Raw genomic sequence first — 57,671 nt, 5'->3', positions numbered from 1 at the left:
AAACCGGTAACGCTTAAGCTTGCATTCGATACTGAAAAGGTCAGTTCTAAGAGTACCCCAGCTATTTACTACTATGATGAAGACCAGAAAAGATGGGTCGACATCGGCGGCAAGGTGTCGAAAAATACCATCACTGTGCAAGTGAGCCACTTTACGAAATTTACCGTAATGGCAGCAGATACGGTTCAGGTTGCATTAACCGATATTGGCGGTCACTGGGCGGAAGGCAATATAAAACAATTAGTTGCGCTCGGGGCTATAGGCGGTTATCCTGATGGAACCTTTAAGCCGGACAATAGCATTACCAGGGCGGAATTCGCTTCAATACTAGTGAAAGCATTCAGACTGGAATCCCATAGTGGGGAAGGCTTTGCTGACACTGCCGGCCACTGGGCTGAGGAGGCCATATCTACTGCTGCATATCACGGTGTAGTAGAGGGCTATGGCGATAACAGATTCGGCCCCGATGAATATATTACTCGCGAGCAAATGGCTCACATGATAGTGAAGGCGGCTAAGTTTTCTCCGGTAATGGAACAATTGTCATTTAAAGACCAAAGCAGTATCTCACCTTGGGCTAGAGGATCTTTAGCAACAGCAGTGAAGAACGGAATTATCAAGGGATATCCTGATAACACGGTGCGGCCCCAGGGAAATGCCACCCGGGCTGAGGCAGTCACGGTTTTCATCAACGCTTTATAGGCTTAACCGAGAAACAGACACCTAAACAGGTAATTTGAAAATTGTAAGGTTGAACATAGTAACCGCGGCACTACAATCCAGCAATACTAATGGAACTGTTTCAGCCTTATAACCACGGGGTGCCTACGGGCATAGGCCAATCGGGGTCGGCAGCCCGAAGGCGGGAGAGAGAGAATGATTGTGAATGATACCGGTTTAACCAAGACCAGAATCAAGCTCTTGGTAATTGCCCCGCTGCTATTAATATTATTTTTGATTGCCTTAGTTTTGATGAATTGTCCTACAGCCGAAGCTGCAGGCACCATTGAGATCAGTGGAGAGGGTGTGGCTAACCCGCTCACTCTGTCAATGAGTCAAATCGAAGCGATGCAGCAGTATGAGCACATCTATAGTGTGATCAATACCTGGCCTACCAAGCGCTGGTATATGGCCCGAGGGGTTAAGTTAAGGGAATTGCTCGATCAGGCTGGGATAAAGGAGGACGCCACACTGGTCAAGTTCATATCCAGTGATGGTTATGAGGTGACTCTCACCGTCAAAGAACTATTACAAGACAAACGTTACTATTTTCCAGGTTTAAAGGATAATCATCCTACTGACGGGAGTATTCCCGGATCTCCACGGGACGCTGAAGAGGTAGAACCCATTCTGGCTCTGGTCAGTGCCGAGGGCAGTGATGACCCGTCTGCCATGAACGATCGAGACGCATTACTGCTTGTATTAGGGCAGCGGGCAGTCACTGAACAGACTAACCATCTTTTTTTAAAGTACATAAGCAGGATCGAGGTGTTTACTACTACTCCCGAAAAATGGGAAAGCCCCAAAGCCAATATACCAAGTGGAACAGTTTTGCCGGTAGGAACCCAGATCGAACTGAGCAATAAGAATAACAACGAGGATAAGATTTACTACACTACTGATGGCAGCACTCCGACCATCAATAGTCCTATGTTCAACTGGAGTTCCAGTCGCTGGTGGGATCAGCACGGTGATGTCAAAGGTGTCAATAAACCCATTGAAGTAAAAGAAGACACTATCATTAAAATGATAACCATTGGACCCGGCAAGCTGGACAGCGAAGTGGTTACATTTAAATTCACCGCTGATATGAGCGGCAAGGCGGTAGATCCGACCAAAGTTCCGGGTGGTCCGCCTACCGGAATTTCCCTTGATAGGAATAGAATCGATTTACCGGTTGGAAGCACATTTCGGTTGGAGGCGACAGTGACTCCCTTCAATGCCACCAATCAGGATTTGATCTGGAGTTCCAGTGATACCAGAGTCGCCACCGTAGACAATCGCGGTCTGGTTACAGTGGTTGGCCCGGGAACGGCTGTCATTACTGTTACTACAGTGGATGGCAATTACACTGCTTACTGTGTTGTGAACGGACCGGACGAGGAGCAAGCTGAGGAAGATACTCCAGCAGCAAATAGTACCGAGCCCAAACCCCCGGAGCCTTCTAATGATAAGCTCCCACAACCGGAGCCCAATGCAGAGATCGGCTCTGCTCCTAATCCTGATGCCTCCACGGAGGCAACCCTTCCTCCCCAGTCATCGATACCGGAAGAGCGAGCCCAAATCCTAGCTAATATTAAGGACCTGGCTATAGATTCTAATCTGGATACTGCCTCCCAGCCGATCATGGATAATCAGCAGCTGTTTGAAATGTCAGCCGATACCATACCTCTGCCGCTAACAGAAGCCCAGGATCGGATGAAGATTTACTCCGCCATAATGCTCACGATGTGCTTGCTTTCAGGAGCTGGCAATAAATATGTGCAATATACGAAGGAGCGATTATAGAACATGACTATCTTACTGCCGTTAAAGGATATGATGCATGCCATTTCATCCGGTTTATTAATACCTACCATTGCCGTACTGTTATTCATGTTAGCTTTATCATTGATGGAATTGGGCGGTCTCTTAGTAGAAGCCTTGACCGAACGGCGCCAGATGAAGGTCAATTTGCCCGAGTTGATCAATACATTTCAGGAAAAAGATGTTGCAGAAATCATTAAACAGGTTGAAGGCATTCGGTTATTCCGACGCCAAAAGGCTGCCATCAGCGAATTGATCCAAAATAAAGATTTGCCGTCTGCTTCAATGCAGGCTTTGGCGCGTCGGCTGTTGACTAGCGAAGAATTGAATTATGTACGAATCACTAATCGAACTGATCTGGTAACCCGACTCGGTCCTATGTTGGGGTTAATGGCAACTTTGATTCCACTAGGACCAGGTTTGATAGCTCTGGGTGAGGGCGATCCCAGAATACTGGCCGATTCACTGCTTACTGCCTTTGATGCTACAGTAACCGGTTTGGCTGCCGGAGGTATTGCTTTTGCTGTCTCCCGGTATCGCAAAAGATGGTATGAAGATTATTTGAGTACCTTGGAAGCCATAATGGAAAGTCTAACGGAGGTGTTGGAACGTGCGCGGAGGATTGAGGAGAAATAGCCGCTGGAGGCAAGAAGAAGTAAATCCTCTGGAGGGCGCCATCAATATTGTTGATGCCATGCTGGTTTTTGCCTGTGGTTTGATGCTGGCCCTGGCTATTAACTGGAACGTTGATTTTGGTGTGGGGCAGAGAGTTAACCTGGAACAAGGCCGGGAGATGACCGATGCCCCAGAGATACGTGAAGATCTGATCAAAACTCAGGGCCAGGGCGAGGTCTACGAGAGAATGGGCACGGTTTACAGAGACCCCGCAACCGGAAAGTTATTCATGCTGACCGAATAACAGGCATATTGGAAAAATGCATCATACAGTTGACTTTATCAAGACTCAGGTAAGAAAGGAGGTGTTTGTAATATGCCAACCAGAGCAAAAAGGAGTTTCTTTGGTTTTACTATTGCCCTACTGAGTATTCTGTTGCTGGCTGCTAGTATTTGTCTTGCATCACCAAACGAAGTATTAGCTGCATCAGATGCTCTGGAAATCACCGGAGATGGGGTGGAAAAGCCATTAGTATTAAGCCTGGATCAACTTAGGCAAATGGAGCAGCATCAGTATGTATATAGCTGCATAAACACCTGGCCTACTAAAAAGTGGTATGTAGGAGAGGGTGTCAAACTGCATGAACTGCTAAACCAGGCAGGTATACGTGATGAGGCTACTTTGCTTAGATTCACCTCTGCCGATGGTTATACCGTCACCATCACGGTCAAAGAACTATTCGAGGATAAGCGTTATCGTTTCCCGAATTTCAAAACTGGTGGTGATGCTGATGGGCATTCGCCCGGCAACCCCTCGGGGAAGGTGGAGGTAGAACCAATTGTCGGCTTGATCAGTGTAGAAGGAAGCGATAATCCCAAATATATGAACGATTTGAACTCCCTCTTACTGATGCTGGGTCAGCGCACGGTTACTGAGCAGACCGGAAATTTGTTTGTAAAGTATCTCAGTAAAATTGAGGTCTTAACCACCCCGCCCGAAAAGTGGGATGCTCCTCAGGCCAACCCGGTTGGCGGCACAGTTCCTCCAGGAACTATGGTGGCTTTGAGCAATATTCATAGTGATGATGATAAGATCCATTACACCATTGATGGCAGCATCCCAACAATGAACAGCCCTATATATAACTGGATCGCCAGCCGGTGGTGGACAGCCCGGGCTGATGTTTTGGGTAATATCAACCGCCCTATAGGGCCTATCACTGAAAACGTAACCATCAAGGCTGTTACCATTGGTCCCGGGAAGTTGGATAGCGATGTGGTCACCTTTGAATATCGGATTGCTGACGGGTCATCAGGTAGTCTACCACTGATGATTAAGCTTGCCATTGGTGCAAAAGCAGCTAGTGTTAACGACACCCCCTATATCCTGGAAGCTGAGCCGTTCATCAACGCTGAAGCCGGTCGTACACTGGTACCGGTGCGTTTCGTAGGTGAAGCCTTAGGTGCTAAAGTTGGTTGGAACCCTGAAAGCAGACAGGTAACCATTACTTATGGTGATAAGGTAATTATCCTTACTATTGATTCCAACCAGGTTCAGGTCAACGGTGAAAAACAGACTATTGACTGTGCTCCTGAGATTCTGCCACCTGGTCGTACTTTTGTTCCCCTGCGGTTTATAAGTGAGACTCTGGAAGCGGAGGTGGTATATGACCCCAATGGTGGTCAGATAACTATTACCCGATAAAAAAATATTGCTCCGAGCTTGTGATGCCTAAGGTTGATACTATGGTTCTCAGGCCGTTAGGGTTCACCTGGAAACGAGTGTGCCTCCCCTGTTGGAAAGGAGTCATAACGGATAGTAGCGTCCGGCTGATTTCTTTGCAGTCGGATTTTTTATTCACAACTAAAAGGCAGCAACAGGTTTTGAGCAATAGCTAAAGGAGGTTTTAGTCAGAAGAAAGTGTAGAAAACAAATTTCAAAAAGAATTGGGAAAGGAGTGTACGTATGTTTTTTAAGAAAAAAGGTTGGGGAAAAAGCCTAACTATTGCGTTAGTTTTCGCGTTCCTATTCCAGTGTGCAGGTATGGTGGTACCTGAGCCAGCCAGTGCGGCAACTACTGAACTCACCATTACCAAGTATGCTGAGGATGGTAAAACTATAATTGACCAGCTTAAAGTTGATTATCACTGGCTGATGGACCCAGACAATATACCAGTACTGGGTGATGGGGAAACCCGTTACTATCATCAGGGCCCGGTCTTTATTGATGAACCTGCTGATGATCCGGAGGAGCTAGAGCGGCTTCGCTGGAACGAGGAAGAAGATAGGAACTGGGATACCAAAGATATGGGGGCGGTGAAGGGTAATAACTTGAAGCACCTCTGCAATTTGGTAGGAGGTATGGCAGATGGTGAAGAGGTAGAAATAAAAGCCTCTGATGGCTTTAAGAAAAGATTCGCCTATAAAAACGTTTACAATTATGATCCGGATCGCGAAGGGCCAATGGTGGTCTGCTGGTATCAGGACGGAAAACATCCAGATAGCGGATACACCGACGGCATGCGCCTGGTCTGGTTTGCCGCAGCTTCATCTAAAGAAGGACCGACTGATGTTGCGGGTTTACCTTCAGGGGATTACCACGTATTTGGCAACTGGGAATGGCATGAGGCTGCAGATTCTCAATACTGGTACTACTACTCCGGTGAATATCCTACCACCACCGGTTTATCAGTACAGAACGTAGCTTTTATAAACATATACAGTAATGAGACAGTACTAACACCTCCAGATCTGACTGCCGATACAGAAAATAACCAAATTGGCCAGGCAGCAGACATCACCTTCACTGATGATGAGGGCTGGAGAACAGGTATTAGCCGTATTACGGTTAATGGAAAACAGTTGACTGAAGGACAGTATTCCATCAGCGAAGCAACTATCAGTATAAATGCAGACGTATTTAATACTCCCGGTGATTATAAGGTAGCAGTCAGTGCCCAGGGGTACAGCATGGCTACCGTAACTCAGTCAATGGATGCAGCACCGATTTTGCTTACGGCTGCTTTTAGTGCCGATAAAACCAGTGGCCCAGCACCCCTTACGGTACAATTCACCGATGAGTCAGCTGGAAACCCCACTTCATGGGCCTGGGATTTTGACAATGATGGCGTAGTAGATAGTACTGAACAGAATCCTTTCTATGAATATACCGCAGTGGGAACATACACGGTCAAACTTACCGTAACCAGTGATCTGGACAGTGATGAGGAAATCAAAGAGGGCTACATCACGGTTACAGATCCAGCGCCCCAGACCTGGTATGTAGATGATTCCGGCGGAGCTGACTTCAGCACAATACAGGATGCTGTCACAGCAGCCAATGCTGGTGATACCATCATCGTAAAAGACGGGACATACACTGAGAACATAACCGTGGATAAGAGCCTGGTCATTGAGTCTGAGAACGGGGCAGCGCAGACTATAGTACAGGCAGCCAATACAAATGCCGATGTATTTAAGGTGACTGCCGCAAACGTCACTATTGAAGGGTTTACGGCTTCCGGAGCAACAGGAACAGACAAATCGGGCATAAAACTTACTTACATTTCAGGTCAGCCCAGCGGATCTTGTACGATAACGAATAATGTTTTTAGTAATAATAATCGAGGAATAACCGTTAACAGTAATAACAATACGGTTAGCAACAACACCTGTAATGTCTGTGGCAGCGACGGTATCTATCTTAGCTATGCAGCCGGTAACACTATAAGCGATAACACTTGTGCAAACAACCAATCAGGGAAAGGTTTGAACCTTTTTGACAGTACTGACAGCAATATTTTTAGTTCCAATACATTAGATTCAAACCAAATGGGTATCAGAATTAAAGCTGCTGATACCAATACTTTCAATAATAATATTATCTCCAACAATACCACCGGTTTGGAACTTGCCACTAAACCAGTTGGCAACATATTCTATCAGAATAACTTTAGGGATAATACAACTCAGTTGTCCGAAGGATTTAATGGCAATACCGAAAACTCCTGGAATTCTTCAACTGAGATAAGCTACACCTACAAGGGTACTCAGTACAGCAGCCAACTCGGCAATTACTGGAGCGATTATACCGGAGCTGATAACGATGGTAACGGTATAGCAGATACTCCATACACCACCATTGCCAGCTATAGTGACAACTATCCCTTGATAGGAGCTTGGCAGGATGGGGTTATCACTCCACCGCCAGTAGCTGTTAGCGGCGTGAGCATAAGCGAAGGTAATCAGGAATTAGAGATTGGTCAGACATTCCAGCTAACTGCAGTTGTGGAGCCTGAGGATGCTACGAATAAGAACGCAACCTGGAGCAGCAGTGATGAAACTGTGGCAACGGTAAGTGAAACCGGCCTGGTGACTGCAGTAGGAGAAGGTACTGCCAGCATTACGGTTACAACCGAAGATGGCAACTTCACCGACAGCATCACTGTCAACTCGATTCCGGCTGGTCCACAGATACAGTTGCAATGCAATTCCGGAATCCCGGGGGCGACCACGTTCATTTCCATCAGCGGCTTTAATGCTGGAGCTGCTGGAGTTATTTGGTTTGACATAAACGATAATGAAGTCTTTGACGATGAAGAACCGTCAGTTGCTGTAAATACTGACGAAGATGGAGCTATTCCCCTGCTCACAAGCCTGACTGTTCCGTCAGTAAGCACGGGAGATTATACGGTGCGGGCAGATATAGGCGGTATTAAAGCTAGCGCCGTATTTACTGTCACCGGAAGTGGCATAATCGTTAGCCCAAAATATGGAAACAGCTTGGAGCAGGGAACAACTCCTAGATATATCACAGTTACCGGAAACGGTTTTCCGGCCAGTACTCCCTACCGGCTTTTTGTAGACCGTAATGGCAACGGGATATACGATGATGGCGGTTACAAGTCTAGTAATACATCAGCTGAGGGTACAATATCAGTAAATAATATGTCTTGGCCATCATCGCCGACAGGTATCTACAACATCCTTCTTGACATTGGTCGCGATGATACTATAGAGGCTTGTGCCAGCATCGGTATTGTTCCAGGTATTAAAATTTCCACTCCCAGAGGTAACCCCGAAACCAATATCGGTATGAATCTGGCAGGTTTTTCAGCCAATGTTGACGGATATGTCTGGTTTGACACTAATGGTAACGAAGTTTGGGATGAAGACGAGAATAAGGCAGCAGTAACAACCACAACTGCTGGGGGAGCCAGTAGCCCCGGCCTGTATGTACCATCGGCACCACCGGGCCTATATCAGGTATTGGCAGATATACCGGCCTGTGGTCTCAAAGCTAATTCAGTAACATATTTGATTGCTGGCCTGGTACTGAATCCTGGCTCGGGGATAGTTGGCAGCAGCATAGATGTTACAGGTTACGGTTTAGTGACTAATCAAACCGGCAAGTATATTTGGTTTGACTCTAACGATGACGGCACTTGGAACGAGGATGAGCCCAGGGCAGATGTAAGCACTGATGCCAGTGGCACTATATCTCCGGTCTCCATTACTGTTCCAGAAGTGCCCGCCGGTACTTATAATGTACGTACGACAGTTGCTCCCAATACCATGTTTGCTGTATTCACTGTAAACACTCCACCATCGATACCCGTTACCGGCGTGAGCATTACGGAAGGCAACCAAGAACTGGAAACTGGCCAGACAGTCCAGCTAACTGCTGTGGTGGAACCTGAGGATGCCACTAACAAGAATGTAAGCTGGAGCAGCATTGATGAAGCTGTGGCTACGGTAAGTGCAACCGGTCTGGTAACCGCAGTAGCAGAAGGTACTACTAGTATTACGGTTACAACCGAAGACGGGAATAAAACCGATTCGATAACTGTAACTGTTGTAGAAGGCTCTGGTGGACCGACAATTGACATCCTCTATGAGGGTACAGTTACATTGAATCCTGAGGAGACCTTCACAGTAACGGTTGGATCTAATCAATATACAATTGATGAGAATACCCCGCTGGGAGCCCTGCAGGCAGCCGCCGAGGCCGGTAGTTTTACCTATGTTTTGTCTGACAAGCGCTGGTCCTATGACAGGGTACTCCTGCTGGACGATGTAGGAGAGTACGAACGCAAATCTCCGGGATACTGGTATGCATATGTAAATGATGTCTACAAAGATGGGTATCAGAATACGCCCGCTGGACTGAATGTCATTGAGCTGGTCGATGGAGACAAGGTTGAGTTTTATTATGCAGCCGATATTTCCGACCCCACCGACCTTAATGCAGTCAAGGCAGCAGCAACTGCAGCTGTTAAGACGGTGGTGTCATTATCCACTATTGATGTTCTTTATGACGGAACCGTAAACCTGGATCCGGAAGAGGCATTCACAGTAACCGCCTACAACTCAGAGACGGAATACACGGTGAATGAGAACACGCCACTGGGTGCGCTGCACAAAGCCGCAATCGCTGGCGGATTCACCTACGCTGTTACCGATAAGAATTATGGCAATTCCGGTGCCCTGCTGCTGGATAATGTAGCCGAATACAATTATGTGAAAAACGGCAGCGCATGGTATGCCTATGTAAACGGCGCTTTAAAAGATGGCTATAACAATCCTGATGATGCTTTAAACCTGATGCAGTTGGCAGATGGTAACAAGGTCGAATTCTATTATGCGGATGTTGAAGATGAGAGCGACTTTAATGCGGTTAAGGCAGCAGCCACAGCAGCGGTGAAAACCACCGTTACTAACGGTGTGGTGCCTACCGACTGGACCCTGCAGCTTTCCGGGGCCAAGGATGAGACCGTTACCAAGGCTTACTTCGAGCAAGGGTTGACCTGTTCTTCATCACACTATGCGACCTGGACTGATGATGAAGGTAACGTCTGGGGAGGCATGCCCCTGTGGCTGTTAGTTGGTATCGTAGATGATGATCCTGATGACGGACATTTTAACTTCAATGATGAACTGGCCGCCGCAGGCTATGAAGTAAAGGTTATAGCAGGCGATGGCTGGTCAACAGTACTTGACAGTGCTGATATCGCTCGCAGCGACGCATATATCGTTGCTAATACGTTAAACGGGGAACCACTGCCCCTTACAATCGGTGACAAGAATAAAGACTGCTGGCCGCTGCATCTGAAAGGTTCAGCTATCTCGGGTGGGCAACAGGTAGGCAATATAGTCCGCATTGAGCTGTCTGGTCTGCCTGAGCCGCCCGCTGGATGGACCCTGGAAATGATTGGGGAAATCGGGGATACCATCACCCAGAAAGAGTTTGAAGAAGGACTGGCATGTACTGGCTCTGGTCACTACCAAGAATGGACCGACATTAATGACAATACATGGTCCGGTGTTCCACTGTGGGTGCTCTTAGGTGCAGTGGATGACATCGAAAGCGGCAATCACTGGACATTTAATGAAACTCGGGCTAAAAACTACACCGTGAAGGTAGTTGATGGAAGTGGAACTTACTTCAAGACTTTTGCTGGTTCGGATGTAGCCAACAGCAATGATTATATCGTGGCTAACAAATGCGATGGTGAGCCACTGACAGGCACTTCAGCACCTCTACGCCTGGTAGGTGACGGTGTTACTAAAGATGATGGTTCCCTTGGTGGCTTGGCAGTCGGCAATATCGCCCGCATTGAGATTCTTGAACTGCAGACCCCGCCGGCAGAGCCCGGTAGTTGGAACCTCACTCTGAAGGGTAAGATCAGTGATGTGATTTCCCAGGCGGAATTCGAAGAAGGGCTTGCCTGCCCGAATTCGGGTCACCTGGTAGAATGGATTGACGGGGATGGAAATGTCTGGTCAGGTATACCCCTGTGGTTACTGGCCGGCTGGGTAGATGACCGTCAGCCTCACAGTTATGACTTTAGCCAGGCTGTAGCCGGTTACAAAGTTCTGGTAAAGGCTTCAGACGGCTATAGTGTTGATTTCGACAGTCTGGATATCAATAGGAGCAGCGACTATATCATTGCGAACAAATGCAATGGTGCCGAGCTTACTGATACCTGGCCGCTGCGCCTGGTAGGTTCTGGTGTTGCCAATGCAGGAGCCCTGACCGGTAAAAGCGTAGGAAAGATAGCCGAAATCGAGCTGACCTCCTTTGAGAGCAGCGGTGCCATCCCTGATCTCCGGATTGTAAAGTATGGAGAGGACGGGACCACCATCATAGCTGAAGAGACCCTCAATTATCTTGACATGATAGAGCAATTCGATGTGATTGGAGACGGAGAAACAGTATACAAATTCCAGGGAGTCACCTTTGACCCGGATGATATGTGGGATGAGAATGAGACCGGTCTGGGTGGTTACAAGATAGCCAATGCGATTAAAGGCACCCGCCTGAGTGATCTCTGCAGCCTTGTCGGTGACATGGGAACCGGCACAGAAATCGTCTTGGTAGCTTCTGATGGCTATGAGACCAGGCTTCCTTATTCATCCATATATCCTGATCCATCAGTATATGCCCGCCAGGGGGATGCTATTTTAGCCTGGTATGCTGACGGTGATTATGTTCCGAACTATAAAGATGGTATGCGCTTGTACTTTACACCAGAAGACAAAGTATATCATCAAATGGATATGCACGAGACTCTTCCGGAAGCATACTGGCATTACTACGAAGATAATAAAATCATGTATCCTTCCTGTGCCGGGTTGTCCGCGAAGTATATTACTACCATCAGAGTATACACCGTACCCCAGGGTGATTGGAAACTGGAGCTGGATGGAACCAAAATTGGTGGTATAAGTAGTGATATCAGCAAAACCTATTTTGAAACAGCTCTTGCCTGCCAGTTCGGTGCCAATCACAAGGCAAGCTACACCGATACTAAAGGACGTAAGTGGGAAGGCATGCCCCTCTGGTTCCTGGTGGGATTTGTTGATGATGCCGACCAGCATTCTAATGAGGCCTTCAATGATGAACTGGCTCAATCAGGGTACCAGGTTGTAATTACGGCTGGTGATGGTGCTACAGTAACTATAGATAGTGCCGACATTATCCGTAATAGTGACTACATTATTGCCAACCTGCTTGATGAATTCCCCATTCCCGAAACTGATGACAAATGGCCGTTGCGCCTGGTGGGTCCTGCGGTGAGCGGGTCAAGTTCAATCGGCAATATTGTAAGTATTGAGTTAGTAAGCGCAGCAACCGGCAACCCGGTCTATACAGTAACCCCTGTCCCTGATTCGACTTATGACATAGGGGAAACCCAGGACGGTATAAAGACTATGACTGTTAATGCTGGAGTTTCCGGGTTCAATTACTTCACGGTCAATATTGAACCGGTATTTGCTCATAGCGGCGATGAGACCGTAGTCTTTACCCATCTAAGGAATGGCAGTCAGTTGCAGATCAACTCTACTGTAGCCGACTTTGACGAGGTTGATACTGCCCAGGCTGGTTTTAATGTGCAAGCCGGGGATGTGATCAAGGTCTATATCGTGGATGAATTGACCAATGCTAAAGACCATAACCCTGTGATTCTGCAATAAGGCTTCAAACGTAGTATTGTTAAGGAGTGAAAAGACGGGGCAAAACCTGGAGGCTATTAGGCTGAAAGGTTTTGCCCGACACTCCCTGTTGGAGATATATGAATAAAGGAGCAGCTGATATGATATCTGAATTAGGCTTCAAAAGTTCAAAAGTGCGTGAAGCTAGCAGGATGAGCTGCCTGATTGTATTTATCTTGACCTTAGTTTGCTTCGGTCTTGCCCCTGCGGTTGCTTGGGCTGAGGAAATAGGTGGACCCGAGCAGATTATTCTGACCTGGTCTGAGGATCCGGCTACGACCCAGACCATAACCTGGCTGACACCGCATAACGATGCCAATAAAGTACAGTATATCGAGGCTGCAGAATATAATGGCGATTTTGCACCTGCCAGCCAAAGCGATGCTGTCCTGGCAACGTTTGCCGGAAGTGATAATTACCGCTGCACAGCTACGCTTACTGGACTTACACCTAATACACTATATACCTATCGGGTAGGACGGGACGAAGCGTGGAGCGAGGTATTATCTTTCAAAACCTCTGCCGCTACGGATGAGTTCTACTTCTTATATCTGGGCGATGTTCAAGAAGGATATGCCGGGTGGAAGAGTATGCTAAGTGAGGTATATAATGAAAACCCCCAGATCAAGTTTGCCTTATTGGGGGGGGATTTGACCAATGATGACAACAATTATACTGAATGGGAAGAATTCCTTAGTGCAGCAACCGGGGTATTTTCCCGAATACCAATGATGCCTGCCAGGGGTAACCACGACGGCGAGCTGTTTTTCGAGTTTTTGGCCCTGCCTGATAATGGGCCTCACGGCTTATTTGGCAATTGTTTTTATTCTTTTGATTATGGTGATGCGCATTTTGCTGTTTTGGATACTAGTAACGTCATCACCGATACTGTCAAACAATGGCTGCAAGAGGATTTGCAAACCACCACTAAGGAGTGGAAGTTTGCAGTCTTTCATCACCCTCCTTACCAAAACTTTGATGATAGCAAAACCATAGATGATGGGCTTCGCGAACACTGGGTGCCTATACTTGAGCAAAATCACGTAGATATGGTTTTTGTAGGCCATCAACATGTCTATATGCGCACTCATCCCATTTACGAGGAAGAAGTAGTCACCGATTCCTATGGGATAGTCTATGTGATGGGGAATTCAGGTTCCAAAACTTATGCTCTCGGTCAAGGCTTCCCCTACATAGCTAAAGAGGAGACCGGCAGCAATTATCAGGTAATTCAACTCAAAGATGATGTTTTGACTTTGACCTCCAGGAAAGCCGATGGTGAACTGATTGAATCCTACGCGCTCAATAAAGGTTCGCTTCCAGGGCTAGATCCCCATTACCAGGTCATTTCAGATGAGACTGATACGGGTTTTATCCCTGGGGTTACTCCAGAAGGGATTTGCACCTTGACTGTAAAAAACGGTGTTTCAGGATTTAAGAAGCTTAAGGTCATGATTACTTCGCTAGTTGCTCACGATGGCGAAGAAACCGTGGTCTTTTCTCATTGGAGAAATGGCAGCCAGCTTCAGATCAACTCGACTAGAGCTGACTTTGATCAACTCGATTATGCTCAGGCTGGTTTCAATGTGGAAACTGGCGATGTGATCAAGATCTATGTTGTGGATGAGTTGACTAATGCGATTGACCATAATCCGGTGATACTGCAGGATTGACGCTTTCTACAATTATTTGGCAAGCCAATAAGACGAGCAACCAGACTAAAAGAAAAAGGAGTGAATGGTCTAAGATGAAACGCAGGATAATAGTATTTTTACAGATTGCCATGCTCTTATTGATGTGTTTCCCTGCCATTGCCTCGGCAGATAGCACCCCTACCATAACGATGTCATTGAGTAAAACTACGGCTTCGGTTGGCGACAGCATCACCGCTTCGGGTACAACTGCCTCAGGTGCCTGGGTTCCACTAAAGGTAGTTGACGAGGCGGGGAATATAGTGGTGTTTGATGCCACCAAGGCCAATATGAACGGTAGTTACAGCATAGCCTTTAAAGTGCCAACCGGCGCTTCCGGTTCGTTAACTGTCGTAGCCGGTGAGGGTGGCGATGTTGTTAATAAAGACCTGGAGGTAAAGACAGGCCCCGGCACCGGCAGCCCGGCGGCGGGGTGGCGGCGGTGGCGGCGGTGGTTCCGCGGGACCGAAACCGGTTACCTCTACAACCGGGTCTGCTATGGTCAATCCAAAAGCCGGCGGGACAATCAGCCTCGGAGATGAGGCCTCGGTGAACATTCCAGCTGGTGCCCTTGCTGGAACCGATGAGATTGAAGTAAGCATTACCAAAGTGACTCCAGCTCCTGCCGCACCTCAGGGCTTCAGGTTACTTGGCAGTGTATATGAGTTCCGGGTGGGCGGCATGGATAGCTACAGCTTCGGGAAGAAAATAACCATTACTTTAAGCTTCGACCCCAGTCAGCTTCAGCCCGGCGAGACTCCGGCCATCTATTATTATGACCAGAACAAACAGGAATGGGTTTACCTTGGCGGCACTGTGAAGGGCAATACCATAACCGTAGAGGTGGATCACTTTACCAAGTTTGCGGTATTTGTACAGACAAAGGCTCAGCCGGGAACCCTGACCGACATTTCCGGCCACTGGGCGGAAAACAATATCCGGGAACTGGTGGCACTGGGGGCTATCGGCGGTTATCCGGATGGGACCTTCAAGCCTGATAACAATATCACCCGGGCTGAATTTGTTACCATCCTGGTAAAGGCAATTGCACTGGAGCCTAAATCCGGCTATACCTTCGCAGATACGAGCCTGCATTGGGCCAAGGATTCGATCTCTACCGCAGCCTCCTATGGGATTGTAAATGGCTATGATGAGAATACCTTCGGGCCAGATGATACTATTACCCGTGAGCAAATGGCGGTCATGATAATGAAAGCTGCCCAATTGACTCCGACATCAGCCGAGCTTACCTTCGTTGACAGCCAGAGCATTTCCAGCTGGGCACAGCAAGCCATGGCTACTGTGGTACAAAACGGGATTATTACTGGATATCCGGATAACAGCGTCCGCCCCCAGGGCAAAGCTACCCGTGCTGAGGCGGTAACGGTTATTGTTAGGGCTCTGTAGGGGATTAATACAGCCCGGTTAGAGAAATGACCGGGCAGAGGCAGGTTTATTGTCAATGCTTTGCAGGAGATTAACAGCTATTATATAAGAAAAAGCGGCCAGGCGGAGTTGGTTTTTATACTGCTCCGCCTGTATACCTGTTTTAATCAGGCTTTCATCAAAACGCATATAGTGGTAAGAAATATTGTTTTATGGGCAGATCAGTTTGTTTTTGCCTGCCTTGGTTCTTTTTATCTTCAAACAGGAGGCAGTCGGCATGGGTAATATTGAATGGCATAAAAGAAGAACCATAACCATTTTGATAATGCTTCTTTTATTTATTTGTACCTCAGGGTTGGGATGTGCTTCTAAAGAGAAAACCCCTTCTGGTCTGCTTGTTATTGAAGGGGATGCGGTTGAAGATAAGGTATCCTTCACATTGGATGAATTGAAATCCATGCCAGATGGCATAGTTGAAGCCGATTATTTCGGGATCAATTCCTACGGGACGAAGGGATATTCCCATTTTAAAGGTATCTGGATAGGATATATCTTAAATGAAAAAGTAGCATTGAAGGCTAATGCCTCCAGGGTCACCATTATCGCCGAGGACGATTATAGGGTTGAATACTCGCTGGAAGAGATTATGAGAGAGGATTATATTGATGAACAAAACCCGGAATCCAGGTTAAAAATTATCCTGGCCTGGGAGGAAAACGGCAGGGAACTGAACTCAGAGATGGGCAGCCCTTTACAGTTGGTGGTTGGGCAGCGTCAGCCAGGTGATGTGAACAAACCGTACTGGGTTCGTTATGTAAAGACTATCCGTATTGATTAGAAGAGTAAAGGCTGCTTTGAGCGGAGGCTTGGTTATGGAAGAGAAAATAAGACGCAGAAAATACTACCTCGGCAACCGGGAGCTGCTGATTATCGCTATACTAAGCGGGATTGGCGGGGTAATGAGCACCTATATCGGTTATCTGGGTAATCTTTTAAACCGCCTTTTCGGGGTTCCTTTTGGTGCGGGTCAGTTTGTATCGGGTTTGCATGTGTTTTGGTTCATTTTAGCGGCAGGACTGATAAGAAAGCCCGGCGCTGCTACTGTCGCCGGTCTGCTCAAGGGAATAATTGAGCTTTTAACCGGCAGCACCCATGGGGTAGCTATCATTCTGGTTTCATTTACGCAGGGCTTGTTGGTGGATGCTGTGCTCCTGGTTTTCAGGCGGCACAATTTGGTGAGTTACGCACTTGCCGGGGGAGTTGCGGCTGCGTCCAATGTATTTGTTTTTCAACTGCTCTACTTTTCCCATGCGCCTATTGCTTATATATTGTTTATAGGCTTGTTGGCCTTTGTTTCTGGCGTCCTTCTGGCGGGAAGTCTGGGGCACAGCGTATTGGAGATAATACTGCAGGCCAGGCCATTTCGCAGCTCTATAGCGGAGGAAGAGATGGCTGCAGCAACCGCAGCCACTGGTACCAGGGCCAAAACCCGGCCATCTGTCAAGATTGCCATAACCGGGGTTTTGATGGCTCTGCTGGCTATGGGAGCGGTTTACTATTATGCGGTCATATATGAGCCTCCCTGGACAGGGCCGCGCTGCCAGGTGGAAGGAGCCGTGGCTAATCCGCTTTCATTTCAACTTTCTTATTTTGAGCAGCACGAAACCACCATTACTGCCGAATTGATCGGGCAGGTAAGCCACATTCCGCCCCAGGAGTATACCGGCATCCCCTTAAAGATCATCATTGCCGAAGCCAGGCCTCTGGATGGGGCTCAAAAGCTCAGAGTGATGGCCAGTGATGGCTATGAAGTGGAATTTGATCTGCCGAAGGTGTTGAATGATGATCAAATGGTGCTGATTAAGGAAAATGATATGCTGCGCCTGATTGCCGGTAATTATGAAGGGGGACATTGGGTAAAGCTGGTTAACCGGATGGTTGTAGAGTAGGTGGTTTGTGGTCTGAAAGGGGTTATTTCGATTTTGGCAGAGCCGGTGGTTGACATTCAGAAACTATCTTTTACTTATAGCGGATCTGCTGCTTTGGCACTGCAAGACATTGATCTGCAGATATACCCGGGCGAGTTTGTAACCATCACCGGCCCCAGCGGTTGTGGCAAATCAACCCTGGCCTTATGCCTGGCCGGTTTTATCCCATACGCCTATCCTGGCAGAATGGAAGGATCGGTTAGTATACAAGGCAGAAATACCAGAGATTATCCGGCCGGTGGTCTTTCTGGAATTGTGGGTCTGGTGCAGCAGGACCCGGAAGCCCAGCTTTGTACCCTTACCGTAAGGGATGAGATAGCCTTCGGACCAGAAAACCTGTGTGTACCAGCTGAGGAGATTCAGGAACGCATCAATTATGCCCTGCAAGCTGTGGGAGCTCTGGAACTTATGGATAGGCCGGTTCATACTCTTTCCGGGGGCGAGAAACAAAGAGTGGCCATTGCTTCTGTGTTGGCCATGAATCCTCTATTGCTTATCCTGGATGAACCGACCGCCAACCTGGACCCTTTCTGTACTGCAGAAGTATTGGAAACTTTAAAACAATTGCGAAAACAGAATATTTCTATTATTGTTATTGAACATCGCCTGGAGAGACTGGTATCCATTACAGACCGGTTATTAATAATGCAGAATGGCAAAATTGTCGGGGAAAGCACTTCGGTTGAGTCACATAGGAAATACCTCCCGATTAAAAATAAGACCGGTTTGCAAGCGGGAAAAACGCCAAAGCTTGTAAAGAAGGACCAGGGTAAACCCCTTTTATCGGTTAAAAACCTCAGAGCCGGTTATGAAGGGCGAGATATTCTGGCGGGAATAAGCTCTGCCGCTTATGCCGGCGAGACTATCGCCATTATGGGCAATAACGGCAGCGGCAAGACTACTCTTTTACTGGTCCTCCTGGGAATTCTTAAAGCACATCAAGGCTCTATCGAGTTTCAGGGCCAGGATATATCTAGGCTAAAGGTTGCCCGGCGTGCCCGGGATATGGGGCTGGCCTTTCAAAACCCCAACCACCAGATTTTTGAAAATACGGTTGCTAAAGAAGCCCAACTGGCTTCACTCAATTTGAGCCAGAATTCTGAGCAGGAGATAGCATCGAGAGTAGATCACTATCTGAAATTTTTTGATTTGTGGCCTTATAAGCAAAATAATCCATTTACCTTGAGCCTGGGGGAAAAGAAGCGGCTTACTCTGGTATCTATCCTGGCTTACAGACCGGGCATATTGCTCCTGGATGAGCCCCTGGTGGGGCAGGACAGCGACCGGCTTGACCTCTTGATGGCTGCCATACAGGAACACCGCGACCGGGGTGGGATAACCCTTATGGTTTGCCATGAACCTGATGTGGTGGCTGCCAATTGCGATAGGGTGCTTTTCCTGGACAAGGGGAAACTGGTCATTGATAGACCGGTAAACGAAGCCTTGGCCTTGCTCGCACAGATGGGGATGGAAGAATATTTGCCATCCAGCCATACATTCCATTCCGTAAGCAAAGAAGGTAACCTGATATGAGTTCTTACCATAATGCCTTCCAAAAACGGACCACATCAATTATCAAAGGATTTTTACCCGGGCTAACCTACGTAGAAAACAGCTCTTGGGTGCATAGACTGCATCCCCTGGTAAAACTGGTCATGCTCTTAAGCTTTAGCTTGACTGTTTTTGGGGTGCCCACCTGGGTGGGAGGATTAATTTTATTCGCCATTATGCTGGTTTTTTACGGTCTGGCTGGCTTAGGCCTGGCTTTTTTCTATCGTAAGCTGCGTTTTATCATGGTCTTCGGATTGTTTATACTTATTATCCAGGTTTTGGTTATCCAAGAAGGCAGATTGCTATGGCAGGCAGATATGGGGCCGCTCAATTTGTCCATCTGGTCAGAAGGCCTCTTTGGGGGCTTGAGTATGATGCTGCGCTTTGTTAATATTATCGGTTCCAGCTATCTGTTTGTGGCTACCACTGACCCCAACCGGCTTACTTATTCGTTGATGCAGGCCGGATTGCCTTACCGTTTCGGGTTCATGCTCATAACCGCATTGCGCTTTATCCCGGTTTTTCATTATGAATTAGAGCAGGTGAAAAATGCCCAGATGGCGAAGGGGATTGAAATGGAGGGATTATCTCCAGGCAAACTAATAAAAGCGGTCAAATATCTTTTGGTACCATTGGTTATAACCGCATTGAGTAAGGTGGACAGTTTAGCTATTTCAATGGAAAGCCGTGGCTTTGGACTTTATCCGCAGAGAAGCTATATGTATTCCCAGAGTCTATCTATTACAGATAAAATAGCCCTGGTCATAGTGCCCTTTGGTTTTATATTGTTTTATCTTGCTATGAGCAATAAGGTGGCCTAATAAATGCTTATCTGAAAACCGTTTACTCTTGGCCGAGATTCTCGGGCATCTTAGTAGAATATAAATTGATTCCACTGCAAAAACAGGTTGTTTAACCCCTATGGGGGTTTTCAATAGTAAAAATTGTCTTGAGCAGATAGCTCAAAAAGTTCTTTTTCAACTGAAGATCGCTAATTTAGACCTCCATTACTATGGTTTTGTGTTCGTTAACCTAAATTTGGGCATAATATCCCTGCTTTTGGCCTTTTCGGCTTCCTTAGCTTGCCCAGAGCCATCCGGGAAAACTGCTTAATATTTCGGGCTATAATTTTGTAAGCAGTGACCAAGTAAGTTTTTAGCACGCCACGTGTGTAAAGGTTATTCAGATCTTCCCCTCTTTTTAGAGCGGAGTTGGTTGCTTCGATTCCAGCACGATAACTGGTGTTTTCACGTCTGACCGCAATATTGTGTATTTGATCTCTAACCCGGTCAGCCTGGATGGTTTTTAAACTAACCCGTAATATCCGGTCTTTCTTCTGGGTCTTTACTGGACATATATCAAAATTCGGGCATCCTTGGCAATCCTCGTGTTTGAAGTGGCAACTGCTAGTCTTGGAACCGGGATTGAAATCGCTTCTAAATGGGATCTTGCCCTGGGGACAACTGATTATTTTCATATCATCATCAAACTTAAAACTGGTTGTGGAAAGTTTATCTGATGGAGCCTTACGTCCGGTCATATCTGTATAGTGTAGGTTAACCTCTAGCTCATCTGCCATTTCTATGACCTCTTGGCCGTAGTAACCTCCATCTAAGTAGATGTCCTTTACATCCGTCCTTTGTTTGATGATGGGTATGCGCTCCTTAGCCATCTCTACATCGCTGATGTTATTGGGTTGTACTGAAAAGTCGGTAATCACCTGAATCGGGTTTTCTTTGCTACTGGTTTCGCTCACGTTTAAAACGTAGCCGCTATGGTTCTTACCCGCTTTGTTACGGAAGGTAGCGTCACTATCATAAGCTGATTGCAGGGAACCGCTTTCAATTTCACTACTGGGCTTGGCGAGCCATATTCCCTTAGATTCATCGAAGGCAGCCTGTTCGCCTAGAAAACGCTTAAGCAGAACCATTTCTCGTTTTGAAGCAAGGTTACGATCCTTATTTGCCAAGTTATCTACCTCTTGCATGAGGTTAAGGACTTTCTGGAACCTGCTTTCCAGTTCCTGATTTCTAGTTCTGTATAGTAAATCAGTTCTGAAGCTATCTCTTAACACTTGTTTGAGATTATCGGAAAGCATGTTAGAAGCAATGCCTCTTACCGCTTGAACCAATACATCCAGGGCTAACGAGAGTCTACCGGCTTTCTTGATATTGGGAGAAATCAAGGTAGAATCCATACGCTGGTCATCGGTTTTTATCCCGGCTTGTTCGATAAAATTCTTGGTTAGGATTTCAAACTGTTGGAAAATCACTTCATCTTGCTCGGGATACTCTAATATGTGCCTATAAACTCTTTCTCTGAATTCGTAAAGGGTACGTTCAGCCAGGTAAACCTCACCCAGGTTTCTTATACCTAGGGCATAATTGACCTGGAAGTTAAAGTAGAACTGCTCGATTAATTCTTGATCAGTATAACCAAACATGTTTTTGATAATCTCTAATGACATCAGTATATTAACTGGAACATTGGGTCTGCCGGTATCAAGACAATACATGGGGGCAAACAGATCTTCGTTGATTTTACAAAAAACATGTTCATAGAAAACTGGTGCCCAGGTTTTGTTTAGTAGTTTGGCTACACTTGGTCTCATGGACTGGTAATGGCTAAAAAGTTCATCTTGATAGTGACTATCGTTTTTACGGAACATACTGCAAAACCACCCTAAAGTTAGTTTATCTTTTATTTGCTTTAAATATCTAACTATTACTTCGATATTCACAGTGGTTTATCCTGCTGTTTTACAATATTTTTGGGGTTTTTGCAGTGGAATCAAATTTGGCTAAACCAACGAAAGTTATTGCGATCAATACAGTAATGGAAGATAGGGATCGTCATCATGGTATTATTTTGCAGCAGGAGTTTATTAAGTAGCTAGTCGCTAGTTTTTATTTTTTATTTAGAGACCCTACTTTTTAGGAAAAGGTGAAATTATGGATATAAAACATGAACAGCATAAAGAAGATAAATGCCACCTAGAAGACTATAGGAAAAACCCCCTGATTAATTTTAGCGACTCAATAAACCGTTCGCAAATTGGGGACTTAAGGCAGCTAACCAGAGGTGGTTGGCGCCACCAAATTATTACCACCACAGTTATAGTAATTGCAATTATTCTTCTGGCTTTAAGTACAGCCGGATGTGGAGCTTCCAAACAGGAATTGTCCGGCGATGCCCGCAATCATGCAGTGAGCGACAGGGCGGCCAGTCAGGAGGCGGCACCTGCCCCTACTGCACCTTCAACGCCTGAAGGAACGGCTCGTAAAATCATTCAAAACGCCAGGCTGGATATGCGGGTGGGGGATGTGCCCCAGGCGGTGGAACAGATAAGCGCATTGTGTACAGACAATGGCGGCTATACGGTCAACAGCCACATTAGCCGGAATGAGGAAAGCTATAGTGCACAATTGTCCGTCAAGGTGCCCCGGGATAAACTGGAGAGCATAATGGATTCCATAGCCAGGCTGGGAGAAGTCCGTGACAGGGTGGTGTCTGCCCAGGATGTAACTGAAGAATACTACGATGCCGAAGCCCGCCTCAAGGTTCTGCGGGCCAAGGAAGACCGCCTGGTTGGCTTGTTAGCCAAAGCCAATACCATTAATGACATTATCAGTATTGAGAACGAACTGGGCAAGACCCGTGGAGAGATCGAGGTATTAGCTGGCCGTCTGCAATATTTGAGCAATGCCACTGAGCTCAGCCTTATCGATATCAGCCTCAGGCAGGCCGTGCCTGGTGCCATAAAAGCCCCGCAGGGAACTCTGGGCAAAGCCGTGCAAGGCCTTATCTCAAGCCTCAACAGTTTGATCGATTTTGCCAGCAATACGGTGATAGCCATATTCGTGATCCTGCCCTGGATCCTGGTTCTAGTGCTGCTTTTATGGTTATCCCGGTATGTTTACAAAAGGCTGCGTCACTCTCGGGAACCGAAGTAGATGTATTGTGTCCACCCATCGGGAAGAAAACCTATGGCATCAACAGTAACGGCTTAATATTGGTAGCTGCAAGATTAGAAATAGGTAGTAATTAGGCGATTGGGGAGAATAACATTTAATACCTTATAATACGGAAATAATTTGGTATCAATTGTAGAAATATGCTTATTGACACCAGGGTGGCACTGTATTATCCTTAATATATAGGAATCATCCATCGCTTATAATTAATTCTAAAATAAATCTAATAACGACATGGTAAAAACGGTGGCTGACAGAGAAACCGGATGGTTGCTTGAAGGAGACCAGTATTTGAGTGCCGATAGATATAAGAAGGCATTTTAAATATTGGTTTTGTTTTTTTGAGCGAATTGAAGGGGCAAGCATTCATATTTAAAATTTATTTAAACATGAATTGAACGGGGGAATTAAATATGTCCGCGAACATCAAACTGGTGCCAGACAAAGGCCAGTCATCCGTCAAGCCTGCCCGGTGTTTGAATGATCAGGAACGCCGCCAACTCCAACACGAATTCAAAATCTATATGGAAAAATACTTCAAAGTAAAGCTCGGCAAAGGTGTCGATAAGACCAAAATAGTTGTCTGGGATGATATGCTCATTATACGCGGCGAAGGTTTTTTAACTGAGCCGGAAAAATACATAGCTGAGACTCCTTCAGGAAAAGAGGTGGTAAGGGCGGCGCGGATGCAGGTTGTAAAGCAGCATGCCATCGACAATGTAGGCTATTTCGAGCAAGTATTGGGGGCTAAGGCCATTCACCATGCCTACGAGGTTGAGCCAGAGAACGACTTCTGGCTGCATGTAATGGTCTTTGAGCGTATTCTGACTGAAAAATCCAGCGTCGATTAAAGATCGCACCCATTAATGAATTGCATCAATTGGTGGTCTACGAGAACCCGAAATTGGGGGCTCAAAGAAAACCGATGTGTTATAGCGCAAATAATGGCGCAGTCTAACCCATCGGGTTTTTGTTTCTATGTGTACGACGATTATCGACATGAAATGACTTCTAAAGGCCGGCCTAAGTCGTCAGTCTGGCAATCGATAATTTAATAGGTCACTGGTGGTCCACGAGAACCCATTTACGGGGGCTCAAAGAATACCGATGTGTTATGGCGCTTACAGCGCACATTTTGACGCATCGGCTTTTTATTTTGTGCGGCGATTGGCAATACAGCCTGCTTAAAGTGCGCATTTTGCCAATTATCACATAGCCTGGACCTTATTGAAACTGATAATTTGGTGGTCTGCGAGAACCCTGAAGTGGGGGGCTCCAAGAAAACCGATGTGTTCCGTTACGAGCGTCAATCAAGCGCATTTTAACCCATCGGTTTCTATTATTTCTGCACTGTATTAGGGGTGGAATAGGCCGAGGGATATAAGTCCCCGGTAAAGAAAAGGGAGGTTTTTTTAATGGCTGATACAATGAAAGCTCTGGTTTATCGTGGTCCTGAAAAGATAGGTCTGGAGGATGTTCCTGTACCTAAAATCATCGAGCCCGATGATGCGATAGTGAAAGTCACTACCTCAACCATCTGTGGCACTGACATCCACATTTGGCACGGTGGAATGCCTGAAGTGGAGCCGGGAAGAATAATTGGTCATGAATTCGTGGGTGAAGTAGTAGAAGTAGGACCGGCGGTCAGAAATGCTAAAGTGGGCGACAAAGTAGCGGTTTCTTGTGTTACTCAGTGCGGCGAATGCTTCTACTGCGTGCGCGGCATTTATTCACACTGCACCACCGGCAGCTGGATATTCGGCTACATGATCGATGGCTGCCAGGCCGAGTATGTACGGGTGCCCCATGCCAACCTGGGTATGTTCGGTATACCCGAGGGGTTGACCGAAGAAGACGTGCTCTTCGTGGGCGACATCCTCTCCACCGGTTATTACGGATCTGAACAGGCCGGTATCGAACCGGGCGAAACAGTTGCGGTTATGGGTTGCGGACCGGTTGGCATGTGTGCCATGACTACTGCCAGACTGTGGGGGCCGGCCCAGGTGGTGGCGGTTGACATCAATCAGGAACGCCTGGATTTTGCCGTCAAGAATGGAATTGCTGATGTGGGACTAAATCCCTTGAATGTAAATGTTGGCGATGCCCTCAGAGAAATGACCGGAGGCCGCGGCGCTGACCGGACCATCGAAGCCAACGGTTTCAAACCTACTTTTGATATGGCCATTGATGCGGTAAGACCAGGTGGGGTTGTATCTCTGATCGGCGTGTTTGAAAAGCCCCAAGAACTGGCCATGAACACCCTGTGGATCAAAAACATCAAAATCAGCATGGGTCTGGTCAATGCCAACCGTATCCCCGAGCTAATCAATCTCATCAAGGCAGGCAAGATCAGCACCAACTTCTTGTGCACCCACCGCGCTCCTTTGAATGATATTGTGAAGGGCTATGATGTCTTTGGTGGCAAGAAAGACGGCTGCCTGAAGTGGATCGTTACTCCATATCAGAAATAAGTTTTATTCAATATTGGATGGTGGGGGCTTCCAAGCTGCGGAGCTTTGCAGCGGTCGGATGGCATTAAAGCCTAAATTTGATATCTGATTTCCCCTTTATCAAAAGAGGATTCATGTTCAAGCCAGAAGGCGCCTTGAAAACCGAGGCGCCTTCTGGCGTGCTATGCTTCTAAAATATCGGCGGCGCAAGCTGTAATTTTATGCTGGCTTATCACATGCATCGCAATTGATCAGGTATTGCTCCAGAGCCATCAGGGTCTTACTATCGTTCTTTAACAGTGATAGATGAGGATTCATTTTGCCGTGAATGTTGCCCGCAGGTAAGGAGTAACCTACATTCACCAAATCCTGTGACATTATTTGGCGATATGATCTGACTTTAGCTTGTATTTGGATAAGAATCTCATAACGAGTTGCAGCTTCAAATCGCAGCCCTCTAATAATTACTACAATTCTGCCGGGAGCGGTAATCTCTATTGGCCTTATATATGATAAGAGATAGCGAAACATTTTGCTTCCCCCCTTTAACAGCACCTATTCTAGGGATTACCGGGGCGGTTCTTGATTAACTCGGCGATGTAAGGCAGATTGCGGTATTTCTCGTGATAATCCAGGCCGTAACCAATCAGGAAAGTGTCCGGCATTTCAAAACAGCGGTAGTCAATATTTATAGGCAATAGCCTCCTGGCAGGATTGTCTAATAATGTGCAGATCTTCAAACTGGCCGGTCGCGAGGCTTCCAGGTGCTGGCAGATATAGCCCAGAGTCAAACCGGTGCCGATTACGTCTTCAGCCAGCAGCACATCTCGTTCTTCGATTATTACATCCAAATCTTTGGTGAAACGGACTGCCCCGGCCTTGTGGTTGGGCTCTGCGGACACTCCGATAGATAGGAAATCGACTTCCAGAGGCAAATCTATGCTGCGGGTCAGGTCAGCCATGAAATAAAGTGAGCCTTTCAGTACGCTCACTACCACCAGATCGCGGCCCTTATAATCTCGAGTTATCTGCTCACCGATTTCAGCTACCCGCTTCTGGATCTGCTCTGCCGTAAAGATGATTTTACCGATACCGGACGTGGTCATTATTATTATTCCTCCCGCAGCCCGAATCTTCTGGCCAGGCTGTAAAAGTCATTTTTAAATACTATGTTGATATTAGTTCCCGGATACAACTTCTTTAACAACTGTACCTTCTTCTTTTTTTCGGAAACATATTTTTGCTCCATGGTGGTCAGTTCGATATAGGTATCGAAGCGAGGCAGATAGAAATCCGGGGAGAAGGCCTGGGTGATGTTACCCTCGGCGTCCCACTTGATGGGGAAGGTCGTTGGTTCGTACTGCCACTCGATGCCGTGCATATCCAATATGGTGGCAAACTCCTCTTCGGAAGGGTGCTTGAAAACCACCGGGCGCTGAATCTGTTCCGTATCCGGCTGAGGTGAAGTATCCATAACGCCGGGGCGGTTGTATGCCATGTATGCCAACAGGGAGACGGCCTCTTCAACGTTTAAAAAACCGGTATTCAAGACCAGATGATATAATGCCGGGTCGGACCATTCGCGGTTGTACAGTGTTGATATATAGCGGCGGTGTTTGCGGTCAGTCAGTTCCAGAAACCGCTCAGCGTCCTTCTCCTCCAGGCTGTGGGTCTGCATCACCCGCTGTATCCTGACTTCCAGGGGAGCCGTGATTTTAACATGCAATGCACCTGGGTGATGAGCGAATATGATTTGTGAACCTAAACCTACGATGATGGCGGAATGCTCACTGGTGTATTGGCGAATTCTATTCTCCAGGAGAGCGGCGAAACTAATTCCCAGGGAGGAAGTGGTTTGGAAAAAAGCGGGGCTTTCCGTGAGCATATGCAGTTCATGTTTGCTGGCTACTTCGCTAAACCACTGGTCAAGTACCATGCCCCGCGTGATAATCGGTAAATCAATCTTTTTGGCCAACGCTTCAGTTATTTCTTCACCCAGGCTTCCCGTCTGTCTAGAGATAGTAATTAACAAATCTATCACCTCATGCTGCTTGTCATCGGCAGTAAAATAACCCCGAATTACCCGTATTATACCACTAACCGGCCATACCAGCTAACCATGCATTTGAGGTCAATGCACCGGTCATGGCAGGATCGCGATGCCCATAATAAGAACAGATAACCAAGTCATGGTGAGCATTTCGGCTTTTTGGCGGTGGATTCCAGGCTGAGCAGCGTGATTAGTTTTGTTATGATTATGTTAAGCGAATGTTAAAAAACAATTAACAGTGAGATACAGCGAGCAGCGGGGGGAAAAACAGGCAATTTGGCTGTACAGGGGCATATACGGCTCAAAATGGTACTGGATTAGTATCAGGGGGCAATGTATTATATAAGTAAGCTCCAAGGAATTCCTAAGATGGAATCCTAACAGAGCCGGAAAATGGAAACAGGACACGAAATCGGAATACAGGTGCCAGTGGATCAAAAGGGGTTCACTATACCCGGGAAGAAAGCCAGAAAGTAGTGTGCAGCAGGTCTGACGACATCGAAGTGATTACTAAAAGGTCCGGTCCGAGAGGGTTTGGATGGTAAGAGCGGAAGTGAAGTAAAGCTGGTGTAGACGATGAGTAGGGAAGGACGGAACGGATGAAGGACTTGTAGGAAGAGGGAGTGGGAAACGGGAGTTGGAAGGTGAAGCTAGGAGGAAATTGATAAAGGTTCGTTGGAGCTTCCTTATTATAGAGCCGGGGGTTTATCCCCCGGCTTTCTGCTTACTGGGACGCTGTTTCTATAACAGCGATCAAGCTGACCATATGTGTTTAACTCGGTTTTCCTGCGGGGCCGTGGTGGTGGTGACACCCGCAGCCACTTCTGCAGACATGGCCTTTGGGTTTGATGCCGGCGGCGTCCAACTGTTGGGTGAGTTGGCTGCGCACCGAGTCCAGGTAGATGCGGTACAGCTTCTGCTGTTCCACCTGCTCTTCCGGTGTCAGTCCTTCAGTTTTCTTTTTGCGAGCCAATTCATTTATGCGCTGTACTAATTCATCAGTGATCATGCCTTGCTCCTTACATTTGATTCTGACCTTTGTTATCCATATTAACGATTTTGTTTCTGAAAATCTATGGTTTTATAGTGCATTATATATTAAAATCAGCGTGAATAGAGAAGTAGAGATTTTAATTTCTTGTGGGGGGTAACCGTATGAAAAGGATGCTGCTATTCCTGGTTATAATAGCTATAGCTTTCAATCTGGTGGGATGCGCAGATAAACCATCGGCCGGGCCGGAACAGAAGGTGATCAATTTCGGGGTCATGCCTGATGTGGAATCGATACCTTTTATGATCGCGGAGAAAAACGGTTATTTTGAAAAACAGGGTGTCCAGGTCAATGTCATCCATTTCAAGAGTGCACAGGACCGGGACAGCGCCATGCAGAGCGGACAATTGGATGGTATGGTGACCGACGTCCTGGCGGTGGTATTCGCTAATGAAGGCGGCTTCAAACAGAAAATCGTAGCGCGCAACGATGGCAATATACAGATTCTGGCAGGAAGGGACTCCGGCATCAATTCGATACCGGAGCTTGAGGGCAGGACAGTGGGCCTTTCTACCAACACCATTATGGAGTACCTGGTGGACCAGATGCTGACCGCTAGCCAGGTAGAGCCCAGCGCCATCGATAAAGTAGCCATCCCCCCGTTGCCTACCAGGCTGGAAATGCTGCAAGGTGGAAAAATCGATGCCTGCATCCTGCCCGAACCGTTAGCGGGTGTGGCCATCAGCGACGGGGCCAAAGTATTGGCTAGCACTGATGAAATGGGCAACAAGCCCGGGGTAGTAGCATTCACTGAGAAATGCCTCCAGGAAAACCCTGAGGCGGTCAAGGCCATATTCCGTGCCTACAATGACAGTGTGGCCTACCTGCAGAACGAACCGCAGCAGAATTATGTGGACTTTGTGATACAGTCCCAGGGATTCCCGGCAGCTATCAGGGACTCGCTGGTCCTGCCCAAGTATACCGCTGCTACCGGGCCGGACGAGCAGGTTGTTGATCAGGTGGTACAGTGGATGAAGGCCAAAAACCTTGTTAAGGGCAGCCACCAGTATAACGATCTGGTGGATGATTCGGTATTGAGGTAAGCATCGGTGATAAAGATAAAGGATTTGTCGGTCTACTATAAGTGGCAAAACCAGGACATCACTGCCCTGGAAAACCTCAACATCGATATCGAAAGTGGAGAGATCTACACCTTCATAGGTCCCTCGGGCTGCGGCAAATCTACGCTGTTGTATGTTTTATCAGGCATCAATAAGGAATATGGCGGGGAGGTCTCTATAGACGGGCGGGCCATCGACCCCAAGACGCAGCGCATCGGGCTGATCCTGCAGAACTATGGACTGGTTCCCTGGAAGACAGTATACCAGAATGCTATGCTCGGCCTGAAGATCAAAAAAGACCGTTATGGGCTGGATGATTACAGCAGCTATATCTTTGAGCAGTTGGGCATAAACGATTTACTCAAACGCTATCCCAAGGAGCTGAGCGGCGGGCAGCAGCAGCGTGTGGCCATAGCCCGGGCATTTGTGATGCGACCCGACCTGCTCCTTATGGATGAGCCTTTTTCCGCCCTGGATGCCATAACCCGTGAAGAGATTCAGGAGCTTTTCTTGAACATATGGAAAGAGCATAAAGTTACCACGGTTTTTATTACCCACAGCGTTGATGAAGCCCTTTACCTGGGCAGCAAAATAGTTGTTCTGTCGTCGGCCCCGGGCAGAGTCTTAGAGAACATTGAAAATCCTTGTTTCATGATGGAAGATCTGCGTTCAAAGGATGAATACCATCTCATGGCCAGCCACCTCAGAGAAAGGCTTTCCGCACCGCAAAATGCTCATCATCTGGATAGGCCTACAAAATAACTTCAAATCGCTTGGATAATAGGAAAATCAACAGCCCGGCCACAAACCCGATGGCGGGGTTTATAGCTATGCTCAAAACCACCACGGAAGCGAATATGAACATCTCATTATGGTCTTCAGTCTTGATGGGCTTAATGAGGTCCAGCCCACTGTAGAACAACATCCCTCCCAGAACCGCCTGGGGGATGATCTGCAGCAACTGCAGTCCCGACGAGCCCAGAAACAAACCTATGAAAAGCAGTGCCAAACCAATAAAGACCAACGCATATCCACTCCTCGCCCCGAAGCGGTAGTGAGCCGCCAAACCGCCGCTGCCGTGGCATATGGGGATCATCCCCAGCGGGGCGCCGATGAGATTACCTATCCCCAGGGTCAGGCAGAGGTTATTGTAGGTGACCCGCTGGGAGGAATCCGGGAAGAGCTGGCTGGCCAAATATGCGATTACCAGGACGGAATTTGTCAAGGTCAACGGCAGCTGCGGGAGGGCACCTTGCCAGAAGCCCTGGTTGAAATCAGCCCACGCCGGCCAGATCGGTTGGGGCAGGTTGAATTGCCAGATCAATACGGGTAGATCGATCTCTGGATGCAAATACAGGGACAGCGCGGTCCCTCCGACCAAGGCCACAATGGAAGCCGGCAGATAGCGGTTGTTCATCAAGAGCAGCATCACCAGCAGAATGGGTATACCCAGTGTCCAGTCGGTGCCGGTCATCTTAATTCCCAGCATTGCCAGGCTGATGCCTAGTCCGGTTTGTATGCCCATGGTAACCGCCACCGGGGTGATCCGGGCAATCTTTTCGATCAACCCGGTCACGGCTATGAACAGCAAGAAGGCGCCGATAAGGAGCCCTGAGGCCGCCACTTGGGCGGCCGTGAAATGGTGCACGATGATGGCCGCCCCGATGACTTTCATGGGCTGGACCGGCACCGGGAGGCGATAATAGCAGGCAGTGAAGAGGTACATTAGGCCGACCATGACCAGGACGCTGGTGATGTCCAAGCTGGCTACAGTGATGGCCCCGATCACGTAGGGCAGAAAAGTGCCCAGGTCTCCAATCGAACCCGATAAATCGCCGCTAAGATTCTTGGCTTTAGGCAACAACATTACAATGCTCCGTTTACAATATATCCGGCCTATGAGAGCCGGCAGTACCTTATCGATTATCTCATAAATACTGAGTCTGTTTCATTTTGAGCTGCGGGCATGAGGCCGACAGCGTCACGGGCTGCAAGTTCCGCAGGGCTCATACCCGGTCAGGGCAGCCTCGCTCCGGGATTGGAACCACACCTGCTTGGAGGGGGCGATCCGTTGGGCCCAGTCGCATTCCGGGAAATGATATTTGTTAGAACTGGTGCTTCCCAGGAAAGCCCCTTTGCTGCTGGCAGATGAGCCCAGGTCGTCTTTGAGGCCCCACAGACCCCGCTCAGTTTGTATAGCTTCGCGCTGCGCGCTGCGGAAGAAGTCCACATATTTGAGGTTGGGGGGGAAGGTCACCATTTGGGCGTAGCCCTCTTTGAGCAGAGTCATATTTAACATTTCCTCATCCTGCCACACATAAGCCAGCAGCCGCCCGTACTGATCGTTTTGCTGTACATCAAATTCCAAGAGTACCGTTTGATTGGAAAGCTTCTGGCGGGTGTATTCGCGAGCCGCCTGGGCATAAGGCTCCTCGCCGCGGGTGGGGTGGCTCAATTCCGGAGAATTGACCCCGATGAGGCGCAGCTTTTCTACTTTATCTTGCAGTCTCACCCGAATTGTATCCCCATCCGTGATGTCTACCACCCGCGCGGTTTGCAAACTGGAGGGGTCGGGCCGGGTCGGTCGGCTTGTCGCTTCAGGAACATTATCGGTCCCATCCGGCAGGGACGACTGCGAAGGCCGCCCGTCCGGGGCAGGATTATTGCTCTGAGCCGGCATCATACATCCCGATAACGCCAGCAGGATGGTCACCATTAACATGATCAGCATTGTTATTGAAGTGGTGCAATGGATAGTAGTTCTCATATTGCCATTATACTGCAACCGGTCAACCGCTTTCCTGGATAGCGCAGTAGTTGTTGCACTTTATTTTGGCAGATTGGTTGAAAATTGTGGTTTTATGGTTTGTGATATATTAAAATCAGGCGTGGGTGAGTAATATGTTTTCACGGGAAAAAACTCGCGGAGCCCTCCTGGGTGGTCTGATTCTGATGGCAGCCTGGTATCTGCTGGCTATAGGTATGGACCGGCCGATTATTCCCAACCCGATCGATGTTTTCGTTCAGATCGGAGTAATATTTCCGGACAGAATGGCTATCCATGTGGCCTATAGTCTGATGCGCATTGTGGAAGGCGTGGCTATTTCATTTCTCATCGGGGTTCCTCTGGGGTTTTTGATGGGTTATTTTGAAAAATGGGATCGCATTCTGGCTCCCTTGATGTACTTTGCCTATCCCATTCCCAAGATCGCCCTGTTGCCGGTGATCATGGTGTTGTTTGGCCTGGGCGAGACCTCTAAAATAGTGATGATCGTGTTGATAATTGTCTTTCAGATCATCATCACCGCCCGTGACGCGGTCCGGGACATTCCCGCCCAGACTTTCTACTCGCTGCAGTCGCTGGGTGCGGGCCGGATGCAGATTTTTACCGAAATAATCGCCCCGGCCGCCTTACCCGAGGTCTTGACCGCCACCCGCTTGGCCCTGGGAACGGCTATATCCATCTTGTTCTTCACAGAAACCTTCGGCACTCAGTACGGCATGGGGTTTTTCATTATGGATGCCTGGCTGCGCGTTAATTATCTTGACATGTATGCTGGCATACTGGTGTTGAGCTTCATCGGCTTCTGTCTATTCGTTTCCATCGATTACGCGGAAAGAAAAATCTGCTCATGGAGATAACGGCTCTTATACCATGATCCTATGCGCCCCTCTGCCATCCCGTCACAGAATCCGTTGCATGATGACTTTGTCAGCACTGCTGGCGAATGCCTCCTTCACAAACATCCACATGAAAGGTCACCTAGTACAAATCACATCAACCAATAATAGCATCACTAATTTACAACGGGGGGACGCAGCAACAGCAGAATCAAAACCCTCTTGCCTTTGTTGCTGGTTATGGTAATGCTGACTGCCGTCAGTTGTAGACATTGGTTTGGCCGTTAGCATTTTCGTATAAGATTCAGCATATAGAAGGTACCCAGGAAAAGGCTGAAGAGCACCACCAGGCAATAGATGCCCAGCATAGGATAGTCCAAAGGCAGTCCGTACAGGGGGGCCACGGCGGTACCCAAGGCTACTGATAAAATAAGAGTCATGGATTTGAGCAAGGCCACCCCGGCCAGCACGTTGCCAAAGGGGATGCTGAACCACAGCATGTAGGCGGTGATGGCCAGTGCAGGCATAACCACTGCCAGATCCAGCACCAGGACCGCATATGCATCAGGCTGTACTGTGGCAGCCGATGCGGGGAGGAGAATGGCTAGCCACAGGGAAACGAATACCACTACTATTAATACGAAAAAAGCAGCCAGGGCTCGGCGCAGCCAGGCAGGAAGTTGGGTCTGCACTACTGCAGCAGCCTTAAAACTGGTAAGACCCAGGATAAGGCTGTATACTCCCAGAGCGAATATAAGCAGATACAGAGGGTAAAGCTGGTTGTAATTCCCGCTGATGGTGAACAGGCCGTAGGCGTAGAAGAAATAGGCGCTCAAGCCCAGCATGATGATAAAACTCTTGAAACGCTGGCGTTTCAAGAACCGTATAGACATAAAGGCCAGAATGAGAGCAGCTGGAACTGAAATCACATCCTGCGCAAAAGTGCCAGGCAATAGGCCTTTATTCAGAGTATCCCCATAGATTTGGGGATAGGCTAAGCCGCTCAATGCCGCCCCTAGCGCCAGGGCTGACATAATTATCATAAGGATGGCGGTCAGCCGTCCTTTGCCGGGGTCGACCATAACATTACCCCCCTGGTTTCGATTTACTTCATCAGATTTCGCTGCACAACTGGCAATCCCCTGCTTAAATCAGTATGGATCGATATTTCCGCTGCTATGCTACCAGCGGGGGAGGAGTTGTTATTTCAAGCCATCCAGCCGATTACGCGATTCCGCTGCTGCTCAGAGGATAGTGAGACAGACCTGCCGAATAGATATAGAATTAATCCACCGGGTGAGGGTCGAGCAATGATTGTTTTAACCATGGAGAAGGAGGCCGCATGGTCGAAGGTGTAATCGCTGCTGCCGGAAAATCCCAACGTATCGGGGAATTTAACAAATTGGAGCTGGACTTGGGAGGAAAGTCGGTTTTGGCCAGGTCGGTAGAGAGCCTGCTGCCATACTGCTCTTGCGTTTATGTAGTGGTAGGGCATTATCGGGAGAGCCTGGCCACAATCCTGTGCCAGTATCGGGAAGTGGAAATGATATACAACCCCTCCTATCAGCAAGGCATGTTCACCTCAGTGAAAGCCGGCCTGATCCATGTCAGAGCCCCGCGCTTTTTCTTCATGCCGGGAGACTGCCCCTGCATAAACCATTCCGTATTTAAACAGATGCTGCAAATCGATGCCCCCATAGTTGTGCCCCGCTTTAATGACCGTCCCGGGCACCCGGTCTTAATGCACAGCACCCTGATCCCTCAAATCATGCAGGGGGACTACCAGAGCCTGGAACGCTTCATCAGCGCGCAGGGGTGCATGTATACCGAGGTCGATAGCCCGGGCATCCTGATGGACATCGACACTATGGAAGATTATCACCGTATCCAGCGGCGTTTCGCACATTGAATGATTTCGTAGATAACCATAACTGAAGGAGACTCAACAAATCTGGTCGAGTGGCACAACCACAATGAGGCAAGAGACCCAGCGAACAGACCATAAACGGGCTTGCGGCAATTCGATCGATGATGAGCGTGATTTAACCTGCATATCTATTCCCGTCAGCGACTATAATTTAACAATACTACGGAAAGGTCGGAACCCGCCGCGTCACCGCCATCGTATAAGTGTGCCATATTTTGTATGGAAGGGCTCAATCAGAGCAGTACGAACAACCACCGCGGGTGGGGCGCTGCAAGAGATTTACCGGGCCTGATCAGTCTTAATGATTATGTGGCTTCCGCTAATGGCGCCTTAACGCTGCCCTCTAGTATTATGGATTATTTTTCCTTGAAGGAGCTGAGTAATTATTAGAAAGACGATTTGGTCGATTCTGTTCTGGGGCTCACTTTGGGGCCTAACCGAAACCACCCTGGGCTACGTGATCCATATGGCGGCCATACTTATACCCGGGCTGCCCGGCCTGATCATGTTTCCGGTGGCGTTCTTTTTTATGAAAAAGGCCTATGACAGAACCGGAAACGCCTGGACAGTCATTTTCGTTGCCATGGTGGCAGCTTTCATTAAGCTGACCGACCTTTTGCTGCCGGGCTTAACACCGATATTCGTAATCAACCCGGCCGTGGCCATAATTCTGGAAGGTCTGGCGGTGGGAGTGGTTCTGCATTATTACGGCAGATCGGGAACTAGGCTTGCCTTGACCAGTGTTCTGGCGATGCCTCTGTTATGGCGGGCAGTTTTTTTAGTCGATCAGTATGTGATCTCCTTATTTGGCCTTCCGGCTGGTCTGGTTACTAATGGCCCCGCTATAGCAATGAAATTTTTGTTGTGGGAAAGTGCGGTCAACACCGTGTTGATATACGCTTTTCTATGCAAGCCGTCGAAACTCAGAGTCAGAACCTTGGAGATCAAGCCGTCTTATGCATGCCTGGCCTTGCTGCTGGCAATAGGCGTGCAGCGACTAATTTAGTAATCGGGGGCGATTAAAGCACATATGATATATATCGTCAGCGGACCCGTCAATTCAGGCAAAAGCACCCGTATGGCGGCATTCTATCAGAATTGCCACGGCTCTCGGGCTGACGGCCTGATAAGCTGCAAGCTGTACCAGGGCTCGACCTTTATGGGCTATGAATTGCAGCGCTTATCTAATGGAGAAAAAAAGACCCTGGCCCTGTTAGCCGGCCACTACCGAGGCCAGTTTAAGGATAGTTTCAACTTTGGGCCTTTTGTTTTTTCCAGACAGGCTTTCGAATTTGGGGAGAAGGCTTTGGAGGAGATGCTGGCTGACGATTGCTTGAGGTACATCTTCCTGGATGAGATCGGCCCCATTGAACTGGAAGGCCGCGGCTTCTGGAGGGCTTTACAGTCCCTGATAAATTCTGACAAAAATCTCTTTATCGGGGTGCGGGATGAGTGCCTGCTTCCGGTCTTAGACGGCTTAAATCAGGCCTGCTGCATCATCGGGGACTCCGGGGAGGATGACTTTTACCAAGGCCCCTTGGCCTGATAGATTCATAAGCTCGATCGTCCCCTCATGCTCATCCACTATTTTACGCGCGATTGCCAGACCGAGTCCTGATCCTTCAGCCCGGGTGTAAAAATATTCAAAGGCATAGCTAAGGTCCTCCGCGGAAAAACCGCTGCCGTCGTCCTCAACGGTGATCTGCGCCTGTCTACCTCCGTTTATGGCCTGTGACCTGATGGTGACACTGCTCTTGGCGTGGCGGATAGCATTGGAAAGCAGGTTGATTAAAAGACTCATCAGGCGGTCCCAATCGCCTACCACTATGATACTATCGGCTATGTCCGCCTTCACAGCGACTTTGCGGTCCAAGGCATAGCCGCCCACCGATTCCAGAGCACTCTCCGCTATATAAATAAGATAATGAGGCAGGAAATAGTTGCGGTGCGGCTGATCCAATATGGTGATATCAATCATGTTGTCGACTATGTCCCTGAGACGCAGGCTCTCTTTATGGATCACATCGATGGCCTCCTGTTGGGCCGAGCCTTCGAAAAGTCCGTCACGGAGGCCCTCGGCATAACCATTGATGCTCATTAAGGGGGTCTTCATCTCATGGGAAGCATGCTGAAAGAACTGACGAATACTCTCATCATAAATCTTTAGACGTTCTACCATTTGATTGAACGCCTCAGCCAAATTCGACAACTCATCACTGGAGCGGGTATCCAGTTTGATATCAAACTGCCGGTTGCCCACAGCTTTTGCATAGTTTTCCAGGTTTTGCAAAGGCCTGGTAATATAGCCGATCAACAGATAGGCGATCACTAATGCGCTGAACAAGGCGATGAAGAGGTTGCCCAATATTGAATATACGGTCTTAAAATACATGGCCTGCAGGGTTTGCAAGTCCACGAAAGCAATCACAGTGCCGCTGCTCTCAGAATTTGCACCGATTGGAACCTCGACCGCCAAATGATTTTCGCTGCGATAAATATTGGCCCGGGTCGGGTTCATGAGTTGCTGACCGCGCAGCTGATGAGGAAGGTCGGAAAGGTTCTGTCCTATCGGAAAATCCTGGGGTTTGCTGCTAAAGGCGATTTGGCTGTCGGGGCCGACTACCATATAATTGCTTTCCACGGAACGCCCTAAGACAAGTATGGAAGCAGGCAGGCCCGCTTCCGGGTTTAGGAGTTCGGACTGGCGGCTGCCCACGATATAAGCAATCTCCCAGGCCTGTTTTTCCAGGCCAATCTGGGCACGGGTTTCCAAAACCCCTACAAGTATGGGATAAAAGGCCAGGGTGGTCATGATGAAAGTTATCAAGACCACCACCATATAGCTTAGTAGGACCCTACTGGAGATGCTTTTTAATCTGCCCATCCAATCTGTACCCGTAACCCCATATGGTTTTGACTGTGGTGTCAGAACCACAGGCCTTAAGTTTCTTACGCAACCGCTTGACTACGTCGTCGACCGCACGCTCACTGCCGTCATAATCATAGCCCCATACGCGGTCGAGGAGTTCCTGGCGGTTAAAAGTGCGCTGCGGATGTTGCATCAATAATGATAACAGATCGAATTCCCGAGTGGTGACCTCTATCGCTTGATCATGCACTGTTATTAGGCGGTCGGAGGGAAACAGCTTCAAATTCCCGCATTCTCTGTATGCCGAAGCTGGATTTTGGGGCATGGTGCGGCGGAATACAGATCGCACCCGGGCTACCAACTCACGCGGGCTGAACGGCTTGGCCAGGTAGTCGTCACCGCCCATCTCCAGTCCAATGATGCGATCCAGGGCCCGGCGGCGGGCGGAGATAAAAATCACCGGCGCCTTGCTGTGCCGGCGCATCTCTTTGCAGAACTCCAGACCATCCTGGCCAGGCAGCATGATGTCGAGGATGAACATATCCGGATAGCCTACCCGCAGCCGTTTGTTCAGTGCCTCGATGCTGGCAAAACACTCTACTCCATAGCCTTCGCTCTGCAGATACCTTTTGATGAGTTGGCAGATATTCTCTTCATCATCAACTACAAATATGGTTTGCATCAGTAATCTCCATAATGTCAAATAAATTGTAGCATATGCTCAGATCAAGCATATAATAATTATGTGGCAAAAATGTATTAAGACAGAACAAGCCTCGATATTTGGGGAGGTATAGCTATCGGCCCTGCCTGATTTCTGCCACATTTAAAAGTTAATATTAATGTATACAAAGTCGCCCTAAGTATAGAGCGTATTGATAAGCGATTTGGGCGAAGGGAGGAACCACCATATCGGTCAAATATGATTCGTCAAAACTGCGCTGAATTTCCCGTAATGGGAAAACGGGGGAACCAATATTTGGGGTGAATCCGGCAATCGGTAGGGGGTCCCTTGCCCCGAACCCGTCAGCTAACCTCGTAAGCGCTGAAAGGGAATCCGAGGTTGATGCATTTCTGACCAAAGGACCTTCCTTTGGTCTTTGTTGATTCTCGGCCCTTTTCCGATGTGCCATTCCTGCCACAAACCTGGAGAGAGGAGTGCCAACATGAGAGAAACAGGGAACATCAACCACCGCCATCAGTCATTATTGAGGAGCAGCGTCCTCAGGGATGACGCACAACCATACCAGCAGTTTCTCAGCCAATGGCCAGATGAAAACAGCATAGCGGCTGCTATCGCCAGACGCAAATCGCGTATACAGGCAATCATCGGGGGATCGCCCCAGGATTGGGATAACTGGAAATGGCAACTTGCGCACCGCATCCGCGACAGCCGGATACTCGCAGAGATTCTGGGTATGAGCGATCTGGAGAGGAAAAAGGTGGACAGGGTCAGCCAGCTATATCGCTGGGCCATATCACCTTATTATCTCAGTCTGATTGATGAAGATTACGAAAACTGCCCGATATTTCGGCAGGCAGTGCCTGATACCCGTGAACTCCTGCCTGGGGGCAGTCTCGATCCCATGAATGAAGCCCTGACTTCGCCGGCCCCCTGCATCACCCGCAGGTATCCGGATCGCCTGATTATTAATGTCACCAACCAGTGTGCCATGTACTGCCGTCATTGTCAGAGAAGAAGGAATATCGGTGAGACCGACCAGCATGCCTGCCGGGAAGATATCATGGCTGCTCTGGAATATATAGCCAGCAACCGTGAGATCAGGGACGTGCTTATAACTGGCGGTGATGCTCTCTTGTTGAGCGACCACATGCTGGATATGCTTCTGGGTCGGCTATACAATATCCCCCATGTGGAAATGATCCGACTGGGCACCAGGACTCCGGTGACTCTGCCCCAACGCATAACTCCGGAATTATGTGATATTATCCGGAAATATCCGCCTATTTATATCAATACTCAATTCAACCACCCTCTGGAAGTGACCCCCGAGGCCAAACGGGCCTGTGACCGGTTAGTTGCGGCTGGCGCGGTTTTGGGCAATCAGGCGGTGCTGCTGCGGGGCATAAATGACCGTCCCTACATTATGAGGAAGCTCAATCACCAGCTGCTGAAAATAAGAGTGCGCCCCTATTACATCTTTCATGCCAAGGACGTCAAGGGCACCGGCCATTTTCAGACCACTATTCAAGAAGGCATGGAAATCATAGCTTCACTGCGTGGACACACTTCAGGCCTGGCAGTGCCCACCTATATAGTAAATGCTCCCGGCGGTCTGGGTAAAATCCCCCTTATGCCCAATCACATCATGCTCCTGGATGAAGAAAAAGCAGTTCTGAAGACCTGGGAAGGCAAGGTGGTAGAAGTTTCCAACCGGTAATAGCCGCAGAGGCCCCTGTCGTCATATGGCAGGATCGGGAAGGCTCTGATCTATGATGATTAAACAGCCGTGCTGGCAGCGTTGCAGGCTGATCAGGAAGTTGTCGACAGTAAACTACTAGAGTCCCACGATAATCTCACTGCTGCGAGAGGTCCGGGCGGTTTCCCGGATCTTTCGTTGCCTGCGCGGTTTAAGGGGTTTGAAAATTCTGGTGATAAGTCATAATAAAGGGTGAATGAAAAAACATTATAGTACTTACGGAGGGTTGATCCATGGACAAGGTTTTGGTCAGACAATTGATGCGCAGCAGTGCAGATCTAGAGGGACGGCAGGTCGAACTCAGCGGATGGGTGCGCAGCAACCGCAGTCAGAAGAGCTTCGGTTTCATAGCACTTAATGATGGCACCCACTTCAATACAGTGCAGATAGTATACGAAAAAGACAGCCTGAGTCAATTCGATGCGGTGTCGCGCTTTAGGGTAGGCTGTGCAGTCACGGTGCGGGGAGTTGTGGTTTTGACCCCTGATGCTAAACAACCTTTTGAGATCAAAGCTGGCGAGGTCATCCTGGAGGGTGATGCCCCCGAGGATTATCCCATCCAACCGAAACGCCACACCCGGGAGTATCTGCGCGAGGTGGCCCACCTGCGCCCCCGCACCAACCTTTTCTCCGCCGTCTTTCGCATCCGCTCCATAGCCGCTTATGCCATCCACGATTTCTTCCACCAGCGTGGCTTTGTTTACGTGCATACCCCCATCATAACTGCCAGTGACGCTGAGGGGGCCGGAGAGATGTTTAAGGTCAGCACTTTACCGGCTGTAAAGCCGCCTCTGAACGATGATGGAGAAGTTGATTACAGTCAGGACTTCTTCGCCCGCAAAACCAATCTTACCGTGAGCGGGCAGTTGGAAGCTGAAGCATTTGCTCTGGCCTTCCATGACGTGTACACATTCGGGCCTACCTTCCGTGCTGAAAATTCCAACACCGCTCGCCATGCCGCAGAATTTTGGATGATAGAGCCGGAGATGGCCTTCGCCGACCTTACTGATGATATGAGATTGGCTGAGGATATGGTCAAATACGTTATCAGATATGTTCTGGACAACGCCCCCGAGGAGATGCGATTCTGCTACCAGTTCGTCGATAAAGAATTGGAAGCACGCCTGTCGGGACTGTTGAGTCAGGAGTTCGGCCGGGTCAGCTACACCGAGGCAGTGGATTTACTGTCCAGATCGGGCCAGCAGTTCGACTATCCGCTGGCCTGGGGAAATGACCTGCAGACCGAGCATGAGCGCTATCTGACCGAAAAGATATTCAATCGTCCGCTGTTCGTGACCGACTACCCTCGAGACATCAAGGCTTTTTACATGCGCCACAACGACGACGGAAAGACCGTGGCCGCCATGGACTTATTGGTTCCTGGGGTAGGGGAATTGATCGGGGGCAGCCAGAGGGAGGAGCGCGAAGAACTTCTGCGGCGGCGCATGGAGGAGATAGGTATCGATCCTGCGGAGATGTGGTGGTATATGGAACTGCGCAAATATGGGGGAGTGAAACACGCCGGCTTCGGATTAGGATTTGAACGACTCATCATGTATCTCACCGGGGTAAGCAACATTCGCGACGTGATACCCTTCCCCCGCACCGTCCGCTCCTGTGAATTCTAGAGACACTTGGGACGCTCGGCGATGGTTCTTAATTTATTGCATTTCGACACCAGGGGACGATGCAGGAGGCATGGGGACGGTTCTTTTGCCTGGTTTTTCGGAGAAAACCAGGCAAAGAACCCGTCCCATCGATCTGCCGTCCCCATGCCTCCCATGCCTCATTTACTGCTTTATTCAGCCGCAATGCTGGTCCACACGTCAGGAGGTTGCCCGGGAAAGTTTTTATAGCGGATCTCGCCCTGACGGGATTTGACATTAGCCTGGCAGGATTCTTCCCTGAAATTCTGAGCCCAGATATGACAGATGGGAATCTTCAGTTCTTCAGCCCGAGCCACCACCTGTGCGGTCACCGAAGCATATTTGTGGCGGTTGCCGTCCCAGACCACGATGATGACATTGCTGTGTTCAGCGATGAATTGTCCCGCTTTTAGATATGCTTGGCGGCGCGTCGGGGTGGGCGGCATCTCGATCACTTCAATGGCCCGGTTGTCAATCCAATAGCGGAACTCACTGCGCAGTTCTGCCCCGGTTGAGTCAAGTCGGTAATCATCGCTGGAACCAAAGGTTTCCAGGTAAGCCTGGCGGGCAAAAGGCAGCACGGTAATAAGCCGGGCGGTTTCAAACTTCAATAATTCCCGCGCCACCAAGCGGTCAGCCCCGGCCGCCAGCGGAGAAAAAACCGTCAGGTAATGGGCTGGGTATTGTTCATCCAGGAACCTTATCACTTTGTCAATTGATTTGGTCAAAGTCTCGGTTTCCTCCGGATCCAAGTTGACATGGCCGGTGATGCCAATACGCAGCAACTCACGATGGCCCAATTTGGTAAGATCGTTAAACTCCTTCATATTGACGTGCATTTCCAGGATGTGATCAGGAGGCAGGCTGGATAATTCATATTTGCGCTTATCTGCCAGGCTGCTCATCTTGAGCAGATTCTCCATAGAACGTGTTCCATGCCAGTAACGGCTGATCAGCAAAAAGGCGTCCAATACACTCGGTTCGATTTCGAATTGCCCCCCGGTCTTAAGGTGGGGAGCGTTCGCCTCCAGATACTGCCGGAGGATGAAGGCACGGCGGATCACATACAGGCGGTCTTCAACTAAATTGGGATTGCCGTTGATGCCTTTGATATTGATGAATGCCCTTAAACGGCTGACGAAATCAGGTTTCTTGGCAGCCCGGTCCTCAGGGCTGTCACCGCCGCTGAACTCAGCGAATGAATGGCGGGTAGCCCCGGCGAAAACGTAAATCCCCCCTCCCAGTGGACGTGACAAACCTTCATAAGTGAATTCACCGTCTTGCATGGGGGCAAGGAAGTAATGCAGCCAGCCCAGCGGCAGACCCGCACAAGGAGTGTCGAATTCATCCCAGAAGACCAGGGGCATTTTCCCCTGGAGATTAAGATCGCGCACCTGGTGGAAAGCATTCTGCAGTTCAGCTGGGGAAGCGAATTGCGATAAGTTGAAGGTAAGCTGCGCCTTGTCATCGATGCCCAACCCACGAGCTATCTCTTTGATGACGAATGACTTGCCGGAACCAGGCGGGCCGAATACTGCTACACATAAAGGGATTTCGGGGTTCTTAATCCTGCAGTATTCACGCATAGCGTTGTTTACCCCGCGCACCCCTTCAATTTCTTGACGGTCAGCACTGCTCCAACCCCCGATCATCTCAACCGGAACTCCCTGCAAAGCCTGCTGCGGTCCGTATACCACTACATTCCTGGCACAATCATTCACCGAACTGATACATTCTGGATCCTCTAAGCAGCCGGGGGTCTGGTTTTTCAACAGAGTGTTCTCTAAAATAGTCCAGCGGCCTGGGTTAAATAATGCGGAACGGGATTCATCCACAAACACCGCTAGATTTCCTATGGCCGAAAGATGCGGCCGTGTGATCGCTCCAGTACGGTCTCTGCTCAACTCCCGGAAAGCCGAGGCGATGGTGTGATACGGGAACTGCAAATGCTTGTGCTGATTGCGCTCAACCACTTCGTAGCCTGTGATCTGCAGCAACCGGGCCAGTTCAACCCCTGTCAGGGCAGCTTTGATCCAAACGGTGTGATCCCCCTGTTCTGCCCAGCTAGCAACCAGGGCCGCTAAAATACAAGTATTATCCCCAATAATCTGACCGGGGTATTGGGTTAGAAAATCGCCCTCCTGCCCATTACAGTCAAAGATCAGGGTATGAGAGTCCCTTTCCACCACAACTGCTCCACTCAGGCTGATGGGGATTATTACTTGCTGGTATTTAACTGTATTCCGGGCTGCATCCAGGAATGGCCCCTGCGGGCTAAGCACCGCACTGACCACTTCTTCTAACACCTTCTCCCAGGACAGTGAAGAACTGACCTTAACCGCAGAGGCTCGTAGATCGCTCAGAGAACTGAGGATGATGGTGCGATTGGTCAAACCCAACTGCTCAATACGATCTAGTAGAGGGTTGGCCTGGCCATCATGGTACTGGCCCAGTTTTACTATTAGTTGCGAAGGCCGTGCTGCCTGGGCTGAAAGTGACAGACACTCCGGCCAGCCCGCTTCGCAATTACGAAAACCGAGCCCGCTGTCTTGTATTAACAACAGATCTGGATGGCCTTGCAGTTGCGCCGAGCGGTAATCCCACTTGGCCGGTTCAAACTCATGCCATTTCCACAGCCGGTAGGCTTTGCCATGGTCTGCAAGATTGGAAAATTCTTTCCACAAGGTCCAGGAGGTGGTGATCCGGCGGTCTTTGGGACGGTTGAGCAGGTCATCTGCCAATCGGGCACCTTCCACAGTAGCCGTTGTTGCTGGGGTCATTGCCTGCAGCACTTGGCTCAGCAGTGCATAGCCTCCCGGTTGAGAACTGAGCCCCACCCGGTTATTCTCTCCATGGCCTTGCCAGTAATACACTCCGCCGCGCACGGTTATATCTTCGTTATGAATGCGGAACCAATCTACGGTGGGATCTCCGCACACCTGAATCAATGGTTTCATGATTCTCCCTCCCAGCAGTTAAAACAGAAGGCATGGGGACGGTTCAAGGCAAAAGAACCGTCCCCATGCCTTCCCGGTCTGACGTCCCCATGCCTTTCTGCCTTTTCCATCCCCATGCCTTCCATCCCCATGCCTTCCCAAGGCCATGTTCAAAAACGACCAAGATCCTCCCGTGCCGGTTTAATTTTCAGAGTCGTTGTAAATGATGGTGCCAACGTGCTCGCCAATTAGGGCCCGGGTAATATTGCCGGGGATTAGTCCATTTATTATTTGTATCTCGGTCACACTGCGGGAGCGGCTTAGCATGTCCAGTACTGTCCGCTCTACCACCAGGTCATCCAAATCCAGGGAGTGCAGTTCTCGCACCCCGATACGGGGAATAAATTTGGCCTCAGGGTATAACTTGGGATTGTCCTCATAAAGACCATCCACATCTTTGATATAAATGCACTGCCGAGCGCCGATCACCTCAGCCAACAGGTAGGCTCCCATGTCGGTGCGGTTGGGAGGCAGACTGCCCTGGGCGGGAAGGTGCTCCCAGTAGCCGTATGGGGGCATACCATGGATGACCGGGATGCAGCCCTGAGAGAAATAAGCGGCCAGTTTGGGAATATCATCATGTCCCACCTTAATGCCTCCGTGAGGCATCAACAGAGTGGAGATCATCAAAGCATTCTGCTCGGAGACGCTCTGACCAAGCTTGGCGATGACCCCAGTAGGCATTCCCAACTCCATGGCGATGGAATAAACATGCCGAGAGCGGGTGCCTCCACCGGTAGATATAATCATTTTATGATCTTTAGCGTTGCTCACGATTTCCTTTAAAATGGGCAAAACCGCTTTAGCGCCCATGTCGGTGATGCTCTGCCCGCCGATTTTAAGTACACTGACTTGCGGCAGTGCGCGGAATTGTTCCGCCTGCTCCAGACCCTCAATAAAACTCTTGCTCACCAGGGATTCACCCATCAGTTTACTTTTGATATGCAGCCGCTTGCTGTCTCGCTCTCTAATCAGTGCCACAGCCAATCCGCCTTTCCCCGTGTTTGCCAGGATTAATCCTCATCTATTTCATCTTCGTCATTACCGGCTTCCAGATATACTACTTGGGCGTCGAGTATTTTGGCCATCTGTTCCAATTCCATGCGGCGTATGTGTTTTGCATGCAACTTTAGATCCATTCCTGCCACTCCTACTACAGCAAACCGGGGCTTTTTCTCGCCCTCCTGGACTTTGCGGCGTTCGCGTACAAAGATAGTCCCTTTTGACATAAAACCCCATCCTTTCTTGTGAGTTTGTCTACTTAAAGTATAATCGAATTTTACAATAATTAACCACTTTTTCAGGAGCCAGACCTTAGCGGCTCTTTATGATCCGCCCTAAAAACCGTCATCACCGTTGCTGGCTTTAAACGTACACGGAATAATTTTGCAACTCGAGCAGGATTATGCTAGAAATTGGCGAAGATTACTTAAAACCAATATTTCTCCGATCGTGTGCTCCTGCAGCCATTAGGTATGGAGTACAGGACGATGGGTGCAAGAGGAAACTGTTGTGCCTCCCGCATTTGGAAAGGAGAGTGGAATGATCAGGAAAAAGTCGAGTCTGCTCTTTTAGTGCGGGTGCGGCTTTTTATTTTTGGAACCGCAATTATTTGATTTCTCCGATCGTGTGCTCCTGCAGCCATTAGGTATGGAGCACAGGACGATGGGTGCAAGAGGAAACTGTTGTGCCTCCCGCATTTGGAAAGGAGAGTGGAATGATCAGGATTAAAAGTCGAGTCTGCTCTTTCAGTGCGGGTGCGGCTTTTTATTTTTGGAACCGTAATTATTGGATTTCTCCGGTCGCGTGCTCCTGCAGTCTTTAGGTATGGAGCACAAGACCATGGGTGCAAGAGGAGACTGTTGTGCCTCTCGCATTTGAAAAGAACAGTGAACTGGTTTAGGCTTGAAAAGTCGTGTCCGCCTTGTGAATGCGGGGTGCGGCCATTTTTTGGGGTGATTCGGATATATGGTTCATGGATACACAAAGTTTCAGTTTATCAAACAGATGATTTGGGCAGGGGCTGCAATCAATAAATTGTCTAAGCCAGGAGCAGCTCGGTCCCAAGATTTTCAATAATATCTTGAGAGGGGGGTAAAGTTTTTTCATTCAAATTATGAGGAGGTAAAAGAATGTTTTTAAAGAAGAAGTATTTGCCCCTGGTTTTATTGATGGTATTTCTGGTGAGCATCGTGGGCTGTACCCAGCAGCAGGCGCAGCAAACTCCGGCACCTCCGGTCAACAAAGACGTCATCCTGGCCACCACTACCAGCACGCAGGATAGCGGTCTTTTGGATGTGCTGATCCCCGAATTTGAAAAGCAGAGCGGTTATGTGATCAAGACTGTTGCAGTTGGAACCGGGGCTGCTCTGACCATGGGCCAGAAAGGCGAAGCAGATGTGCTTCTGACTCATGCTCCTTCACAGGAGAAGCCCATGCTGGAGAGCGGTGCCATCACAAATTATCAATTGGTGATGCATAACGATTTCGTGATAGTCGGTCCGGAGAATGACCCGGCCCAGATCAAGGGAATCAAGACAGCGGCCGAGGCCTTTAAAAAGATCAATGAAAAAGGCGCCCTGTTCATCTCCCGCGGTGACAATTCTGGGACTCATACCATGGAGAAGAACCTGTGGAAAGCCGCCGGAATAACCCCCACCGTGAGTGACAAGTATCAAGAGGCCGGACAGGGCATGGGGCAGACCTTGACCATCGCCCAGCAGAAGAGCGGCTATACCCTTACAGACCGTGCCACCTACTTAGCGCAGAAGAAGAACCTCAGCCTGGTGATCCTGGTGGAAGGCGAAACGGCCTTGTTGAATATTTACCATGTCGCCCAGGTCAACCCTGAGAAATACCCGAAGGTCAATGCAGCAGGCGCCAAAGCGTTTGTGGAATTTATGGTAGCGCCTGCAACTCAAAAGATTATAAGTGAGTTCAAAGTGCAGGAGTACGGGCAGGCCCTATTCTATGCCGACGCGGGTAAGAATGAGGCCGACCTCGGTAAGTAATATACTATACTGATACTTGGAGTGATAATGTGGAACTGATATGGGAAGGTTTGGTCAAGGCGTTTTATTTGCTCATGGCGTTGGACCCGGAGGTCCTGGAAGTCACCTGGCTGACCCTCAAGGTTTCGGGAACCGCCACCTTGGTGAGCGTCTTAATCGGCGTTCCGCTGGGAGCGGTATTGGCTCTGGGACGCTTCCCGGGGCGCAACTTCCTAGTCAGTCTGGCCAATTTCGGAATGGGCTTGCCGCCAGTGGTTGTGGGGCTATGGGTCAGCATCTTCCTATGGCGGTCAGGCCCTTTCGGAGCATTCAATATTATTTACACCCCCCTGGCTATAATTATCGCTCAGGCAGTGATCGCCTCCCCAATAGTGACCAGCTTCACTCTGGCGGCGATACAGCAGATCAATCCCCGAATTCGCCTGCAACTGCTGGCCTTGGGCGCTAACCGCATGCAGATGCTGTGGAGCCTCGTCAAAGAAGCCCGGTTGGGGCTCTTGGCCGCGGTTATGGCAGGATTCGGCGGTGTGGTTTCAGAAGTGGGCGCTTCCATGATGGTTGGCGGTAATATAAAGGGAATGACCAGGGTTTTGACCACTGCCACGGTCATGGAGGTAAATAAAGGCAACTTCGATGTAGCTATCGCTTTGAGCGTGATCTTGCTGGGGCTGGCTTATGGTGTCACCGCACTATTGACCACCCTGCAGCAATGGAGAAACCAAAGATGAGCAAGGCAATAATCGAAATAAAGGATATGACGCTGGTGTTGGGGGGGCGGACCATACTCAACATACCCCATTTTGCCCTTCTGGAGGGTCAGTCTATTAGTCTAATGGGACCCAACGGAGCTGGCAAAAGCAGCCTCATGCTGGTCATGGCAGCCTTATTGGAACCGACCAGCGGAACAGTAGTATATTTCGGCAAACAGGCCCATGAGCAATCTCTATTGAATTTGCGGCGGCGCATGGCAATGGTTTTCCAAAAACCGATGATGCTAGATTCGAGCGTTATGGAAAATGTGGAAATGGGCCTGAAATTCCGGGGCCTGAGCCGAAGAGCACGGGAAAGGCAGGTTACGCCATGGCTGGAAAGGCTGGGTATAAACCATCTGGTCAGACAGCGGGCCAGATCGCTATCCGGGGGCGAGGCCCAGCGCGTGGCCATCGCACAAGCCCTGGTGCTGCAGCCGGAGGTCATTTTCCTGGATGAGCCCTTCAGCAACCTGGATAAAGGTACCCGCGACGAATTCAAACAAGACATTGGCAGCCTGCTGCGGGAGAACAGCATAACCACTGTAATGGTGACCCATCATATTAGGGAAGCTACCGATTTGACCGACATTATTTATTACATGGAAGACGGGGAGATAATAAGCCGGCAGGTGACATCCGACTATCTGGCTGTGGATGAATTTAGTAGGCAAGGGTAGTGCTGTTCTCCTGAAGGCGGAAAAACTCCATAGTTATCAATGACATATTTATGAGAGGAATCCGGGGTATACAATGCCCCGGATTCTATTTAGGGTAAGTGGGATAGTTCCCCCTGACAGCCAACCCCGTCCCCCCCATTTGCCTGCGGCAAGATAAACCCGGGGTCTTGGCTTCAGGTCATAACCTTTGGCACCATGCAAGCAATTTCAGCAGAGCTTCCAATCAGCCATCCACTTTTAACACCAATACATAAGCGGTGGTAAAAGGACCTGACCTCAGAGTAGCCGGACTGGGCAAGGTGTTGACATTGCGGATGGTGATGCCGTCATTCGCATTCAGACTTAGTAGAGTGGAGGCATTGATCGTCTGTCCGGCGGAATTGAATCTTGATCTGACCTGACCGTTTATCACTACCGCCCAATCCTGGGGGTTGTTCTGTGCAGTATATACTCCAAAAGTAATATTGTAAATGCCCCCCGCCGTGACTTCGATATTGGAACCTCCAGGTTGGTGGACAATACCAGTCAAAGGCCCGTTGTTGCTGAAGTTGATCGGGGCCCCAATGGCTATCTGCTGGGTATTGACATGGAATACATAACCCCAGGCGTCCAGGCTGCTAATCAGTTTGGGCTCCAGATTGAGATTATCGGTGACCGCCAGAGCTTTAGACAAATCAGCTGTTGTTGCCGAACCGCCGTTCCTTTTATGACCCGATCTCCGTTTCTTAAGCCGATAGCGCACCAGCTCAGTATCAAAATGGTCTCCATAAAAATCCATTATATCCATCAACCTCTCTCATTTAGAACTATTCTGCTACTAGAATATTCAAATAATGGGGCTGATGTTACCATCACTGTATATACTGCTCTGGTGAATGGTAAAGACTGTCCCCGGGTTTTAAGTCAAACCATCGCCCCAAACAAGAAGATAGAAAGGGGATAATCCTTTGCGCGGGCTGGCAAATAAGATTACCCCCTTTGACTTCTGATCTATACCGGGTAGGTTATTATGAAGTTTAAACCCTTCAGGGTTTGTAAAGCTTGTGCCCAGAATGCCGATAACTGGGATAGAAAGCAGACTCCAGGCTAGAACACGCTAAAACATTTTTACCTGGCTTTTGGTGCAGGTTTGCCACCTGGGTTCACGAGGACCGGTCTTTTCCGTGGGGTAGACCAATTGAACGCAGCGCCCGTTCAACAGCACAGGCTTAACCGTCTCACCTAGCAGGATTAGTTCACGGTCGGGCAGACGAAAGCCATCCAGGGTGCGCACCTCGTCGACATGGGTGCGCTCTATCAGGCTGGCCACGGTTATGGTTGTCCAGGCGGGTTCGATTTCTATCTTGCCCCGGAATCGCCCGTCATTGCCCCCCATCCTGAGGCCTACTCCGGCCAGCGAGCCAATTACCCCGATGCCAGTGCCGCCGTGTTCCGAAAGGTGAATGCCGGCCAGATTGGCCAGTTCATAAGCCTCGGCTTTGCTTAGCACCTCTTCTTTGGCGCGGCATCCGAAAGCTATAACTTCGTTTACGTGGGTCATCCTGGGAACTGCGGCCACACACAGACCGGGATCTGAGCCGGGTGCACTCTCTCTTTCCAAGAACTCCGCCCCCAATTCAATGATACCAGGGATAAGGTCTTCAAAGGTGTCAAACCCGAAGCACATGGAACTGTTATGCGATGTATAGGCGATATCAGGATGCACAAAAAGCTGATGGCGGGTGATGGGCAAGGCTCTGCCCCAATGCCTTCTGAGCAGTTCATCGATCAAGAGGGCGGCAAGCTTGCCAGTGCCTCTGCTCTCCAGGTTATCGGTGTCATCGATGCAAATATACAGTCTCATGCACATACCCCCAGATGTTGAATTTGTCTATTAAGGTCGCTATTAATTGAGTCCTAGTTCATTATATGTCGGAGCACCATAAATACCACTGAGGCGGCCTGACTTTGACTATATCACCTACCCGAAAACGAAAGGTTTCCCGACCGATCTTTTTGAGGGCTGACCTGCTGGGGCGGGGCTAAGGCCCCAGCAGATCCCGACTTATAGATCTTCTCGCTGGGACCCCAGGAGGGCCGGGAGTCGATCCAGCGAATCAAGGGCTTAGGTTTTTAGGCAATACTAAGCACTGTTAATACTCAAGCAGATAGCCCTGGAAGAAGTCGATCCGGTTTAGTTCATACCTAAGCATTAATGCTCAAGCACGAAAAAATCCTGGCCAGGCCAGGAGAATTTGTAACACCGGTAACAGCAGCACCACCACTGCCGTTGCTTACCTGCTCTCCTTTCCTAAGCATGGGAGGCCAACCCGTTTCCGGGATGACCCATCGGCTGAATGCCATGGCCGTAAGGTTTTAGGCAGTGCAGCTCGGAGAAAATATATGGTTTTTCAATACTTATAATCTAATTCGCCATAAACTGCAGATATCCTGCAAAGAATTCGCTAAATGCCGCGGATAGTGGTGCTTTTAAAAAGGTAAATAATGCTACACCCGCCGGGTAGACTCGGATTGATTAAATATGTGACTATTATAGTCCATTCTGGGAAATTAGGTATAATGAAGAGACAAACATCAGACCCGAGATATTGAAGCAGGAGGTGCTGAAGTTGATTAATATCGAACCTATTGGTGTAGTTCACACCGAATTCAAAAACCCTCATGAGGTTAAGGTTAGTCGGCAGGGAGCTGTAATCGAGATATACCCCCAGTACAGTCCGGCATTGCATCGGTTAGGAGAACATTCTCATATTTGGGTACTGGGATGGTTTCATCAATCAGTGCGCAATGTTCTGCGGGTCAACCCCAGAATTAACCCTGATCTGCCTGAGTATGGGGTGTTCGGGCTGAGATCACCGATCCGACCGAATCCTATAGGACTCACCTGCACCAGGCTGGATGCCATCAAAGACAACCTGCTCTATGTACAGAGGCTGGACTTTATAGACGGCACCCCTATTATCGATATCAAACCGTATTACGAACAGGATATCATCTTCTCTCCCCGCACACCTTACATCAAGCCCAGGGAAGAGGCCATGCTAGAGGAGATCATGATCAAAGAGGCTCTATATCACCATCAGGAGCAGTGCCCGGATATGCTCCTGGGAGTTAAGATGTGCCTGGCGGCGGAACGGGAACTGGGTCAGCTGACACAACCTGACGTAAAGGTCTGGGTAACCGGTGCTCCCTGCCTGGCTGATGTGGTGCAGGGCCTGACCAGGGCACGGCTGTCCTACCCGCGGCGTTTTCATTATCAGGAAAGCGACCGGACCACTGAAACCCGCTGGACCAAGGGCTCCACTTCGTTAGTGGTAAAGATCAAACCGGGCCTCGATTTAACGGCCGTCAAAGACCAGCCCCTGGCACAGTTGTTGGACATTGAGACCCACTAAGATAAAGGTGCGGTGTTGCTGAGTCCAGATGTTGTGCGTAGCCATGCACAGCAGAATTCGATACTGCCGAACAGAGTGAGTGGGGAAGCCATACTGTAAGCAGCACTGCTTTGCTTCGTATTCAGGATAAGGAGGTTAGAAGATGAGTAATTATAAATCATGCTCCAAACGGAATGAGCCAGTTGGCAAGGCAAGATGGGCAGCGTCTCTAAGGATCGGCCTGGTACTGCTGTTGGTGCTGTTGTTGGCTGCTGTGGCAGGGTGTTTTAAGCAATCCCCGGCTCCTCAAGCACAACCTCAAGAGCCAGTGCCGCCAGAGACAATGGATGTTGCGGTCTATTATGTGAAAAGCACCGATGACAATATGTTCTTGGTACGTGAAGTTCACCAGGTGCCGAAAAGCGAAGGAGTTGCCGCAGCGGCCCTAAACGAACTTATCAATGGGACCCCGCAGACTTCCGGAGCTTTCAAAGTGCTTCCCGCCGACACCAGAGTATTAGGGATTAAAATTGAGCAGGGAGTTGCTACGATCGACTTCTCGCCTGAAGTTTTGCATGCCAATGTAGGGGCCAGCGGAGAAGCCCTGGGCATTTCCAGTATTGTCAACACCCTGACCGAATTCCCAACTATTGAAGAGGTGCAGTTCACCGTGGAAGGACAGGTGGACAAGGCCATTGACTGGTGGGGACATGTGGGTCTGCACGATCAGCCCTTCAAGCGTGATCTCAACTCGGTGTATGAACCAATCATCTGGGTTACCGCCCCCACCCCAGGCCAATCTGTAAACAGTCCGATCAAGATCAAAGGCACTGCCATGGTATTCGAAGCTACAGTAAGCTATCGCCTGAAAGATGCCAGCGGCAATGTACTTGCCGAGGGCTACACCACGGCTTCGACGGGAGCTCCGGAACGGGGCGACTTTGCCGCCGAGCTGGTTTTCACCCCGGGGCAGCCGGGCAGCGGGCAACTGGAGGTATTTGAGGTCAGTATGAAAGATGGCAGCGATATCAACAAGGTGATCATTCCGGTAGAATTGCCTTAACCATTTGCACATGGTTTGGCTGACAGCCTATGTGTTGGCTGCAGTCAAACCATGTACCAGTACCAGCTTATAATTACGCTATACGAAGAGCAACAGAGACAGCTAAACAGATAGAACAAGGCCTATTTTATTAGCATCGGCTCATTTCATGCTGCTGAAGGGAACATCAAAATAGGTAAGCAGGAATGCGGCGAAAATGACAGAAAGGCCTATAGCCAATAGCGGCCGTTTGTAATGCAGCCACATCGTGGGGAACATTACGAAATTGAACAAGACCGACCACCAGATAGTCCAGCCATGATTATAGGAAAAAAGGCCCAGTCTATACGAAAGCCATTCAACTGATGTCAAGCATGCTATCCATCCCAGCGTATATAGAGGTATTAACACTCTACGTCCCTCCATCAACCTGGTAAAGCCGGTCAGAAAAAGCAAAGTCATGGCGGGCATGCCTATCAGGTTAATAAAGATATCGCTGCCGGTGGTTTTGAGCAACGGAGATTCATATTCCCATAACGGATAATTATAGCACAGTAGATTGTAAATGAAATTGACCAGGCTGATAAACAGTAAGGTGGGATAATACTGCTCCCAATGCCTCCAATCGCCGAATCTCCAGGCAGCCATAACCAGGATAAGTGTTATGATTATTTGGAAATCCAATAACAGTAACCACTGCATGCTTTGATCCTCTCGCAGTAAGCAAATTCTAATATATCTTTTCCCAAATAAGGTTATTTAGCCCGAGGTTATACTGAAGGTGAACATTAGTACCAGATGATGACTGGCCGCTATAGCCTGGAAGCCTTGCATGTAGAAGGCATTTTCACACCGGGACTCTTGCGAAACCAATGAGAGCGTCTGGTAGTAATATTCTTTGCTGTGCCTGGTGTTTTGCAGGTCAGTCTGCCTGATCGTTTACCGTTTCCTGCACAATTGGCAATCCAGGAAATGTGTGAGGGCGATATAGAAAGCCTGATAAAAAGAGGGTGCTGCTATTTAAGAGGGGCTGAGACTGGGAAATATTGCTGCAAACACTTGATAGTCATATTACTAATTGGTGCGCTTGATTACCCTTAAATAGCAGCTTGCAAATGTGTATGACAATAAGGAGTTAATGTTATCTCCCTAAATACAAGCATTTATCGTGCCAACTTTAAATAAAGACGAAGAAAGATCTCAAACCCGCTAATACTGGGTGTGCTTATCACTCATGCATTCGCTCGTTTGTTTAAGGCAACAGAAAATAATACAAAAATGAATTATTAATCAAGAAAGTGATGCAAGCCTGAATCATTTTATCTGCCGAGTAATTATAACCGCAATCAAACCTTACGGGTGTTAGCCTTGGATGCACTGCCGCTCTCTGCTATATTCCGCAATCGAAGTTCTTCTTCATACTGCTTGCGCAGGGTGATGTCCTTATTGACTTCAATAATACAAACCGGGTCTCCGTTTTCGTTCTGTAATAGCACCTGGCGGCTGCAAACTATAAGCTTTACTCCTGATCTGTTAATATGAGTCAGTTCATTTTCCCAATACCCGGACTGAATCAAAGCCTTATGGGTGTCTGCCATCGAATCGGGGAACTGCGTTTGCAACAGGCTGTGAGTGATCTGCCCGATGGCCTCATCTGCGGTCCATCCGTACAACTTCTCGCAGCCCTTATTCCAATGGACAATATGACTGTCCAGATCGCGAATTATTATGGCATCATGAGAAAAATCCATAAGTGCAGTATGTTGCCGCAGCCGTTGTTCAAGCTGCTTGTAATCAGTAATATCCAGAGCCACTCCGTAGATACCAATCAGCTTATCAGCCTGATCGTAAACCGGATGAATGGTCAGATCATAGCAGATGATTTCCCCATTGACGGTCAGGCTCACCTGGTGCCGTGCACCAGTGCCACTCTCCATCACCTGGTGTTTTATCTCAGATAGGTGATTTGCTTCCTCACGGTAAAAAATGGCGTCATCTTTGCGGCCTATGAAATGATTGCTGCTAAGTCCACGGGGAGGATTAAAAATCCAGTTATAGTGAAGCTCTTGGTCTTGATTGAAGAACACCACGGAAGTATTGGCTATGACTAAACCAAAACGCTCCTGCCAGAGTCTCAGTCTATTATTGCTCTCGTTCAACTCGGCCGTTAGCTTCCGCACTTTTTGCTCTAATTTGTCCAAGTACAACACAAGTGCCGATTCCGGCAACAAAGCGGTGCTCTGGGCAGTGGTCTCAGCATCATTGCATGAGATGCCTGTCGCATCATGTTCTCTTTCGGCCTTATTACAACCGCCCGGTTTACTGACTGACCCTACGATCAAATCAGCTTGACTTAGCAGAAAATCGCTCATGATAACTCCCTTCATAATGGTTCAATACCGGCCATGGCGGGGTTTGCAGCTGGTTTGACGATATAGCTTATTAAGGAGTAAATGTTGGTCACTACAAGTCTCAATCATTGATATTGCATTTATCATGCCAAAAGCGCATATGCCCTTAAATATTTTCCTTAAGCACTGCCATTGCTGTGTTTTGTTAACCGGTTACGAAGTGCTGGGAATGATGCAAAACGAGCACATGATGCAAATATGAATTATTTTGTGAGTTGGGTGAATCATTATGGAATATGTATTCTGCATCGTAGCGGTATGAATCCCTACATATAAGGGCTTCCTTGTTTGGTTGCAATAATTCAGTCATCAATCATTGAGAGGGTGATCTGATCCGGCTGCTAGAAGTAAAGCCTGTTGAATGGTCTTTTGCGGCTGCCGGGGCTGGCCAGTTGCAATAGGCCTGCAATTGCATCGGCAGATGCCCGGTGGGGGAATGTGTCATGACCTCAGGTTTCGCACTACCCGACAAAGTAATGTTTGTCATTCCCAGTGACGGCAAGTAAAATACCAGTTTGATTACAGCCAGAGAAAGGACAGGAAGCTGTTCGATGCGCCAGGCAGGAGTACGGCGGGGAATTCATATTTCTGTAGGCTAACACTGAGGTCATTGCTAATGCGGCCAGATTCGGCATCGGAGCCGACCGCGCCGTTAACTATCAGGCTGAGGAGCGCAGGCACCGCGTTGAATCACCAGGTGGTCAGTAATGTGCTGGGAGCTGTTTGACAGGGAGCAGAGCAGATTCTAATAGATAATTATCAGAACCCGAAGTGCCTCCCCCTGCCTCAAGGAACCAAAATGAGTTGAATTAACCGTCTTGCCTGGCGCTACATCAGCGGTGTTTAATGGTGATTCACCGATGCCAATCCCGCCCAGCCACTATTGCCACGGTCAGCTAATTGAAAAATTGTATATTCCCATATTGGCCTTCTTACCCGAGCGGGCAGCCCGCCCTTTGCCAGGCTGAGGTGCCGCCGATCACATTGATGGCATACTTGCTTCCGCTCAAATTCATCATCAAGCTGGCGGCCAACAAAGATCGGTTGCCGGAATTGCATATGAAG

The 57,671-nt window shown here is 48.8% G+C and carries 48 protein-coding genes and 5 riboswitches (2 of these 53 only partly in view); of the genes, 29 read left to right on the top strand and 19 right to left on the bottom strand.

Annotation, left to right across the window (positions count from 1 at the left end; genetic code table 11):
• From AC15IQ_RS11685 to AC15IQ_RS11645, 9 genes are all read left to right on the top strand, one after another.
• Positions 1 to 702, top strand: the 3' portion of a protein-coding gene (locus tag AC15IQ_RS11685) for an S-layer homology domain-containing protein (RefSeq protein ID WP_483179331.1). 2,889 nt of this gene lie to the left of the window's left edge; the window shows 702 of its 3,591 coding nt (coding positions 2,890-3,591); its start codon lies beyond the left edge, outside the window; it ends in the stop codon at positions 700 to 702.
• Positions 703 to 876: 174 nt separating this feature from the next.
• Entirely contained in the window at positions 877 to 2,508 is a 1,632-nt protein-coding gene (locus AC15IQ_RS11680) for an FN3 associated domain-containing protein (RefSeq protein ID WP_483179330.1), read from the top strand.
• 3 nt (positions 2,509 to 2,511) lie between these two features.
• Positions 2,512 to 3,162 carry a MotA/TolQ/ExbB proton channel family protein gene (locus AC15IQ_RS11675; RefSeq protein ID WP_483179329.1) on the top strand — a complete coding sequence of 217 codons (651 nt, stop codon included), beginning with the start codon at positions 2,512 to 2,514 and terminating at the stop codon, positions 3,160 to 3,162.
• On the top strand, positions 3,137 to 3,445 hold the full coding sequence (locus AC15IQ_RS11670; protein ID WP_483179328.1) for a DUF2149 domain-containing protein: 309 nt from the start codon (positions 3,137 to 3,139) through the stop codon (positions 3,443 to 3,445). Before AC15IQ_RS11675 ends, AC15IQ_RS11670 begins: the two co-directional genes overlap by 26 nt.
• A 72-nt stretch (positions 3,446 to 3,517) precedes the next feature.
• Positions 3,518 to 4,846, top strand: coding sequence for a stalk domain-containing protein (locus AC15IQ_RS11665; RefSeq protein ID WP_483179327.1), 1,329 nt, complete (start codon positions 3,518 to 3,520; stop codon positions 4,844 to 4,846).
• Positions 4,845 to 4,965, top strand: a riboswitch (molybdenum cofactor riboswitch). It overlaps the preceding gene by 2 nt.
• Before the next feature lie 142 nt (positions 4,966 to 5,107).
• Positions 5,108 to 12,619 carry an Ig-like domain-containing protein gene (locus AC15IQ_RS11660; protein WP_483179326.1) on the top strand — a complete coding sequence of 2,504 codons (7,512 nt, stop codon included), beginning with the start codon at positions 5,108 to 5,110 and terminating at the stop codon, positions 12,617 to 12,619.
• Between the two features lie 119 nt (positions 12,620 to 12,738).
• Positions 12,739 to 14,310: a purple acid phosphatase family protein gene (locus AC15IQ_RS11655; RefSeq protein ID WP_483179325.1), complete on the top strand. Its 1,572-nt coding sequence runs from the start codon at positions 12,739 to 12,741 to the stop codon at positions 14,308 to 14,310.
• A 74-nt stretch (positions 14,311 to 14,384) separates the two neighbouring features.
• The gene (locus AC15IQ_RS11650; RefSeq protein ID WP_483179324.1) at positions 14,385 to 14,870 is read left to right on the top strand and encodes a hypothetical protein; all 486 of its coding nucleotides are present in this window, start codon (positions 14,385 to 14,387) and stop codon (positions 14,868 to 14,870) included.
• The gene (locus tag AC15IQ_RS11645) at positions 14,827 to 15,735 is read left to right on the top strand and encodes an S-layer homology domain-containing protein (protein WP_483179323.1); all 909 of its coding nucleotides are present in this window, start codon (positions 14,827 to 14,829) and stop codon (positions 15,733 to 15,735) included. Before AC15IQ_RS11650 ends, AC15IQ_RS11645 begins: the two co-directional genes overlap by 44 nt.
• Before the next feature lie 18 nt (positions 15,736 to 15,753).
• Here the strand turns inward: AC15IQ_RS11645 and AC15IQ_RS11640 are convergent, their stop codons facing one another.
• Entirely contained in the window at positions 15,754 to 15,903 is a 150-nt protein-coding gene (locus tag AC15IQ_RS11640) for a hypothetical protein (RefSeq protein ID WP_483179322.1), read from the bottom strand.
• 88 nt (positions 15,904 to 15,991) lie between these two features.
• Between AC15IQ_RS11640 and AC15IQ_RS11635 the strand changes: the two genes are divergently transcribed.
• From AC15IQ_RS11635 to AC15IQ_RS11620, 4 genes are read left to right on the top strand one after another with little or no spacing between them, the layout of a single operon-like run.
• The gene (locus tag AC15IQ_RS11635) at positions 15,992 to 16,552 is read left to right on the top strand and encodes a molybdopterin-dependent oxidoreductase (protein WP_483179321.1); all 561 of its coding nucleotides are present in this window, start codon (positions 15,992 to 15,994) and stop codon (positions 16,550 to 16,552) included.
• A gap of 34 nt (positions 16,553 to 16,586) precedes the next feature.
• Positions 16,587 to 17,663, top strand: coding sequence for an ECF transporter S component (locus AC15IQ_RS11630; protein WP_483179320.1), 1,077 nt, complete (start codon positions 16,587 to 16,589; stop codon positions 17,661 to 17,663).
• 33 nt (positions 17,664 to 17,696) lie between these two features.
• Positions 17,697 to 19,235, top strand: a complete 1,539-nt coding sequence (locus AC15IQ_RS11625) for an ABC transporter ATP-binding protein (RefSeq protein ID WP_483179319.1) — start codon at positions 17,697 to 17,699, stop codon at positions 19,233 to 19,235.
• Positions 19,232 to 20,074: an energy-coupling factor transporter transmembrane component T family protein gene (locus AC15IQ_RS11620; RefSeq protein ID WP_483179318.1), complete on the top strand. Its 843-nt coding sequence runs from the start codon at positions 19,232 to 19,234 to the stop codon at positions 20,072 to 20,074. Before AC15IQ_RS11625 ends, AC15IQ_RS11620 begins: the two co-directional genes overlap by 4 nt.
• A 206-nt stretch (positions 20,075 to 20,280) precedes the next feature.
• Here AC15IQ_RS11620 and AC15IQ_RS11615 read toward each other — a convergent pair whose 3' ends face one another.
• Complete coding sequence (locus AC15IQ_RS11615; RefSeq protein WP_483179010.1) at positions 20,281 to 21,921, bottom strand: transposase; 1,641 nt, start codon at positions 21,919 to 21,921, stop codon at positions 20,281 to 20,283.
• 283 nt (positions 21,922 to 22,204) lie between these two features.
• Between AC15IQ_RS11615 and AC15IQ_RS11610 the strand changes: the two genes are divergently transcribed.
• The 3 genes from AC15IQ_RS11610 to AC15IQ_RS11600 all read left to right on the top strand — a co-directional run bounded on the left by AC15IQ_RS11610 (position 22,205) and on the right by AC15IQ_RS11600 (position 25,698).
• A complete protein-coding gene (locus AC15IQ_RS11610; protein WP_483179317.1) occupies positions 22,205 to 23,206 on the top strand; it encodes a DUF4349 domain-containing protein in 1,002 nt (333 codons plus the stop codon).
• A gap of 434 nt (positions 23,207 to 23,640) precedes the next feature.
• Positions 23,641 to 24,078: a Na-translocating system protein MpsC family protein gene (locus tag AC15IQ_RS11605; RefSeq protein ID WP_483179316.1), complete on the top strand. Its 438-nt coding sequence runs from the start codon at positions 23,641 to 23,643 to the stop codon at positions 24,076 to 24,078.
• Between the two features lie 564 nt (positions 24,079 to 24,642).
• Complete coding sequence (locus AC15IQ_RS11600) at positions 24,643 to 25,698, top strand: alcohol dehydrogenase (protein ID WP_483179315.1); 1,056 nt, start codon at positions 24,643 to 24,645, stop codon at positions 25,696 to 25,698.
• Between the two features lie 198 nt (positions 25,699 to 25,896).
• Here AC15IQ_RS11600 and AC15IQ_RS11595 read toward each other — a convergent pair whose 3' ends face one another.
• The 4 genes from AC15IQ_RS11595 to AC15IQ_RS11580 form a co-directional block, all read right to left on the bottom strand.
• Entirely contained in the window at positions 25,897 to 26,208 is a 312-nt protein-coding gene (locus AC15IQ_RS11595; protein WP_483179314.1) for a hypothetical protein, read from the bottom strand.
• Positions 26,209 to 26,237: 29 nt separating this feature from the next.
• Complete coding sequence (gene hpt / locus AC15IQ_RS11590) at positions 26,238 to 26,783, bottom strand: hypoxanthine phosphoribosyltransferase (protein WP_483179313.1); 546 nt, start codon at positions 26,781 to 26,783, stop codon at positions 26,238 to 26,240.
• Between the two features lie 5 nt (positions 26,784 to 26,788).
• Positions 26,789 to 27,718 (bottom strand): cytidylate kinase family protein, encoded by a 930-nt coding sequence (locus AC15IQ_RS11585; protein WP_483179312.1) that lies wholly within the window; start codon positions 27,716 to 27,718, stop codon positions 26,789 to 26,791.
• A 781-nt stretch (positions 27,719 to 28,499) separates the two neighbouring features.
• On the bottom strand, positions 28,500 to 28,736 hold the full coding sequence (locus AC15IQ_RS11580; RefSeq protein ID WP_483179311.1) for a DUF896 domain-containing protein: 237 nt from the start codon (positions 28,734 to 28,736) through the stop codon (positions 28,500 to 28,502).
• Positions 28,737 to 28,882: 146 nt separating this feature from the next.
• Between AC15IQ_RS11580 and AC15IQ_RS11575 the strand changes: the two genes are divergently transcribed.
• Together AC15IQ_RS11575 and AC15IQ_RS11570 are read left to right on the top strand one after the other, a co-directional pair.
• Positions 28,883 to 29,821: an ABC transporter substrate-binding protein gene (locus AC15IQ_RS11575; RefSeq protein WP_483179310.1), complete on the top strand. Its 939-nt coding sequence runs from the start codon at positions 28,883 to 28,885 to the stop codon at positions 29,819 to 29,821.
• Between the two features lie 6 nt (positions 29,822 to 29,827).
• Positions 29,828 to 30,601 (top strand): ABC transporter ATP-binding protein, encoded by a 774-nt coding sequence (locus AC15IQ_RS11570; RefSeq protein ID WP_483179309.1) that lies wholly within the window; start codon positions 29,828 to 29,830, stop codon positions 30,599 to 30,601.
• On the opposite strand, the gene AC15IQ_RS11565 is transcribed toward AC15IQ_RS11570, so the two are convergent.
• Both AC15IQ_RS11565 and AC15IQ_RS11560 read right to left on the bottom strand, forming a co-directional pair.
• Entirely contained in the window at positions 30,591 to 31,706 is a 1,116-nt protein-coding gene (locus AC15IQ_RS11565; RefSeq protein WP_483179308.1) for a putative sulfate/molybdate transporter, read from the bottom strand. The genes AC15IQ_RS11570 and AC15IQ_RS11565 overlap by 11 nt on opposite strands.
• Positions 31,707 to 31,820: 114 nt before the next feature.
• Positions 31,821 to 32,606, bottom strand: a complete 786-nt coding sequence (locus AC15IQ_RS11560; protein ID WP_483179307.1) for a thermonuclease family protein — start codon at positions 32,604 to 32,606, stop codon at positions 31,821 to 31,823.
• A gap of 134 nt (positions 32,607 to 32,740) precedes the next feature.
• On the opposite strand from AC15IQ_RS11560, the gene AC15IQ_RS11555 reads away from it, so the two are divergent.
• On the top strand, positions 32,741 to 33,481 hold the full coding sequence (locus tag AC15IQ_RS11555; RefSeq protein ID WP_483179306.1) for an ABC transporter permease: 741 nt from the start codon (positions 32,741 to 32,743) through the stop codon (positions 33,479 to 33,481).
• 263 nt (positions 33,482 to 33,744) lie between these two features.
• Here the strand turns inward: AC15IQ_RS11555 and AC15IQ_RS11550 are convergent, their stop codons facing one another.
• The gene (locus tag AC15IQ_RS11550; RefSeq protein ID WP_483179305.1) at positions 33,745 to 34,542 is read right to left on the bottom strand and encodes a hypothetical protein; all 798 of its coding nucleotides are present in this window, start codon (positions 34,540 to 34,542) and stop codon (positions 33,745 to 33,747) included.
• Between the two features lie 260 nt (positions 34,543 to 34,802).
• Between AC15IQ_RS11550 and AC15IQ_RS11545 the strand changes: the two genes are divergently transcribed.
• The 3 genes from AC15IQ_RS11545 (at position 34,803) to AC15IQ_RS11535 (ending at position 36,933) form a co-directional block, all read left to right on the top strand.
• Positions 34,803 to 35,369, top strand: a complete 567-nt coding sequence (locus AC15IQ_RS11545) for a nucleotidyltransferase family protein (RefSeq protein ID WP_483179304.1) — start codon at positions 34,803 to 34,805, stop codon at positions 35,367 to 35,369.
• Positions 35,370 to 35,853: 484 nt separating this feature from the next.
• Positions 35,854 to 36,393 (top strand): hypothetical protein, encoded by a 540-nt coding sequence (locus AC15IQ_RS11540; RefSeq protein WP_483179303.1) that lies wholly within the window; start codon positions 35,854 to 35,856, stop codon positions 36,391 to 36,393.
• A gap of 24 nt (positions 36,394 to 36,417) precedes the next feature.
• On the top strand, positions 36,418 to 36,933 hold the full coding sequence (locus AC15IQ_RS11535; RefSeq protein ID WP_483179302.1) for a nucleoside-triphosphatase: 516 nt from the start codon (positions 36,418 to 36,420) through the stop codon (positions 36,931 to 36,933).
• Here the strand turns inward: AC15IQ_RS11535 and AC15IQ_RS11530 are convergent.
• Both AC15IQ_RS11530 and AC15IQ_RS11525 read right to left on the bottom strand, forming a co-directional pair.
• Complete coding sequence (locus AC15IQ_RS11530) at positions 36,865 to 38,271, bottom strand: sensor histidine kinase (RefSeq protein WP_483179301.1); 1,407 nt, start codon at positions 38,269 to 38,271, stop codon at positions 36,865 to 36,867. The genes AC15IQ_RS11535 and AC15IQ_RS11530 overlap by 69 nt on opposite strands.
• Positions 38,243 to 38,938: a response regulator transcription factor gene (locus AC15IQ_RS11525; RefSeq protein ID WP_483179300.1), complete on the bottom strand. Its 696-nt coding sequence runs from the start codon at positions 38,936 to 38,938 to the stop codon at positions 38,243 to 38,245. The genes AC15IQ_RS11530 and AC15IQ_RS11525 overlap by 29 nt, the downstream gene beginning before the upstream one ends.
• Positions 38,939 to 39,185: 247 nt before the next feature.
• Positions 39,186 to 39,315, top strand: a riboswitch (cyclic di-AMP (ydaO/yuaA leader).
• Between the two features lie 107 nt (positions 39,316 to 39,422).
• Here AC15IQ_RS11525 and AC15IQ_RS11520 point away from each other — a divergent pair.
• Both AC15IQ_RS11520 and asnS read left to right on the top strand, forming a co-directional pair.
• Entirely contained in the window at positions 39,423 to 40,658 is a 1,236-nt protein-coding gene (locus AC15IQ_RS11520; RefSeq protein WP_483179299.1) for a KamA family radical SAM protein, read from the top strand.
• A gap of 272 nt (positions 40,659 to 40,930) precedes the next feature.
• Positions 40,931 to 42,325, top strand: a complete 1,395-nt coding sequence (gene asnS / locus AC15IQ_RS11515; protein ID WP_483179298.1) for an asparagine--tRNA ligase — start codon at positions 40,931 to 40,933, stop codon at positions 42,323 to 42,325.
• A 170-nt stretch (positions 42,326 to 42,495) separates the two neighbouring features.
• Here asnS and AC15IQ_RS11510 read toward each other — a convergent pair whose 3' ends face one another.
• From AC15IQ_RS11510 to AC15IQ_RS11500, 3 genes are all read right to left on the bottom strand, one after another.
• The gene (locus AC15IQ_RS11510) at positions 42,496 to 45,300 is read right to left on the bottom strand and encodes an ATP-binding protein (protein ID WP_483179297.1); all 2,805 of its coding nucleotides are present in this window, start codon (positions 45,298 to 45,300) and stop codon (positions 42,496 to 42,498) included.
• Between the two features lie 180 nt (positions 45,301 to 45,480).
• Entirely contained in the window at positions 45,481 to 46,320 is an 840-nt protein-coding gene (locus AC15IQ_RS11505) for an amino acid kinase family protein (protein ID WP_483179296.1), read from the bottom strand.
• Between the two features lie 32 nt (positions 46,321 to 46,352).
• The gene (locus AC15IQ_RS11500) at positions 46,353 to 46,568 is read right to left on the bottom strand and encodes a hypothetical protein (protein ID WP_483179295.1); all 216 of its coding nucleotides are present in this window, start codon (positions 46,566 to 46,568) and stop codon (positions 46,353 to 46,355) included.
• Positions 46,569 to 46,771: 203 nt separating this feature from the next.
• Positions 46,772 to 46,891, top strand: a riboswitch (molybdenum cofactor riboswitch).
• A 55-nt stretch (positions 46,892 to 46,946) separates the two neighbouring features.
• Positions 46,947 to 47,066, top strand: a riboswitch (molybdenum cofactor riboswitch).
• A 405-nt stretch (positions 47,067 to 47,471) separates the two neighbouring features.
• Between AC15IQ_RS11500 and AC15IQ_RS11495 the strand changes: the two genes are divergently transcribed.
• The 3 genes from AC15IQ_RS11495 to AC15IQ_RS11485 are packed head-to-tail and all read left to right on the top strand — an operon-like array spanning position 47,472 to position 49,779.
• Positions 47,472 to 48,350: an ABC transporter substrate-binding protein gene (locus AC15IQ_RS11495; RefSeq protein ID WP_483179294.1), complete on the top strand. Its 879-nt coding sequence runs from the start codon at positions 47,472 to 47,474 to the stop codon at positions 48,348 to 48,350.
• Between the two features lie 29 nt (positions 48,351 to 48,379).
• Positions 48,380 to 49,078 (top strand): ABC transporter permease, encoded by a 699-nt coding sequence (locus AC15IQ_RS11490; protein WP_483179293.1) that lies wholly within the window; start codon positions 48,380 to 48,382, stop codon positions 49,076 to 49,078.
• Positions 49,075 to 49,779, top strand: a complete 705-nt coding sequence (locus AC15IQ_RS11485) for an energy-coupling factor ABC transporter ATP-binding protein (protein WP_483179292.1) — start codon at positions 49,075 to 49,077, stop codon at positions 49,777 to 49,779. The genes AC15IQ_RS11490 and AC15IQ_RS11485 overlap by 4 nt, the downstream gene beginning before the upstream one ends.
• Before the next feature lie 223 nt (positions 49,780 to 50,002).
• Here AC15IQ_RS11485 and AC15IQ_RS11480 read toward each other — a convergent pair whose 3' ends face one another.
• Positions 50,003 to 50,566 carry a hypothetical protein gene (locus tag AC15IQ_RS11480; RefSeq protein WP_483179291.1) on the bottom strand — a complete coding sequence of 188 codons (564 nt, stop codon included), beginning with the start codon at positions 50,564 to 50,566 and terminating at the stop codon, positions 50,003 to 50,005.
• Between the two features lie 309 nt (positions 50,567 to 50,875).
• On the bottom strand, positions 50,876 to 51,622 hold the full coding sequence (locus AC15IQ_RS11475) for a hypothetical protein (protein WP_483179290.1): 747 nt from the start codon (positions 51,620 to 51,622) through the stop codon (positions 50,876 to 50,878).
• Positions 51,623 to 52,045: 423 nt separating this feature from the next.
• Positions 52,046 to 52,166: riboswitch (molybdenum cofactor riboswitch) on the bottom strand.
• 222 nt (positions 52,167 to 52,388) lie between these two features.
• Here AC15IQ_RS11475 and tsaA point away from each other — a divergent pair.
• Together tsaA and AC15IQ_RS11465 are read left to right on the top strand one after the other, a co-directional pair.
• Positions 52,389 to 53,174 (top strand): tRNA (N6-threonylcarbamoyladenosine(37)-N6)-methyltransferase TrmO, encoded by a 786-nt coding sequence (tsaA, locus tag AC15IQ_RS11470; RefSeq protein ID WP_483179289.1) that lies wholly within the window; start codon positions 52,389 to 52,391, stop codon positions 53,172 to 53,174.
• A 142-nt stretch (positions 53,175 to 53,316) separates the two neighbouring features.
• Positions 53,317 to 54,216 carry a Gmad2 immunoglobulin-like domain-containing protein gene (locus AC15IQ_RS11465; protein WP_483179288.1) on the top strand — a complete coding sequence of 300 codons (900 nt, stop codon included), beginning with the start codon at positions 53,317 to 53,319 and terminating at the stop codon, positions 54,214 to 54,216.
• Between the two features lie 141 nt (positions 54,217 to 54,357).
• Here AC15IQ_RS11465 and AC15IQ_RS11460 read toward each other — a convergent pair whose 3' ends face one another.
• The 3 genes from AC15IQ_RS11460 to AC15IQ_RS11450 form a co-directional block, all read right to left on the bottom strand.
• Positions 54,358 to 54,897 carry a CBO0543 family protein gene (locus tag AC15IQ_RS11460; RefSeq protein ID WP_483179287.1) on the bottom strand — a complete coding sequence of 180 codons (540 nt, stop codon included), beginning with the start codon at positions 54,895 to 54,897 and terminating at the stop codon, positions 54,358 to 54,360.
• Positions 54,898 to 55,541: 644 nt separating this feature from the next.
• On the bottom strand, positions 55,542 to 56,582 hold the full coding sequence (locus tag AC15IQ_RS11455) for a PAS domain-containing protein (RefSeq protein ID WP_483179286.1): 1,041 nt from the start codon (positions 56,580 to 56,582) through the stop codon (positions 55,542 to 55,544).
• A gap of 956 nt (positions 56,583 to 57,538) precedes the next feature.
• Positions 57,539 to 57,671, bottom strand: the final stretch of a protein-coding gene (locus AC15IQ_RS11450; protein WP_483179284.1) for a rhodanese-like domain-containing protein. 158 nt of this gene lie beyond the right edge of the window; only the last 133 of its 291 coding nucleotides appear in the window; the start codon falls outside the window, past its right edge; the stop codon is at positions 57,539 to 57,541.

Origin of the sequence: Syntrophomonas sp. DTU019, from assembly GCA_913757435.1 — a bacterium.
Taxonomy (GTDB): Bacteria; Bacillota; Syntrophomonadia; order Syntrophomonadales; family Syntrophomonadaceae; genus DTU019.
This window is presented reverse-complemented; position numbering and strand designations above follow the sequence as displayed.

What these genes read in the sequence shown, in the direction of transcription:
- AC15IQ_RS11680 (WP_483179330.1), top strand. Translation starts at nt 877, where the DNA reads ATGATTGTGAATGATACCGGTTTAACCAAGACCAGAATCAAGCTCTTG.
- AC15IQ_RS11675 (WP_483179329.1), top strand. Translation starts at nt 2,512, where the DNA reads ATGACTATCTTACTGCCGTTAAAGGATATGATGCATGCCATTTCATCC.
- AC15IQ_RS11665 (WP_483179327.1), top strand. Translation starts at nt 3,518, where the DNA reads ATGCCAACCAGAGCAAAAAGGAGTTTCTTTGGTTTTACTATTGCCCTA.
- AC15IQ_RS11660 (WP_483179326.1), top strand. Translation starts at nt 5,108, where the DNA reads ATGTTTTTTAAGAAAAAAGGTTGGGGAAAAAGCCTAACTATTGCGTTA.
- AC15IQ_RS11655 (WP_483179325.1), top strand. Translation starts at nt 12,739, where the DNA reads ATGATATCTGAATTAGGCTTCAAAAGTTCAAAAGTGCGTGAAGCTAGC.
- AC15IQ_RS11650 (WP_483179324.1), top strand. Translation starts at nt 14,385, where the DNA reads ATGAAACGCAGGATAATAGTATTTTTACAGATTGCCATGCTCTTATTG.
- AC15IQ_RS11645 (WP_483179323.1), top strand. Translation starts at nt 14,827, where the DNA reads ATGGTCAATCCAAAAGCCGGCGGGACAATCAGCCTCGGAGATGAGGCC.
- AC15IQ_RS11640 (WP_483179322.1), bottom strand. Translation starts at nt 15,903, where the DNA reads ATGCGTTTTGATGAAAGCCTGATTAAAACAGGTATACAGGCGGAGCAG.
- AC15IQ_RS11635 (WP_483179321.1), top strand. Translation starts at nt 15,992, where the DNA reads ATGGGTAATATTGAATGGCATAAAAGAAGAACCATAACCATTTTGATA.
- AC15IQ_RS11630 (WP_483179320.1), top strand. Translation starts at nt 16,587, where the DNA reads ATGGAAGAGAAAATAAGACGCAGAAAATACTACCTCGGCAACCGGGAG.
- AC15IQ_RS11620 (WP_483179318.1), top strand. Translation starts at nt 19,232, where the DNA reads ATGAGTTCTTACCATAATGCCTTCCAAAAACGGACCACATCAATTATC.
- AC15IQ_RS11615 (WP_483179010.1), bottom strand. Translation starts at nt 21,921, where the DNA reads ATGTTCCGTAAAAACGATAGTCACTATCAAGATGAACTTTTTAGCCAT.
- AC15IQ_RS11610 (WP_483179317.1), top strand. Translation starts at nt 22,205, where the DNA reads ATGGATATAAAACATGAACAGCATAAAGAAGATAAATGCCACCTAGAA.
- AC15IQ_RS11605 (WP_483179316.1), top strand. Translation starts at nt 23,641, where the DNA reads ATGTCCGCGAACATCAAACTGGTGCCAGACAAAGGCCAGTCATCCGTC.
- AC15IQ_RS11600 (WP_483179315.1), top strand. Translation starts at nt 24,643, where the DNA reads ATGGCTGATACAATGAAAGCTCTGGTTTATCGTGGTCCTGAAAAGATA.
- AC15IQ_RS11595 (WP_483179314.1), bottom strand. Translation starts at nt 26,208, where the DNA reads ATGTTTCGCTATCTCTTATCATATATAAGGCCAATAGAGATTACCGCT.
- hpt (WP_483179313.1), bottom strand. Translation starts at nt 26,783, where the DNA reads ATGACCACGTCCGGTATCGGTAAAATCATCTTTACGGCAGAGCAGATC.
- AC15IQ_RS11580 (WP_483179311.1), bottom strand. Translation starts at nt 28,736, where the DNA reads ATGATCACTGATGAATTAGTACAGCGCATAAATGAATTGGCTCGCAAA.
- AC15IQ_RS11575 (WP_483179310.1), top strand. Translation starts at nt 28,883, where the DNA reads ATGAAAAGGATGCTGCTATTCCTGGTTATAATAGCTATAGCTTTCAAT.
- AC15IQ_RS11565 (WP_483179308.1), bottom strand. Translation starts at nt 31,706, where the DNA reads ATGTTGTTGCCTAAAGCCAAGAATCTTAGCGGCGATTTATCGGGTTCG.
- AC15IQ_RS11560 (WP_483179307.1), bottom strand. Translation starts at nt 32,606, where the DNA reads ATGAGAACTACTATCCATTGCACCACTTCAATAACAATGCTGATCATG.
- AC15IQ_RS11555 (WP_483179306.1), top strand. Translation starts at nt 32,741, where the DNA reads ATGTTTTCACGGGAAAAAACTCGCGGAGCCCTCCTGGGTGGTCTGATT.
- AC15IQ_RS11550 (WP_483179305.1), bottom strand. Translation starts at nt 34,542, where the DNA reads ATGGTCGACCCCGGCAAAGGACGGCTGACCGCCATCCTTATGATAATT.
- AC15IQ_RS11545 (WP_483179304.1), top strand. Translation starts at nt 34,803, where the DNA reads ATGGTCGAAGGTGTAATCGCTGCTGCCGGAAAATCCCAACGTATCGGG.
- AC15IQ_RS11540 (WP_483179303.1), top strand. Translation starts at nt 35,854, where the DNA reads ATGGCGGCCATACTTATACCCGGGCTGCCCGGCCTGATCATGTTTCCG.
- AC15IQ_RS11535 (WP_483179302.1), top strand. Translation starts at nt 36,418, where the DNA reads ATGATATATATCGTCAGCGGACCCGTCAATTCAGGCAAAAGCACCCGT.
- AC15IQ_RS11530 (WP_483179301.1), bottom strand. Translation starts at nt 38,271, where the DNA reads ATGGGCAGATTAAAAAGCATCTCCAGTAGGGTCCTACTAAGCTATATG.
- AC15IQ_RS11525 (WP_483179300.1), bottom strand. Translation starts at nt 38,938, where the DNA reads ATGCAAACCATATTTGTAGTTGATGATGAAGAGAATATCTGCCAACTC.
- AC15IQ_RS11520 (WP_483179299.1), top strand. Translation starts at nt 39,423, where the DNA reads ATGAGAGAAACAGGGAACATCAACCACCGCCATCAGTCATTATTGAGG.
- asnS (WP_483179298.1), top strand. Translation starts at nt 40,931, where the DNA reads ATGGACAAGGTTTTGGTCAGACAATTGATGCGCAGCAGTGCAGATCTA.
- AC15IQ_RS11510 (WP_483179297.1), bottom strand. Translation starts at nt 45,300, where the DNA reads ATGAAACCATTGATTCAGGTGTGCGGAGATCCCACCGTAGATTGGTTC.
- AC15IQ_RS11500 (WP_483179295.1), bottom strand. Translation starts at nt 46,568, where the DNA reads ATGTCAAAAGGGACTATCTTTGTACGCGAACGCCGCAAAGTCCAGGAG.
- AC15IQ_RS11495 (WP_483179294.1), top strand. Translation starts at nt 47,472, where the DNA reads ATGTTTTTAAAGAAGAAGTATTTGCCCCTGGTTTTATTGATGGTATTT.
- AC15IQ_RS11485 (WP_483179292.1), top strand. Translation starts at nt 49,075, where the DNA reads ATGAGCAAGGCAATAATCGAAATAAAGGATATGACGCTGGTGTTGGGG.
- AC15IQ_RS11480 (WP_483179291.1), bottom strand. Translation starts at nt 50,566, where the DNA reads ATGGATATAATGGATTTTTATGGAGACCATTTTGATACTGAGCTGGTG.
- AC15IQ_RS11475 (WP_483179290.1), bottom strand. Translation starts at nt 51,622, where the DNA reads ATGAGACTGTATATTTGCATCGATGACACCGATAACCTGGAGAGCAGA.
- AC15IQ_RS11465 (WP_483179288.1), top strand. Translation starts at nt 53,317, where the DNA reads ATGAGTAATTATAAATCATGCTCCAAACGGAATGAGCCAGTTGGCAAG.
- AC15IQ_RS11460 (WP_483179287.1), bottom strand. Translation starts at nt 54,897, where the DNA reads ATGCAGTGGTTACTGTTATTGGATTTCCAAATAATCATAACACTTATC.
- AC15IQ_RS11455 (WP_483179286.1), bottom strand. Translation starts at nt 56,582, where the DNA reads ATGAAGGGAGTTATCATGAGCGATTTTCTGCTAAGTCAAGCTGATTTG.